56 protein-coding genes (2 of these 56 running past the window's edge) are annotated in these 55,762 nt (G+C 62.9%); 44 read left to right on the top strand and 12 right to left on the bottom strand.

Features of this window, described 5'->3' with window-relative positions:
- From LVY65_RS11330 to ftsA, 3 genes are all read left to right on the top strand, one after another.
- Positions 1-847, top strand: the 3' portion of a protein-coding gene (locus tag LVY65_RS11330; RefSeq protein WP_408021991.1) for a D-alanine--D-alanine ligase. It extends 170 nt beyond the left edge of the window; only the last 847 of its 1,017 coding nucleotides appear in the window; its start codon lies off the left edge, out of view; the stop codon is at positions 845-847.
- 89 nt (positions 848-936) lie between these two features.
- The gene (locus tag LVY65_RS11325; protein ID WP_235068356.1) at positions 937-1,725 is read left to right on the top strand and encodes a cell division protein FtsQ/DivIB; all 789 of its coding nucleotides are present in this window, start codon (positions 937-939) and stop codon (positions 1,723-1,725) included.
- A gap of 11 nt (positions 1,726-1,736) precedes the next feature.
- On the top strand, positions 1,737-2,993 hold the full coding sequence (ftsA, locus tag LVY65_RS11320) for a cell division protein FtsA (protein ID WP_235068355.1): 1,257 nt from the start codon (positions 1,737-1,739) through the stop codon (positions 2,991-2,993).
- Here ftsA and LVY65_RS11315 read toward each other — a convergent pair.
- The gene (locus LVY65_RS11315) at positions 2,990-3,433 is read right to left on the bottom strand and encodes an ester cyclase (protein ID WP_235068354.1); all 444 of its coding nucleotides are present in this window, start codon (positions 3,431-3,433) and stop codon (positions 2,990-2,992) included. The two genes, ftsA and LVY65_RS11315, sit on opposite strands and share 4 nt — an antisense overlap.
- A gap of 95 nt (positions 3,434-3,528) precedes the next feature.
- Here LVY65_RS11315 and LVY65_RS11310 point away from each other — a divergent pair, with 95 nt between their 5' ends.
- From LVY65_RS11310 to LVY65_RS11295, 4 genes are all read left to right on the top strand, one after another.
- A complete protein-coding gene (locus LVY65_RS11310; RefSeq protein ID WP_235068353.1) occupies positions 3,529-4,749 on the top strand; it encodes an MFS transporter in 1,221 nt (406 codons plus the stop codon).
- Between the two features lie 188 nt (positions 4,750-4,937).
- Positions 4,938-6,311 (top strand): cell division protein FtsZ, encoded by a 1,374-nt coding sequence (ftsZ, locus tag LVY65_RS11305; protein ID WP_235068351.1) that lies wholly within the window; start codon positions 4,938-4,940, stop codon positions 6,309-6,311.
- Positions 6,312-6,413: 102 nt separating this feature from the next.
- On the top strand, positions 6,414-7,997 hold the full coding sequence (locus LVY65_RS11300) for an SPOR domain-containing protein (RefSeq protein WP_235068350.1): 1,584 nt from the start codon (positions 6,414-6,416) through the stop codon (positions 7,995-7,997).
- Positions 7,994-9,154 carry a deoxyguanosinetriphosphate triphosphohydrolase gene (locus tag LVY65_RS11295; RefSeq protein WP_235068349.1) on the top strand — a complete coding sequence of 387 codons (1,161 nt, stop codon included), beginning with the start codon at positions 7,994-7,996 and terminating at the stop codon, positions 9,152-9,154. The genes LVY65_RS11300 and LVY65_RS11295 overlap by 4 nt, the downstream gene beginning before the upstream one ends.
- On the opposite strand, the gene LVY65_RS11290 is transcribed toward LVY65_RS11295, so the two are convergent.
- The 3 genes from LVY65_RS11290 to LVY65_RS11280 form a co-directional block, all read right to left on the bottom strand.
- Positions 9,151-9,360 (bottom strand): hypothetical protein, encoded by a 210-nt coding sequence (locus LVY65_RS11290; RefSeq protein ID WP_235068348.1) that lies wholly within the window; start codon positions 9,358-9,360, stop codon positions 9,151-9,153. The genes LVY65_RS11295 and LVY65_RS11290 overlap by 4 nt on opposite strands.
- A 90-nt stretch (positions 9,361-9,450) precedes the next feature.
- A complete protein-coding gene (locus LVY65_RS11285) occupies positions 9,451-9,657 on the bottom strand; it encodes a cold-shock protein (protein ID WP_235068347.1) in 207 nt (68 codons plus the stop codon).
- A 212-nt stretch (positions 9,658-9,869) separates the two neighbouring features.
- The gene (locus LVY65_RS11280; protein ID WP_235068346.1) at positions 9,870-10,112 is read right to left on the bottom strand and encodes a hypothetical protein; all 243 of its coding nucleotides are present in this window, start codon (positions 10,110-10,112) and stop codon (positions 9,870-9,872) included.
- Between the two features lie 304 nt (positions 10,113-10,416).
- On the opposite strand from LVY65_RS11280, the gene LVY65_RS11275 reads away from it, so the two are divergent.
- The 10 genes from LVY65_RS11275 to tatC all read left to right on the top strand — a co-directional run bounded on the left by LVY65_RS11275 (position 10,417) and on the right by tatC (position 18,192).
- Positions 10,417-10,950 carry a D-Ala-D-Ala carboxypeptidase family metallohydrolase gene (locus tag LVY65_RS11275; protein ID WP_235068344.1) on the top strand — a complete coding sequence of 178 codons (534 nt, stop codon included), beginning with the start codon at positions 10,417-10,419 and terminating at the stop codon, positions 10,948-10,950.
- 78 nt (positions 10,951-11,028) lie between these two features.
- Complete coding sequence (gene argS / locus LVY65_RS11270) at positions 11,029-12,762, top strand: arginine--tRNA ligase (RefSeq protein WP_235068343.1); 1,734 nt, start codon at positions 11,029-11,031, stop codon at positions 12,760-12,762.
- Complete coding sequence (locus LVY65_RS11265) at positions 12,762-13,508, top strand: SPOR domain-containing protein (protein WP_235068341.1); 747 nt, start codon at positions 12,762-12,764, stop codon at positions 13,506-13,508. Before argS ends, LVY65_RS11265 begins: the two co-directional genes overlap by 1 nt.
- 91 nt (positions 13,509-13,599) lie before the next feature.
- The gene (locus tag LVY65_RS11260; RefSeq protein WP_235068340.1) at positions 13,600-14,280 is read left to right on the top strand and encodes an SPOR domain-containing protein; all 681 of its coding nucleotides are present in this window, start codon (positions 13,600-13,602) and stop codon (positions 14,278-14,280) included.
- Positions 14,280-15,287, top strand: coding sequence for a beta-N-acetylhexosaminidase (gene nagZ / locus LVY65_RS11255; RefSeq protein ID WP_235068339.1), 1,008 nt, complete (start codon positions 14,280-14,282; stop codon positions 15,285-15,287). Before LVY65_RS11260 ends, nagZ begins: the two co-directional genes overlap by 1 nt.
- A 21-nt stretch (positions 15,288-15,308) precedes the next feature.
- Positions 15,309-16,067 (top strand): segregation and condensation protein A, encoded by a 759-nt coding sequence (locus LVY65_RS11250; RefSeq protein ID WP_235068338.1) that lies wholly within the window; start codon positions 15,309-15,311, stop codon positions 16,065-16,067.
- Positions 16,067-16,633: an SMC-Scp complex subunit ScpB gene (scpB, locus tag LVY65_RS11245; RefSeq protein WP_235068337.1), complete on the top strand. Its 567-nt coding sequence runs from the start codon at positions 16,067-16,069 to the stop codon at positions 16,631-16,633. The genes LVY65_RS11250 and scpB overlap by 1 nt, the downstream gene beginning before the upstream one ends.
- A 34-nt stretch (positions 16,634-16,667) precedes the next feature.
- Positions 16,668-16,937, top strand: coding sequence for a twin-arginine translocase TatA/TatE family subunit (locus LVY65_RS11240; protein WP_235068336.1), 270 nt, complete (start codon positions 16,668-16,670; stop codon positions 16,935-16,937).
- A gap of 17 nt (positions 16,938-16,954) precedes the next feature.
- Positions 16,955-17,326 carry a Sec-independent protein translocase protein TatB gene (tatB, locus tag LVY65_RS11235; RefSeq protein ID WP_235068334.1) on the top strand — a complete coding sequence of 124 codons (372 nt, stop codon included), beginning with the start codon at positions 16,955-16,957 and terminating at the stop codon, positions 17,324-17,326.
- Positions 17,323-18,192, top strand: coding sequence for a twin-arginine translocase subunit TatC (gene tatC, locus LVY65_RS11230; protein ID WP_235068333.1), 870 nt, complete (start codon positions 17,323-17,325; stop codon positions 18,190-18,192). Before tatB ends, tatC begins: the two co-directional genes overlap by 4 nt.
- 77 nt (positions 18,193-18,269) lie before the next feature.
- Here the strand turns inward: tatC and LVY65_RS11225 are convergent, their stop codons facing one another.
- Both LVY65_RS11225 and LVY65_RS11220 read right to left on the bottom strand, forming a co-directional pair.
- Positions 18,270-19,763: a sensor histidine kinase gene (locus LVY65_RS11225; RefSeq protein ID WP_235068332.1), complete on the bottom strand. Its 1,494-nt coding sequence runs from the start codon at positions 19,761-19,763 to the stop codon at positions 18,270-18,272.
- 75 nt (positions 19,764-19,838) lie between these two features.
- Complete coding sequence (locus LVY65_RS11220; protein WP_235068331.1) at positions 19,839-20,084, bottom strand: NepR family anti-sigma factor; 246 nt, start codon at positions 20,082-20,084, stop codon at positions 19,839-19,841.
- A gap of 264 nt (positions 20,085-20,348) precedes the next feature.
- Between LVY65_RS11220 and LVY65_RS11215 the strand changes: the two genes are divergently transcribed.
- The 3 genes from LVY65_RS11215 to LVY65_RS11205 all read left to right on the top strand — a co-directional run bounded on the left by LVY65_RS11215 (position 20,349) and on the right by LVY65_RS11205 (position 22,099).
- The gene (locus tag LVY65_RS11215) at positions 20,349-21,149 is read left to right on the top strand and encodes a response regulator (RefSeq protein ID WP_235068330.1); all 801 of its coding nucleotides are present in this window, start codon (positions 20,349-20,351) and stop codon (positions 21,147-21,149) included.
- Between the two features lie 87 nt (positions 21,150-21,236).
- Positions 21,237-21,377 (top strand): hypothetical protein, encoded by a 141-nt coding sequence (locus LVY65_RS11210; RefSeq protein WP_235068329.1) that lies wholly within the window; start codon positions 21,237-21,239, stop codon positions 21,375-21,377.
- 83 nt (positions 21,378-21,460) lie between these two features.
- The gene (locus LVY65_RS11205; protein WP_408021990.1) at positions 21,461-22,099 is read left to right on the top strand and encodes a sigma-70 family RNA polymerase sigma factor; all 639 of its coding nucleotides are present in this window, start codon (positions 21,461-21,463) and stop codon (positions 22,097-22,099) included.
- 4 nt (positions 22,100-22,103) lie between these two features.
- Here the strand turns inward: LVY65_RS11205 and LVY65_RS13250 are convergent, their stop codons facing one another.
- Positions 22,104-22,238: a hypothetical protein gene (locus LVY65_RS13250; RefSeq protein WP_268828743.1), complete on the bottom strand. Its 135-nt coding sequence runs from the start codon at positions 22,236-22,238 to the stop codon at positions 22,104-22,106.
- A 108-nt stretch (positions 22,239-22,346) separates the two neighbouring features.
- On the opposite strand from LVY65_RS13250, the gene LVY65_RS11200 reads away from it, so the two are divergent.
- From LVY65_RS11200 to zapE, 8 genes are all read left to right on the top strand, one after another.
- Positions 22,347-25,043 (top strand): bifunctional [glutamine synthetase] adenylyltransferase/[glutamine synthetase]-adenylyl-L-tyrosine phosphorylase, encoded by a 2,697-nt coding sequence (locus LVY65_RS11200; RefSeq protein ID WP_235068328.1) that lies wholly within the window; start codon positions 22,347-22,349, stop codon positions 25,041-25,043.
- The gene (locus tag LVY65_RS11195) at positions 25,033-25,491 is read left to right on the top strand and encodes a peroxiredoxin (RefSeq protein ID WP_235068668.1); all 459 of its coding nucleotides are present in this window, start codon (positions 25,033-25,035) and stop codon (positions 25,489-25,491) included. The genes LVY65_RS11200 and LVY65_RS11195 overlap by 11 nt, the downstream gene beginning before the upstream one ends.
- A gap of 80 nt (positions 25,492-25,571) precedes the next feature.
- Positions 25,572-26,090: a DUF4136 domain-containing protein gene (locus LVY65_RS11190; protein ID WP_235068326.1), complete on the top strand. Its 519-nt coding sequence runs from the start codon at positions 25,572-25,574 to the stop codon at positions 26,088-26,090.
- A 135-nt stretch (positions 26,091-26,225) separates the two neighbouring features.
- The gene (locus LVY65_RS11185; RefSeq protein ID WP_235068325.1) at positions 26,226-27,416 is read left to right on the top strand and encodes a patatin-like phospholipase family protein; all 1,191 of its coding nucleotides are present in this window, start codon (positions 26,226-26,228) and stop codon (positions 27,414-27,416) included.
- 24 nt (positions 27,417-27,440) lie between these two features.
- Positions 27,441-28,223: a bestrophin-like domain gene (locus LVY65_RS11180; protein WP_235068324.1), complete on the top strand. Its 783-nt coding sequence runs from the start codon at positions 27,441-27,443 to the stop codon at positions 28,221-28,223.
- Between the two features lie 126 nt (positions 28,224-28,349).
- Positions 28,350-29,132, top strand: a complete 783-nt coding sequence (locus tag LVY65_RS11175) for a succinate dehydrogenase iron-sulfur subunit (RefSeq protein WP_328282516.1) — start codon at positions 28,350-28,352, stop codon at positions 29,130-29,132.
- Positions 29,129-29,593, top strand: coding sequence for a PaaI family thioesterase (locus LVY65_RS11170; protein ID WP_235068323.1), 465 nt, complete (start codon positions 29,129-29,131; stop codon positions 29,591-29,593). The genes LVY65_RS11175 and LVY65_RS11170 overlap by 4 nt, the downstream gene beginning before the upstream one ends.
- Positions 29,593-30,702 carry a cell division protein ZapE gene (gene zapE / locus LVY65_RS11165; RefSeq protein WP_235068322.1) on the top strand — a complete coding sequence of 370 codons (1,110 nt, stop codon included), beginning with the start codon at positions 29,593-29,595 and terminating at the stop codon, positions 30,700-30,702. The genes LVY65_RS11170 and zapE overlap by 1 nt, the downstream gene beginning before the upstream one ends.
- Here zapE and LVY65_RS11160 read toward each other — a convergent pair.
- Entirely contained in the window at positions 30,699-31,235 is a 537-nt protein-coding gene (locus LVY65_RS11160; RefSeq protein ID WP_235068321.1) for a phosphatase PAP2 family protein, read from the bottom strand. The two genes, zapE and LVY65_RS11160, sit on opposite strands and share 4 nt — an antisense overlap.
- Positions 31,236-31,332: 97 nt before the next feature.
- Here LVY65_RS11160 and LVY65_RS11155 point away from each other — a divergent pair, with 97 nt between their 5' ends.
- Together LVY65_RS11155 and LVY65_RS11150 are read left to right on the top strand one after the other, a co-directional pair.
- A complete protein-coding gene (locus tag LVY65_RS11155) occupies positions 31,333-32,769 on the top strand; it encodes a M20/M25/M40 family metallo-hydrolase (protein ID WP_235068320.1) in 1,437 nt (478 codons plus the stop codon).
- Between the two features lie 18 nt (positions 32,770-32,787).
- Positions 32,788-34,227 carry a M20/M25/M40 family metallo-hydrolase gene (locus LVY65_RS11150; protein ID WP_235068319.1) on the top strand — a complete coding sequence of 480 codons (1,440 nt, stop codon included), beginning with the start codon at positions 32,788-32,790 and terminating at the stop codon, positions 34,225-34,227.
- A 57-nt stretch (positions 34,228-34,284) separates the two neighbouring features.
- Here the strand turns inward: LVY65_RS11150 and LVY65_RS11145 are convergent, their stop codons facing one another.
- Positions 34,285-34,650, bottom strand: coding sequence for a hypothetical protein (locus tag LVY65_RS11145; protein WP_235068318.1), 366 nt, complete (start codon positions 34,648-34,650; stop codon positions 34,285-34,287).
- A gap of 174 nt (positions 34,651-34,824) precedes the next feature.
- Between LVY65_RS11145 and mdh the strand changes: the two genes are divergently transcribed.
- From mdh to LVY65_RS11115, 6 genes are all read left to right on the top strand, one after another.
- Positions 34,825-35,787, top strand: a complete 963-nt coding sequence (mdh, locus tag LVY65_RS11140) for a malate dehydrogenase (RefSeq protein WP_235068317.1) — start codon at positions 34,825-34,827, stop codon at positions 35,785-35,787.
- Positions 35,784-36,668: a succinate--CoA ligase subunit alpha gene (sucD, locus tag LVY65_RS11135; protein WP_235068315.1), complete on the top strand. Its 885-nt coding sequence runs from the start codon at positions 35,784-35,786 to the stop codon at positions 36,666-36,668. Before mdh ends, sucD begins: the two co-directional genes overlap by 4 nt.
- 8 nt (positions 36,669-36,676) lie before the next feature.
- Complete coding sequence (locus LVY65_RS11130) at positions 36,677-39,490, top strand: 2-oxoglutarate dehydrogenase E1 component (protein ID WP_235068314.1); 2,814 nt, start codon at positions 36,677-36,679, stop codon at positions 39,488-39,490.
- An 18-nt stretch (positions 39,491-39,508) separates the two neighbouring features.
- The gene (gene odhB / locus LVY65_RS11125) at positions 39,509-40,816 is read left to right on the top strand and encodes a 2-oxoglutarate dehydrogenase complex dihydrolipoyllysine-residue succinyltransferase (RefSeq protein ID WP_235068313.1); all 1,308 of its coding nucleotides are present in this window, start codon (positions 39,509-39,511) and stop codon (positions 40,814-40,816) included.
- Positions 40,817-40,828: 12 nt separating this feature from the next.
- A complete protein-coding gene (gene lpdA / locus LVY65_RS11120) occupies positions 40,829-42,220 on the top strand; it encodes a dihydrolipoyl dehydrogenase (protein ID WP_235068312.1) in 1,392 nt (463 codons plus the stop codon).
- Between the two features lie 153 nt (positions 42,221-42,373).
- Positions 42,374-43,123 (top strand): PepSY domain-containing protein, encoded by a 750-nt coding sequence (locus tag LVY65_RS11115; RefSeq protein WP_268828742.1) that lies wholly within the window; start codon positions 42,374-42,376, stop codon positions 43,121-43,123.
- Here the strand turns inward: LVY65_RS11115 and sppA are convergent.
- Complete coding sequence (gene sppA, locus LVY65_RS11110) at positions 43,110-44,981, bottom strand: signal peptide peptidase SppA (RefSeq protein WP_235068310.1); 1,872 nt, start codon at positions 44,979-44,981, stop codon at positions 43,110-43,112. The genes LVY65_RS11115 and sppA overlap by 14 nt on opposite strands.
- A gap of 117 nt (positions 44,982-45,098) precedes the next feature.
- On the opposite strand from sppA, the gene LVY65_RS11105 reads away from it, so the two are divergent.
- From LVY65_RS11105 to groL, 3 genes are all read left to right on the top strand, one after another.
- Positions 45,099-46,493 carry an MATE family efflux transporter gene (locus tag LVY65_RS11105; protein ID WP_235068309.1) on the top strand — a complete coding sequence of 465 codons (1,395 nt, stop codon included), beginning with the start codon at positions 45,099-45,101 and terminating at the stop codon, positions 46,491-46,493.
- A gap of 125 nt (positions 46,494-46,618) precedes the next feature.
- On the top strand, positions 46,619-46,906 hold the full coding sequence (gene groES / locus LVY65_RS11100; protein WP_235068307.1) for a co-chaperone GroES: 288 nt from the start codon (positions 46,619-46,621) through the stop codon (positions 46,904-46,906).
- An 83-nt stretch (positions 46,907-46,989) separates the two neighbouring features.
- Positions 46,990-48,633, top strand: a complete 1,644-nt coding sequence (gene groL, locus LVY65_RS11095; protein ID WP_235068305.1) for a chaperonin GroEL — start codon at positions 46,990-46,992, stop codon at positions 48,631-48,633.
- A gap of 9 nt (positions 48,634-48,642) precedes the next feature.
- On the opposite strand, the gene LVY65_RS11090 is transcribed toward groL, so the two are convergent.
- Together LVY65_RS11090 and LVY65_RS11085 are read right to left on the bottom strand one after the other, a co-directional pair.
- A complete protein-coding gene (locus LVY65_RS11090) occupies positions 48,643-48,825 on the bottom strand; it encodes a hypothetical protein (RefSeq protein ID WP_235068304.1) in 183 nt (60 codons plus the stop codon).
- A 95-nt stretch (positions 48,826-48,920) separates the two neighbouring features.
- A complete protein-coding gene (locus tag LVY65_RS11085) occupies positions 48,921-49,160 on the bottom strand; it encodes a circumsporozoite protein (protein ID WP_235068303.1) in 240 nt (79 codons plus the stop codon).
- Between the two features lie 203 nt (positions 49,161-49,363).
- Between LVY65_RS11085 and LVY65_RS11080 the strand changes: the two genes are divergently transcribed.
- The 5 genes in view from LVY65_RS11080 to LVY65_RS11060 are tightly spaced (at most 28 nt apart) and all read left to right on the top strand, a layout consistent with a single transcriptional unit that may run on beyond the window.
- Positions 49,364-50,332, top strand: coding sequence for an ArsR/SmtB family transcription factor (locus LVY65_RS11080; protein ID WP_235068302.1), 969 nt, complete (start codon positions 49,364-49,366; stop codon positions 50,330-50,332).
- On the top strand, positions 50,329-51,231 hold the full coding sequence (metF, locus tag LVY65_RS11075; protein ID WP_235068301.1) for a methylenetetrahydrofolate reductase [NAD(P)H]: 903 nt from the start codon (positions 50,329-50,331) through the stop codon (positions 51,229-51,231). The genes LVY65_RS11080 and metF overlap by 4 nt, the downstream gene beginning before the upstream one ends.
- Positions 51,228-52,271, top strand: coding sequence for a homocysteine S-methyltransferase family protein (locus tag LVY65_RS11070; RefSeq protein WP_235068300.1), 1,044 nt, complete (start codon positions 51,228-51,230; stop codon positions 52,269-52,271). The genes metF and LVY65_RS11070 overlap by 4 nt, the downstream gene beginning before the upstream one ends.
- Entirely contained in the window at positions 52,268-54,892 is a 2,625-nt protein-coding gene (metH, locus tag LVY65_RS11065) for a methionine synthase (RefSeq protein ID WP_235068299.1), read from the top strand. Before LVY65_RS11070 ends, metH begins: the two co-directional genes overlap by 4 nt.
- Positions 54,893-54,920: 28 nt before the next feature.
- Positions 54,921-55,762: the 5' portion of a protein-disulfide reductase DsbD family protein gene (locus tag LVY65_RS11060; RefSeq protein ID WP_235068298.1), read on the top strand. It continues 1,156 nt past the right edge of the window; the window shows 842 of its 1,998 coding nt (coding positions 1-842); the start codon lies at positions 54,921-54,923; its stop codon lies off the right edge, out of view.

The following is a 55,762-nucleotide window of genomic DNA, read 5'->3' as shown; positions in this document are numbered from 1 at the left end:
ACTCGACATGGGTCATGATGTCGCCCAGCGGCTGGCGGAAATTAAGCCCGATGTGGTGTTCAATGCCCTGCATGGGACGCCAGGTGAGGACGGGACGATCCAGGGCCTGCTGGACCTGATGGAAATTCCCTACACTCATTCGGGCCTGACTACCTCGGCCATTGCCATCGACAAGGAACTGACCAAGGCGGTGCTGGTGCCGCATGGCGTGCGCATGCCCAAGGGCAAGGTGGTCGAGAGCAAGACGCTCTACGAAGGCGATCCGATGGCGCGGCCCTATGTGCTGAAGCCGGTCAATGAAGGCAGTTCGGTCGGCGTGGCAATCGTCACCGACGAGGGGAATTATGGATTGCCGATCAGCGCCAAGGCGGAAGGACCGTGGCTGCACTTCGAGCGGCTGCTGGCGGAGCCGTTTATCCGCGGGCGCGAACTGACCGTCGCCGTGCTGGGTGACGAAGCGCTGTGCGTTACCGAATTGAAGCCCAAGGCCGGATTCTATGATTTCGACGCTAAATATACCGATGGCCTGACGGAGCATGTATGCCCGGCCGACGTCCCTCCGCATATTGCCCAGGAAATGCTGGAAATGGCGCTGGCGGCGCACCGGCTGCTCGGCTGCAAGGGCGCGTCGCGTTCTGATTTCCGGTGGGACGATACGCAGGGCGAAGCGGGCATATACTTGCTTGAGGTCAACACCCAGCCAGGCATGACTCCTCTCAGCCTCGTCCCCGAGCAGGCACGGCAAAAGGGCATCAGCTATGGCGAACTAGTTGAGCGGATTATCGCCGAGGCCTTGGTAGATTCGACCTCCAAGGCGGAAGCGTTAGAAGCTGTGAGGAGCGGGTGAGCGCGGCGCACGTCCGTCGAGGGGGCGCTACGGGCCGTTCACGGAAAGCACCGTCGCGCGGTTCGGTGGGCAAGAAAATTGCTTCAAGATTGCCAGTCAAGGAAGCTGAAGCCAATCGCTTGGCCGCCTGGGCATTCGGGCTGTTCATCGTCGCGATCGCCGGCGTTGCGCTGGTTGCTCTGGACGTTCCCAGCAAACTGGCTCTGGCCGCGGGAGAGGCGGTCGGCGACGCTGGATTCCGGGTAAAGAGCGTGGATATCCAGGGCATCCGCCGGATGGATCCTCGGCCAGTGTATGACATCGCGCTCGACCAGAAGACGACCGCGATGCCGCTGCTGGACGTCAGCGATATTCGCAATCGGCTACTCAAGTTCGGATGGGTCAAGGACGCGCGGGTTTCGCGCCGTTTTCCCGACACGCTGGTGATCGATATCGTTGAGCGTACGCCCACTGCGCTGTGGCAGGATGACGATCGACTGACCCTGATCGATGCCGAGGGCGCGGTCCTCGATCGCGTGCAGGTCAGTCAGATGCCTGACCTGCCGTTGCTAATAGGGAAGGGCGCGAACGCTCAGACAATTCAGCTTGGCCGGCTGCTGGACAAGGCGCCGGCATTAAAGGCGCAGCTTGTATCGGCAACCTGGGTGGGCCAGCGGCGCTGGGACTTGAGCTTCCAATCGGGCGAGACGGTTGCGCTTCCCGAGGGCGAGGCGCAAGCAAGTGCCGCCCTGGTTAAATTCGCCAAGATGGACAAGTCCGCGGGCCTGCTTGGGCGAGGGATCTTGCGCTTCGATCTTCGAATTCCTGGCAAGATGACCGTCCGCCTGCCCCGTGAACCCGGCGAGCCGATCGTTCCCGAACCCGTTTCCGAGAGTTAAACACCAGCATAATGTCCTCCGATTCCGACCAACCGCTGATTGCCGCACTCGACATTGGCTCGTCCAAGGTCACCGCGCTGATCGTCACCCGCGACGCCGACGGGCGACTTCGCGTGCTCGGTACTGGCCAGCGCGAAAGCCGCGGGGTCAAGCGCGGCTATGTCACCGACATGGAAGCCAGCGAAGTCGCGGTGCGCGAAGCGGTCGAGATCGCGGAGCGCATCTCGGGAGTCACCATCGACGATGTGTGGGCGAGCTTCGCCGCGGGCGGGCTGGTCAGTGATATCGCCAATGTCGAAGTCGAACTTGGCGGGCACCAGGTCGAGCAGTCGGATATCGATGAACTTCTCTCGGCGGGCAAAGGCGCAATCGACCGCAATGGACAGGTCGTTCTGCACGCCCATCCGGCGCTATATACGATCGATGGGGTAGAAGGTGTTCATCATCCGATCGGCCTTCACGCCGATCGGCTTGGGGTCGACATCCATGTCGTTGCGGCCGATCCGGCGCCGCTCAGGAATATCGATTATGTGATCCGTTCGGCCCACCTCGGGGTACGGGCGATCGTCGCATCCCCAGTGGCAGCGGCGCTTGCCTGCCTCACAGCGGAAGAGCGAGAACTCGGCGTCGCCCTGGTCGAAATGGGGGCGGAAGTTACGAATGTGTCCTTGCACGCCGGGGGGATGCTGGTCGGGCTGCGCTCGATCCCGTTGGGCGCGAAGGACATTACCGACGACATCGCCTGCGCCTTCGGCGTGCAGCGGCGGGAGGCTGAGCGGATGAAGTGCCGCTTTGGATCGGCGATGACCAGTCCGCGCGACAATCATGAGATGGTCGAAGCAACGCCGATCGGCGGCGACGACGGCGGCGAGCCGCTCCGGATTACACACGCCCAGCTGATCACAGTCATCCGACAGCGCACCGAAGAAATTACCAACGAGATCGAAAAGGCGCTGAAGGCCCTTGGTTTCAGCGGCCCTGTCGGTCGGCAGGTAGTCCTGACCGGCGGCGGGGCGGAGCTCAAGAATATCGCCGATTATATGCAGGGCGTGCTGGGCCGTGCGGTCCGCGTCGGCCGCCCCAAGACCATTACCGGCCTTCCCGAGGCGCACAGCGGGCCGGGATTCTCGACGCTGGTCGGGCTCGCCATGCTTGCGTCCAGTGGCAGCGGCGACCTGCGTGACCTGGCGATGGGCTCCGGCAAGGAGAAGAAGCCGGCGACCGGCATGTTCGGCCGCCTGGTTGCGGCGATGCGGGGCGGCTTTTAGTTTTTAGGAGCTGGCTTGGGGGCGAGCTGGCGCATCATCGTGGCCAGATCCATCACCGACCATTCCTCGACGATCCGGCCATTTTCAAAGCGGAAGAAGGTCATTCCGTCGATTGCCGCCTTGCCGCCAAGTCCAGGCAGGCCGGCAGCAGCCACGCTGTTCGTCCCGCTCGCGCGCCAGTGTACCGCGACAAAATCGCCCTCGGCCACGGTACGCACAACGTCGACTTTGAGATCGGGAACGGCCCTGCGCCATTCTCGTCCGGACGCATTATCTTCGTCGAGCGTGTAATCGCGGTCGGCGCCGTGCGCGACGAAGCCCGGACCATAAATTTCGTCGAGCCGATCGAAGCGGCCCTGCCCCATCTTCTCAAGGAACACCCGCTTGCCGATTTCGGCATTTTCGGTGGGGCCCGCAATCGCCGGGGCGGACGTCAGCATCAGCGCTGCGAGCCATAAATTTCTCAAAGCCATGACTCGCCATAGCATTTCGGTCGCGCAATAAGAATTGGCATTCGGGGCGGGGGAGGGTGGCCATGGCGACGATCGCGAGAACGGATAATGTGGCTCGTGCGCTGGTTATCCTTTTGGGCGCCGCCGTATTCCTCAATTATGTCGACCGTGGAGCGATCGGAATTGCCGCGCCGTTGATGAAGGGCGAACTCGGGCTTTCGGAAGAAGCTTACGGCGTCGCCTTCTCGGCATTCTTCTGGATTTACGCCCCTGTGCAATTCTTTGCCGGTTGGCTGTGCGATCGCTTTTCAGTCTACAAGTTGATGGCCGCAGGCATTCTGCTGTGGGCCGGAAGCACCTTCCTAATGGGATTTGCGGGTGGGTTCGCGGCGCTTCTCGTGCTCCGCATCATGCTCGGAGTGGGCGAAAGCATCTCCTTTCCCGGCAGCTCCAAGATCATAGCTCGTCACGTTCCGCCGGAGCGGCGGGGTATGGCGAATGCAGCGGTGGCCGCAGGGATCGCAATCGGCCCGGCAATCGGAACGCTCGCAGGCGGCCTGATTCTCGGCCAATGGGGCTGGCGCGCAATTTTCTTCGCCTTCGGGATCGCGACCTTGCTTTGGCTGGCGCCGTGGCAGGCGGCCATTCGGAAACTGCCGTTGACTGGCCATCGCGATGCGGGGGCGCAGGTCTCTGTCGGGTCGCTGATGACTCAATGGCCGCTATGGTCGATGTCAATCGTCCATGCCTTGGGCAATTATTGCTTCTATTTTCTTCTCGCCTGGCTGCCTTTGTATCTCACCAAGGTGCGGGGGTTCACGATAGTTGAAATGACATTCCTGGCGACGCTCGGTTATGCGGTCCAGGCCGTTTGCGCACTCAGTTACGGCCAATTCTCCGACTGGTGGACACGCTCGGGCCGCTCCGAGGCTGCATGTCGCCGCTGGATGATGGTTGCGAGCCAGTCGCTCGCCGCAGCGGCAATCCTTGGGCTCGCATATGTGGACAGCGCGATCGGCATCGGCGTCCTATTATGTCTTGCCGGCGCAGCGAGCGCGGCGCTCTCGCTCAATCTTTATGCGGTTGCCCAAATGTTTGCCGGCCCGCGTGCGTCCGGGACCTGGGTCGGAGTGCAGAACGCAGTCGGCAATTTGTCCGGCATCATAGGGCCGATCGTTACCGGCATTGTCGTCCATCGCTCGGGTTATGACAGCGCATTCATCCTGACTGCCGCAATCGCGGCAATTGGCGCAATCTGGTGGGCGGTCGGAGTACCTTGCATCCGCCAAGTAATTCCCGACTAATATTAACGTTAACGCCAACCCGAGTTTTTCTTGCCTGTCCCATATTGAATCATGGTGAGTCTGTAGGGGCACAATCCACGGTTTTTTTCGTTTGTCGTTAACTTTTCCGCTTGTCGTGAGACTCGGGATGATTCATTGATTCTCACTGATGGTTCAACGCGCTAGCGGCGCAGGGAGGGGTTTGGTCCATGAGCATTGATTTCATCCGGCCGGAAGTCGACGAACTTCGACCGAGGATCAGTGTCATCGGGGTCGGCGGCGCCGGCGGCAACGCCATCGCCAACATGATCCGCTCCGACGTCATGGGCGTCGAATTCCTGGTTGCCAACACCGATGCGCAGGCGCTGAACGCATCGGCCGCCGATGCGCGAATCCAGCTTGGACTTAAGATCACTCAGGGCTTGGGCGCCGGCTCACGTCCTGAGATCGGCCGCGCCGCCGCCGAAGAGACTCTGGACGAGATCGAGCGCGCGCTGGAAGGCGCCCACATGTGCTTCATCGCCGCCGGCATGGGCGGCGGGACCGGCACGGGTGCCGCCCCGGTCATCGCAAAGGCTGCGCGCGACAAAGGCATTCTCACCGTCGGCGTGGTCACCAAACCGTTCGCCTTCGAAGGCACGCGCCGTACCCGCGCCGCGGATTCGGGCATTGAAGAGCTGCAAAAGCATGTCGATACGCTGATCGTCATCCCCAACCAGAACCTGTTCCGCCTCGCCACTTCGGAAACGACCTTCAAGGAAGCGTTCGAAATGGCTGACGAGGTGCTTCAGCAGGGCGTTCGCGGAATCACCGACCTGATGGTCATGCCGGGCCTCATCAACCTCGATTTCGCCGACGTCCGTTCGGTGATGGGGGAAATGGGCAAAGCGATGATGGGCACCGGAGAGGCGTCGGGCGACAACCGCGCGATCGAGGCCGCCGAAAAGGCGATCTCCAACCCGCTGCTCGACGGGGTCAGCATGAAGGGCGCCAAGGGCGTCATCATTTCGATCACCGGCGGCGAGGACATGCGCCTGATGGAGGTCGACGAGGCCGCCAGCCACATCAAGGAACTGGTCGACCCCGACGCCAACATCATCTGGGGATCGGCGTTCAACAATGACCTGGGCGGCAAGATCCGCGTGTCGGTTGTGGCGACCGGTATCGAGGCTGAGGCCGCGATGCAGCCGACGCAGGGCAAGGTCTTTACCTTCCCGACCGCTACGCGTGCCGCGACTACACCCGCTCAGGCGCCTGCTCCCAAGGCCGAAACGACCGACGAGCCGCTGGATTTGACGGCCGATGACGAAGCGACCGACGAGCTTCTGCTCGACAGCGAAGATATCCTTGCCGATCCGGTATTAGGCACACCGATCGCCCCTCCGGCCGACGAGGATGATTTGGCTGCGACGACCGCGACCGCTGAGGAGAAGGCGGCGCGCGAAAGCGGCACCTTGTTCGAGCGCATGTCGAACATTGCCCGTGGCGCGCAGCAAGCGAAGGTCGATGAAGAACCGATGCCCAGCTTCCGCCGCGAACCGCTGGACATCCCGCGCTTCCTTAATCGACAGAATAATCAGTAACCTGGATCAAGGCGCGCCCGGCTCGTCGCCGGGCCGCCACGTCCCGTCGCGCGCCTCTTTCCAGAAAGCTTTGAGCAAGCTTCGGTCATGCATGGGAGGACCATGCTGAATCTGGGATCGATACGCGCGCCCTTGGCCGCGGTGCTGGGCTTGGGGATTATGTTGCCGGCTGTACCGGCCGCGGCACAACAGATTGCTGCGGAAACGCCGGGCACGGCGTTGTCGCGCTATATCCGTGTGCTTGCGAGCAGTCCGCGCGACTTCAATGCCCTGATTGGGGCAGGGCAAGCCGCGCTTGAATTGGGCGACGTCCAGGCAGCGTCCGGTTTTTTTGGCCGTGCTGAGGAGGTCAATCCCAATGCACCGGCGGCCAAGATCGGACTGGGCGCCGCAATGGCACACATGGGCGATGCCGATGGGGCGATCTTCTATTTCAACCAGGCGACCCGGCTTGGCGCGCCACCGATGACCATGGCCGTCGACCGTGGCATGGCGCGCGACCTGCTGGGCGATCTTGCCGGTGCGCAATCGGATTATCGCCTGGCGATTTCGTCGCTCGGATCAGACGAAGCGCGCCGTCGCCTGGCGTTGAGCCTGGCGATCGGCCGTGACAAGAAAGGCGCGCTCGATACCATTCAGCCCTTGCTCAACCGGCACGATCCCGCCGCACAGCGCACACGGGCATTCGTGCTGGCATTGGTCGGCGACCAGATGGGCGCCGCCCAGGCCATCAATGCGGTGTTGCCGGGCGACGCCGCCCGGTTCGAACCGTTTTTCCGCTACCTGCCGAGCCTGAGCGTGACGGAAAAGGCGGCGGCGGTTCACCTTGGCATATTCCCTGAAAATGCTGCCGCGCGGGTCGCGCAGGCGCAATCGGTGCCGCAGCCGGTGATTGCGGCTCCGGTCCAATCGCCCGTCAAGATCGCCTCCGTCGAGCCACCGCCAAGGCCGGCCTCACCCGCCACCCCGGCATTCAGCCTGCCATCCACCAAAGGCGGCTCGGCATCACCGTCTTTTAGCCTGCCGTCGGCGAACAGCGCCGCGCCGACGGCATCCATTCAGGCGCTCCCCCAGGTCGAACCCGCGCCGCTGGAGCCCGCACCTCCGCTCGCCGGGACGGAAGAGCCGATCACCGAGATCAAGAACGATACGCTCGATCCGGCACCGGCGCTGGCCGAGGTCGAAGAGGTCGCGGCGGAGAGCAACCTGACCGGCATCGACAAGCTGCTGGCAACCATTGCCGAGGCACCGCCTCCGCCCAAGCCCAAGCTGGAATTGAAGAAGCCCGATCTCAACGCGACAAAGGCTGCGAAGGCCGCCGCTGACAAGAAGGCGGCGGAGAAAAAGGCGCGCGAGGAAAAGCTCGCCGCCGAAAAGAAGGCCAAGGAGGAAGCCGCCAAGCTTGGCGTCAAAGGGACCTATTGGGTGCAGTTGGCGGGCGGGTCCAATCAGGACCGGATGGCAGTGGAATATAGGAAACTATCGGCCAAGGCGGGCAAGCTGCTCAAGTCGCGGTCTGGCTATGTCACTGGGGGCAAGGGTTATTTCCGGCTTCTGGTGGGCCCGTTCGACAGCAAGTCGGACAGCCAGGAGTTCGTCAACAAGCTTGCCAAGGAAGACGTCGACGGCTTTAGCTGGACCCGCACTCCACCGAAGATCAAGATCGAGAAACTCTCCAGCCCATGAGATTGCCCGAGGCCCTCGCCGCGCACCCGTCACGATCGCGCGGCCGGGCCTTCGCCGAGGAAGACCGGGGTCCGCGTGGGCCGCGTGACCTATTCCAGCGCGACCGCGACCGGATCGTCCATTCGGTCGCTTTTCGCCGCCTGCGCCACAAGACCCAGGTTTTCGTCGCGCCCGATGGCGACCATTTCCGCGTTCGCCTGACCCATTCTATCGAGGTCGCGCAGATCGGCCGGACCATGGCCCGGGCGCTCGGGTTGAACGAGGACCTGACCGAGGCGCTGTGCCTGGCCCACGACCTTGGCCACCCGCCGTTCGGCCATGGTGGCGAGGATGCGCTCCAGCAGTGCATGATCGATGCCGGCGGGTTCGACCATAATGCCCATACGCTCAGGATCCTCACTTGCCTCGAAAATCCCTATCCGGGCTTCGATGGGCTGAACCTGAGTTGGGAGACGCTCGAGGGGCTGGCCAAGCATAATGGGGCGGTCTCGGCGCCGAGTTGGGCGCTGGCCGAGGCCAATTCGGGCTTCGACCTGGAGTTGGATAGCTGGCCGAGCCTGGAGGCGCAGGTCGCGGCGATCGCTGACGACATCGCCTACGACAATCACGATATCGACGACGGGCTCCGCTCAGAAATCCTCGATCTGGATGCGCTGATAGAGCTGCCGTTCGTTGAGCGCCTGTGGGCCGATATCGAGCGGCGTCATCCCGGGCTGGAGCGAACGCGAAAATTGAAGGCGCTGGTCCGTGACGGGATTGGCACGATGGTCGGCGAAGTTTTGAATGAGACGCGGCAGCGGATTTCGGACAGCGGCGTCGAGACAATCGATGACGTGCGGGGAGCGGGTCGGCCACTGGTGGGCTTCTCGGTGGAAATGCAGGAGGAAGAGCGAGAGCTAAAGTGCCATCTCTACGCCAAACTCTACGACAGCGACGCGCTGAAGCCGATCCGCATCGAAGCGCAGCGCATCGTGGGCGACCTAGCTCAATTTTACCGCGAACATCCCGATCATCTGCCGTCGGGCTGGCAACGCGGGGAGGGGGAGACGGCCCGGCTGCGCGGCATCGGGGACTATATCGCCGGAATGACCGACCGCTTCGCCATTGCGCGGCATAAGGAGCTGATCGGGCCAGTCACCTTGCCGGATAGGTTCTAGGCGGTTGTCAGGCCGGCCTTGATCTCCGCCTTACGCTCTTCTTCGGCGGTACGCATGCGGTCGGCCTTGAGGGCTCGCGAGGCGAGCACGTCCCAAGCGGCGGCGGCGCGCAGATGGTTTTCGCGGACGTTGACCAGCTGCGCCTTTTCGGCCGCGGTGCGCTCATGCTCGGCGCGGGCGACGTAGAAATCCGACTGGTTCGACATTCAAAATTTCCTGAAACTGGGGGACCCGGCCCGCCCCAATGGGACAGGCCGGGCCACCTATTACCGCATGAAGCGGTGGCAAGAACGCCCTTAGAGCGTCTTGATGTTGGTCGCGCTTTCGCGGCCGCGCTTGTCAGGCGCCAATTCATATTCAACGCGCTGATCGTTGGCGAGGCTGCGAAGCCCGGCTGCTTCAACAGCACTGATATGAACGAAGGCATCCTGGCCACCGCCATCCGGCGTGATGAAGCCGAAGCCCTTCATTTCATTGAAAAATTTGACAGTTCCTTGTGGCATTATCGGGTCCTTCCCGTGGGGCGGATCGCCCATCGATCCGCTTAGCTAGAAGCGGCTGGAGGAAGGATGGACGGCAAGCCGTCCCTGAATCCGTGCAACTGGTAGCGCCGTCCCTATGCCCGTTATTACGCAGAAAAGCAAACGTAGTGATATTTCAATGACTTATGATGTTGTTGCGTGGCAAGTCAGATCGATTCGACACGCAATCGTTGTCAATCGCCCTGCCAGCCTTCGATCGGGGAGCGTTCGCGGCCATTGGCGGTGCGCCGCACATCGCCTTTGATGACGTTTGTCTTGAGACGCTTGCGGATCGTTTCCGCGCCTTCGGTGCTCATGCACACCAGCCGAACGCCGCCGTCCGGAAGCTTTTCTAGGGCCGAAACGCCGATCTGGCGCGTGGTGCACTGATGGCGGGCTTCGGCCTCGCTCATCTTAAGATTGACTACGCGGCTCATCGCGTGCGTCCGTGCATAATGTTGAGGCTTGTGTTGATATCCATGGCAAGTCGTTCCTGCATGTAAGCGAGGGCTCGGGGAGTCCCTCAGTCACAGGATGCCTACGGTCGGAAAGTCGAGTGATACGCCCTTGTAGCAGCTACCGTCCGACAAGTCACTTTGCTTCCCCGATTGGCCGATCTGCGCCGCACAAATCCATACGCCAGGCATCGGTCGGGGCCAGCAAACCGCGCTCAAGCGAACGCTCGTGAGAGGCGCTTCGGCTCAAATGACTCACAAAGGTTGTTAATTTTGGGTTATATCGATGGCGCGAGCATGGGGGCAGCATATGTTGCGAGCGGCAAGCGGGGTAATTTTGCTGGTGTGGGGATCGGCGGCGATGGCAGCCGAGACCGACTTTGGAATTCGCGAACTGGGCAGGCCGGTGAGAAGCTCCGAGCCGCCGCCAGCAGGCGAATGGGCCAGCTATTCGGGCAGGGCTGTCGACATGGCGGAAGTCAGCCGGATCGGCGCCCGCTGGGGCCAGGTCACCAGCACCTATCGGTCCCCGGAACATAATCGCCGCGTCGGCGGGGTTGCCAACAGCTATCACCTCAGGAACCGTGCGATCGATATCGCTCGCCGGCCGGGGGTCACTCACGGCCAGATCGTTGCCGCCTATCGCGCAGCAGGCTTTTCGCTGGCGGAAGCGCTCGACGAGGGCGATCACACTCACATTGCATTCGGGGCGCCAGGCGGATGGCACGGCCCAAGGCCGCAGATGGTGGCAATGAAGTCGGGCGAGAAGACCGAGTGGCGCATCGTCTACGCACCGCCATCCTCCGGCGGCGGGAACTAACTCCCAATTTTCGTAAAGTTGGCGAAGCGGACGCGAACCGCTAGAGCGCGCCGAAATCCTTTCATTCGGTGATGCAAATTGTCCCTCTACCCCCGCTATTCCGCGCTACTTGACGGCATTCTCGACGACCTGGTTGTGGATGGTGCGCTTCCCGCCGACCTCAATCGCAAGGCGGTCGCGGTAGAGCCGCCGCGCGATCCTTCGCACGGCGATCTGGCGACCAACGCCGCGATGGTATTGGCCAAGGCGGCTGGCACCAATCCGCGCGCGCTGGCCGGGCTTATCGCGCCCAAGCTGGAGGGGCTGCCGGGGGTTACCGCGGTCGAAGTGGCAGGGCCGGGGTTCATCAACCTGCGGTTGGGCGAAGAGAGTTGGCGCGACGAGCTGACCACGATCCTGGCCGAGGGCGAGCGTTATGGCCTGTCCGACATTGGCGATAACGAACGCGTCAATGTCGAATATGTCTCGGCTAATCCGACTGGGCCGATGCACATGGGCCATTGCCGGGGCGCGGTGGTCGGGGATGCGCTGGCGAGGCTGCTGGAGGCAGCGGGGTTCCGCGTCACCAAGGAATATTATGTCAACGACGCCGGGTCGCAGGTCGACACCCTCGCCCGCTCGGCTCACCTGCGTTACCGCGAGGCGCTGGGCGAGGAGATCCGCGAGATCCCGGAAGGGCTCTACCCGGGTGATTACCTGGTGCCGGTCGGGGCGATCCTCGCCGCCGAATGTGGCGCCAAATATGTCGACGCCCCTGAAAGCGAATGGCTCGACCTGTTCAAGCGCAAGACGGTTGCGGCAATGCTCGACCTCATCCGCCACGATCTCGGCCTGCTCAACATCCACCACGATATCTTCGCCTCCGAAGCCGAATTACAGGCGTCGGGCAAGGTCGAGGAGGCGATGGACAATCTCCGCGCCAAGGGGCTGGTTTATGAGGGCGAGCTCGAACGGCCAAAGAGCCTGGATCCCCACGACGAGTGGGAACCGGTAGAGCTGACGCTCTTCAAATCCAGCCAGTTCGGCGACGACCAGGATCGGCCGATGAAGAAGTCGGACGGCAGCTGGACTTATTTCGGCGCCGACGCCGCCTATCATTTGCAGAAGGCGCAGGGTGCCGACCACCTCGTCAACATCTGGGGGGCCGACCATGCAGGCACGGTCAAGCGGGTGCAGGCAGCGGTCAATGCGCTGACCGATGGGCGCGTCGACCTCGACGTCAAGCTGATCCAGATGGTCCGCCTGTTCCGCGCCGGCGAGCCGATCAAGATGAGCAAGCGGGCCGGCAATTTCGTCACGCTGGCAGATGTCGTGCGTGAGGTCGGAAAGGACGTCGTGCGTTTCATGATGCTGACCAAGCGGGCCGACACGCCGCTCGACTTCGACTTCGCCAAGGTGGTTGAGGCGTCGAAGGACAATCCGGTCTTCTATGTTCAATACGCCCATGCCCGGATTTCCTCGCTTCAGCGCAAGGCGGCAGAAGTCGGGCTATCGCTGGAGAGCAAGGCAGATCTTACGCTGCTGGACGCGGAGGAGTTGGGGCTGGTGAAGCTTGCCGCCCAATATCCGCGGACCGTTGAGGCGGCGGCGATGGCTCATGAGCCCCATCGCATCGCCTTTTACCTCTATGACCTGGCAGCTGCGCTGCATGCGCTTTGGAATCGCGGTAACGACGACCCGGAACGGCGCTTCCTCCTTGAAAATAATCCACAATTATCTCGCGCGCGGCTGGAACTTGCTCGCGGGATAGGGCAGATTATCAAGAACGGCCTTGGGCTGATGGGAGTGGAGGCCGCCGAGGAGATGCGTTGATGGCCGATGCGGGGGTGGTGAGGGACGGCAACAGGCTGCCCTGGCTGGAACCCTATCGAGCTCCTGTCGTCAGGAAATCGAACCGCAAGCCGGGGGCTGCCGCGGCAGTCGGGGCGATCGGGCTGGCCGCAATCGTGACCCTGCTGATGCGCGATGCGCCCCTGTTTCCAGGTGATGACGAGCCCGCGCCGCAAGCCAGCGTTGTTCTTCCGGCACCGGCGGACATGCAGCCGCCGATCGTTCTGCCACAGCTTGAGGAGCATCGGCAGGCGGCGGCAGTCCCGGTAACGAAGGTAACCGCCGCGCCGCGCCGGCCGAAGGTGACGGTCCGGCGGCGCATCAAGGCTGTACCGACGCGCGCAGCCTATCGCACGGTCGTGAAGGACCAGGCCGGACAGGCCCCTGCAACCGAGGTCGTCCCTTCTGAAGCGGCCATCGCAATTGCTTCGCTTCCAGCACCGGTAGCGGCGGAACCGCCCCGGCCGATTGTGAACCCGAAAGCCCAGGTCGTCAGGGGAAAGACGGTGCAGCTGGGCGTTTATTCAACCGCGCGCCAGGCCGAACTCGCCTGGCAGAGCGCCGTTCGCGACTATACCCATCTCGTTACCATGCCAAAAAGCATCGAACCGATTTCGATCCGGTCGAGGCGCTTTTACCGGCTTCAGCTTGGCACGCCTTCGAAGCAATATGCCAAGCAGCTGTGCAGCAATCTGAAAACGATCGGCCGCGCCTGCACCGTCGCCTGAGGGCAAGCGAAATAAGACGCATTGCCCCCTCCCATATTTGGCGCAAGACTCTTAGATGGTTGCACGCATTGCCGCGGGGAGAGGGACGAGCATGAGCGACGCACGAGGCTATGACGACCAGTCATTGCCCTGGCTGGAGGCGGTAGAGAATGAGGACGGCCCCCGGGCCATCTCTGCGCGCAAGATGCTGGTTGCACTTTTGCTCGTCCTGCTGGCCGGCGCGATCGTCGCCGGGACGATGTTCTGGATCGGCCGCCGCGATCCCGCGGTAACCGGTGCGCCCCAGCTAATCCGCGCGGAGCCTGGCCCCTACAAGGTCAAGCCAACCGACCCCGGCGGGCTCGATGTCGCGGGCGATAGCGAAACGGCTTATTCGACAAGCGCGGGCGAGGATCCTGATGCGGCATTGGACGTGCGCAAACTCCCGCCGGAAATGGCCCAGCTTCCGCCAGAGACCGCCGAACAGTCGCCGCCAAAGAAAGTCCCACCAGCCGAAACCAAGACGCCAACGCCCGATGCTGCTGTGGCGGCCGTCCCGTCCGGCCCGACGATCCAGCTTGGTGCCTATGGCTCGACGATAAAGGCCGACACGGCGTGGAAACTGCTGTCGGGGCGCTTCCCCGAGGTAGCGGCGCTGCAGAAATCGGTGGTCACGGCGACCGTCGGCGGCAAATCAATTGTCCGGTTGCGCGCGGTCGGGTCGACCGAACAGACCCGTGCTGCCTGCGCCGCACTTAGGGCGGCAGGCGAAAACTGCCTGGTCGTCAACTGATGCAGGCGGCGATCTACGGACTATCCGGTCCGGAATTATTGGCGGAAGAGGTGGGCTTTTTCCGCGATGCGCGTCCCGCGGGCTATATTTTGTTCAAGCGAAATATTGTTGAGCGGGAACAGTTGCGACGCCTGACTAATGCGATCCGCGACCTTGAGGGCCACGACGAGGTACCGATCCTGATTGACCAGGAAGGCGGCCGTGTTTCGCGAATGCGGCCACCCGAATGGCCGGCATTCCCGGCCGGCGAGGCGTTCGACAATTTGTACCAGCTTGCCCCGTCCAGTGCGATCGAGGCCGCGCGGGTGAATGCCCGGGCGCTGGGCTTGATGCTGCATGAGGCCGGGGTCAACGTCGATTGCCTGCCCATGCTCGACGTCCGGCAGCCCGGCGCGACAGACATCGTCGGCGACCGCGCGCTGGGATCGGAGCCGATGCAAGTTGCGGCGCTGGGCCGTGCCATCCTTGATGGGCTGGGCTCCGCGGGCGTCCTGGGCGTGATCAAGCATATCCCGGGTCATGGCCGGGCGCTTGTCGACAGCCACCTTGAGCTCCCGATCGTGACAGCCAGCGAGGATGAGCTGGCGGTCGACCTGGAGCCATTCGAGCGCTTGCGCGACGCGGCGATGGGGATGACCAGCCACATTATCTATACGGCCTGGGACGCGGAGCATCCCGCCTCCCAGTCGCCGTTCGTCATCAATGAGATCATTCGCCAGAGAATCGGGTTCGACGGATTCCTGATGAGCGACGATATCGGCATGGAGGCGCTGTCGGGCAACCACGGCCAGCGCGCCGCTGCCTGTGTCGCGGCCGGCTGCGACGTGGCGCTGCATTGCGATGGCAAGATGGAGAATATGCTGCTGGTCGCCGATGCGGTCGGTGAATTGTCGCCGGAGGGCTCGGCCCGGTTGGCCAGGGCAATGGCGATGCGCTTCACGCCGGACGACGAAATGGACTTCGCCGAGGCGGTGGCCAAGCGCGATGCGCTGCTGGCGCTGGTCTGAAATCCGGCATAGGTTCGCCTGATGGGGGATGAGGAGCTTTTCATTGCGCCGGTGCGTGACGATGAGGCGCTGAATCTCAGCCTGGACGGCTGGGAGGGACCGCTCGACCTGCTCTTGAACCTGGCGCGGGCGCAAAAGGTCGATCTCCATCAGATTTCGATCCTTGCGCTGGTCGAGCAATATCTGACCTACCTCGAACAGGCCAAGGCGCTGCGGCTTGAAATCGCGGCCGACTATCTCGTGATGGCGGCATGGCTGGCCTATCTCAAAAGCTGCTTGCTGCTGCCCAAGGACCCGACCGTCGATCCAAGCCCGGAGGAATTGGCGCTTCGCCTCCAGCTGCGCCTGCAACGGCTTGATGCGATGCGTGACGCGGGTGCCCGATTGATGGGGCGTGACCGGCTTGGTCGCGATGTCTTTTCGCGCGGTGCGCCGGAAGGGCTGAAACTGGTGCGCAAGTCGGCTTGGCAGATCGGCGCTTTCGACCTTTATGCCGCCTATGGCCGGGTAAAGGCTCGCACCCAGCCGGCGATGCATGTCGTCGCCCACCGTTCGGTAATGACCCTGGAAGACGCAATCCAGCGCGTTTCGGCGCTGCTCGGGCAGGCGCTCGATTGGACCACGCTGGAAGCGTTTCTGCCGGTGACTGCCGATCCCCAGTATCGCCGCTCTGCGCTAGCGAGCAGCTTCGTTGCCGCGCTCGAACTGGCGCGGCAGGGACGGCTTGAACTCGATCAGCGTGAGCCTTTCGCTGAATTGCTGGTGCGGAACGCCGCCTGATGGATGACCTGACCCGCGCCGTCGAAGCCGCATTATTCGCGTCGGATGCGCCGCTTAGCATCGATGATATCGCTGCCTACGTCGGCGAAGGAGATGTTGAGCAGGCCTTGGCGGCGCTGGCGGAGCGCTATGTCGGCCACGGCGTTGAGCTGGTCGAGCGAGGTGGGCGCTGGCATTTCCAGACCGCGCCCGACCTAGCCCATATCCTCCGCAGAACGCGCGAGGACGCACGCCGATTGTCGCGCGCTGCTACCGAAACGCTGGCGATCATTGCCTATCATGAACCGGTCAGCCGCGCCGAGATCGAGGCGATCCGGGGCGTCCAGATTTCGAAGGGCACGCTCGACGTGCTGATGGAGGCGGGTTGGGTGAAAACGGCCGGGCGTCGAGAAGCCCCTGGCCGGCCGTTGCTCTATGCGACAACGCCAGACTTCCTGACTCACTTCGGCCTCGCTTCCCGGCGCGATCTCCCCGGTATCGACGATTTGAAGGCCGCCGGCCTGCTTGATCCGCTGGATGAGGCGGTGTTTCAGCTTCAACTGGAAAATGAATCGGATGAGGGCTAACTAGTCCTTAAAGTCCCCTTATCGGAGTTTCCTCATGGGCGGTTTCAGCCTTTGGCATATCCTGATCCTCGCACTGCTTGTCCTGCTGCTGTTCGGCGGCAACCGTTTTTCAGCCATGATGGGCGATGTCGCCAAGGGCCTGAAAAGCTTCAAGCAGGGGCTATCCGACGACGACAAGCCGGCCGAATCGCCGCGCCAGCTTCCGCCGCAGCAATCGCAGCCGCAGCAGCCGATCGACATCACGCCGCGTCCCGCCGAGCCGACCGCGCCGTCGCCGTCGTCCGACGACCAGACGCGCTCCTGATTTCGCGCTAACCGCCGATGTTCGGCGTCGACACCTCCGAACTGCTCGTCGTGGCAGTAGTCGCCCTTTTGTTCATCGGGCCCAAGGAACTGCCGCGCGTAATGATGATGATCGGTCGCTGGATCGGTCAGGTCCGTGGCTATGCACGCCATTTCACCGCCGGCATCGAAAATGTCATCCGCGAAGCCGAGCTCGAGGAGATGGAGAAAAAGTGGCGCGAGGAGAATGTGCGGATCCTCGCCCAATATCCGGCGGACGGCGATTACCCGGAGCCAACGCCGGTGATGACCTCGTTGCCCCCGTCCGACGACCAGCCGAGCCTGCCGCTTGAAGCACCTGCCGCGCCGGACGACGATCCGACGCCGCCGGACGAGCGGCCGCTGCCATGATCAGTGACATCGATGAGACCAAGGCGCCGCTGCTCGACCATCTGGTAGAGCTTCGCCGTCGGCTGCTGTGGTGCGTGGTGACGCTCTTCGCCGGCTTCTTCGTTTGCCTCTACTTCGCCAAGCCGATCTTCGCGGTGCTGGTGCAGCCGCTGCTCGCCGCCGGGCAGGGCAAGCTCATCTACACCGACATTTTCGAAGCCTTTTTTGTCGAGGTAAAGGTCGCCTTTTTCGCGGCGCTGATGATCAGCTTCCCGGTGCTGGCGACACAGATCTGGCGGTTCGTCGCGCCCGGTCTTTATGCCAAGGAAAAAAAGGCCTTCCTGCCATTCCTGTTGATGACGCCCTTCTTTTTCGTGGGCGGCGCCAGCTTTGCCTATTTCGTTGCAATGCCCTGGGCGTTGAAATTCCTGCTGGGATTCGAGGGCAATGTCGGCGGCGTTACGCAGGAGGCGCTGCCGGCCATCGGCAATTACCTGAATTTCGTCACGCGCTTCCTGTTCGGGTTTGGCGTGGCATTCCTGACGCCGGTGTTGCTGATGGTGCTGGAGCGGGCTGGGATCGTGACCCGGCAACAGCTCGCCAAATCACGACGCTATGCGATCGTAGTGGCCGCCGCAGTTTCGGCGGTGCTGACGCCGCCCGATGTCGTATCCATGCTGCTGCTGCTCGTTCCGCTCTATGCGCTCTACGAGTTTGCGATTTTGGCGATCCGCCTGACCCATTGGCGCGCCGCCCGGCGCGCGTCTGCCGCAGACAAAAATGTGGGCCCGAAAGCGCCACCGGGGGGGGGGAGGGTTGGCGATTCCGGGCCCATTTCGTCGGATAGCGAGAGCGGGGGGGCAAAAGGTCACTATCCAGAACCTTAAACGTCCCTTTTTCGGACTCGGTTCCCGCCCGAATGAAATTTATTCAACGGTTCGTCGCATTTTTCTGCAGGTGCCGGTCAGTCCTTTGGGAATACCGGCAAAGTGACCGCGTAGCGGCCCAGTTTGCGATCGAGCGGAGAGCGAAGCTGGCGGGCCAGTCCTTCCACAATTCGCTCGAATTGCTGCTTGGCGACATCGTCCGGCGCGCCATCGGGAATCAACACCGATGATGATATGGCCAGAGTGGCGGTGAGCTCATCCTCGCGCCGCAGCGAAATCTCGATGCTGTCGTTGGGATGCCGAAGCATTGCGAATTCGACGATTTCGGTGACAAGAAAAGAGGATGCGACGGCGACATCCTGGGTTGTCGATGGCGCGTCCAAGTCGAGTTCGATGCGCATTCCGCGAGCCTCTGCCGGAGCGCTGGAGCGAAGGTCAGCAGCCAGCTCGGTCAGCAGGGGACGAAGCGCGATACCGCGATTTTCTTCCAACTCGGCATAGTGATGGCGATGAACCACCGAAAGAGCGTCGACTCGCCGGCCGATCGCAGAATAGGCATCCTTGGCCTCTTGCTTCGATGCGCTTCGGCCGTGAATGCTGAGCAGCGAGGCAACCACCTGAAGATTGTTCTTCACCCGATGATGCACTTCACGGACCAGCCGCCGTTGGCCATCGAGGGCAACGACCGCCTCGCGCTCGGCGCCCTCGATGCGGTCGACAGCACGCTCGAAGGCGTCGCTTAGCTCGCGAATTTCGGATGCGACACCAAGCTTGGCCGGAAGGACGAGGCCTTCGCCATCGGGCTGATACTCGCTGACTGCTCGTTGCAGGCTGGCCAGCGGCACAAGCAGCAATCGCCGAACCAACAGCCAGCTTAGCAGGGTAGCGGCCACCCACATCAGCACCGGCAACAGCATGACGATCTGGTCGAGAAGGGTTGTACTCTCAACCGACGTCTCTGCCCGGACGTGTAGCTGGCCGTCGCCAACCTCGTAGGTTCGTTCATGGGCAAGGCGTCCATCTGCGGCCGGTGTCGGCATTTTGATTACCGACAGTTCATTTGCCCCATCGCTGATCGTCAGCCCGCGAAGTCCACCGGTCGCGTCGAGCGCCGCCTTGCGAAGCTCTTCCGGCGTAAGCACGCCGGTAGCCATCCCGCCGGCCAGCCCGACGCGGTAAGAGACAAGGTTTTGCGGGGACACCCACATGCGGATGTCGCCCGGGGCGACCAGCAAATCGTCGCGTTCCGGCCTGAACTGGCCGACCGTGCAAATCGTCTTGCCGCTGCTGTCGCGTATGCGGAACTGGGTCGCGACTGCGGGCGAGATCGCGAGGGACCGGGTCGCCGCGGCGCAAGGCTGGGCCCGGTCATAGGTCAGCGCACCGTTGGCCGCGATCCGAAGCGCCAGGGCATTGCGCGCAATAAGACTTTCGATCGATTGGAATGCCACCAGCCCTTGCTGGTCAGCGCGTTCGACCAGCGCCCTGTTGGTTTCCCTTACATTTTGCTGCGCGATCCAGGCGAGGACCAAGCCCAGCGGCAGCAGTGCCACTGTCAAAAGCAGAAGCATGACGGCCCCTGTCGGCCAGCGCTCCAACAGGGAGTGCCGGCGCTCCATCAGGCGACCTGGATCCGAACGATGGGATTAGTCCAGCTTGCGCAGCAGGTCCAGAAAGTCCCTGGGAACCTCTTCGCGCAGCATATCGTCATAAACCGTCCGGAGCGCTCGCCCGACGGTTCCCTTGCGGTCCTTGCGGGCCTTGCTGTCACGAGGGTTGGAGCCGGATGGCTCGCGTTTGCCATTGGCTTTTTGAGTCCCACTCAACCTCTCGTCCCCCTCGAGCGCAAGCATATGCGCCATATCCTTCTTCAACTCTAAAACTCGGCGCATAGCCAACGGGGCTCCGAAAAGCCGCCGATGAGCCAAGGGCACTATCGCCCGCCCGCTCGTGCCGTCAATCCATGCGACGAGCAGTGCAGGTTGGGAGAGGAAACCAAATCGCCTATCCTTTGTTCCACCTTTCGCAAACTTGGGGCGAAGGGTGTTGCGTCATTGAGACGGCGCGTTCCGACAGTCGACAGGCTTGCACCATTTCAACGGCCCGCCCAAAACGGGCGCGCAACGATCTTAGAATTTTAGGGGAGCTACCGTTTTATGTCGCTGGGCCAGGAACTCGCACCACATCTTCCCTTCCTTCGCCGCTATGCGCGCGCCCTGACGGGCAGCCAGGTCCATGGCGACGCATTCGTCCGCGCGACGCTGGAGACGATCGTCGCTTCGCCCGACGATTTTCCGCGCGACGTTGATCCACGCCTCGGACTCTACCGCACCTTCCATGCCATCTGGTCGAGCGCCAACATCGAAGAAGGTGAGGAACCGTCGATGGAAATTGGCGGACCCGAGGGCATTGCCCAGGCCCGGCTTTCGCGGATCACGCCGCTTTCTCGCCAGGCGCTGCTGCTTACCAGCCTTGAGGGCTTCTCCAGCGAGGATACAGCTTATCTGATCGACGCCACGCCTGAGGATGTCGAAAGCCTGGTCGCGGAGGCGATGGCCGAAATTGAACGGCAAACCCATGCCGACGTGCTGATTATCGAGGATGAGCCGATCATCGCCATGGATATCGAGTCGATCGTCCGAGACCTCGGCCACAACGTAACCGGGGTTGCCGTGACCCGTGACGAAGCGGTCGCCCAAGCCAGGAAGTCGCCGCCCGGACTCGTGCTGGCAGACATCCAGCTGGCCGACGACAGCAGCGGAATCGATGCGGTCAAGGACATCCTTGCCGAATTCTCGGTGCCGGTGATCTTCATCACCGCATTTCCGGAACGGCTGCTGACCGGGGCGAGGCCCGAGCCGACCTTCCTGATCACCAAGCCGTTCCAAAGGTCGACAGTGAAGGCGGCGATCAGCCAGGCGCTGTTTTTCGACGCCGCGACCGTTCCGGCTGCCTAGATTTTCCGGCAGGGCTACCCTTCAGGGAACAGGTCGCAGCCCGCGTCGTTATGGGCCTGAAACCGAATTTCCTGACAGGGGTAATGAATGACGGACGGATCGCCCGAACATTTGACGGCCACCCAAGCACGGGCTGGGGCCACTCCTCATGTCACGCGCGTCGTGCTTGGGGTCGGCCTGCTGCTCGTAATCGGGATCTTCGCCCTTATATTGTTCATTGCGCGCTAAGCCCTACATCAATGTGTAGCAGCGAAGGCTATCATGGTTCGGCGGCGGGCGACTCTGCCGATGGCCAAACGGGGCGGGATTCATTGACTGATCGACCGGACAGCGAAGAAGCAGATGTCGAGCGCGCCGAGCTGGTGCCGCTGCCGGACGACGAGTTCAAGGTCCAGCTGGCGCAAGTCATCCCGCATTTGCGCGCCTTTGGCCGTTCGTTGTCGGGTAGCCGTGATCTTGCCGATGACCTGGTGCAGGAGACGCTGCTCAAGGCATGGGCGGCTCGCAAGCGCTTTCAGGCCGGGACGAACATGCGGGCCTGGACTTTCATCATCCTGCGCAATCTTTTCCTCAGCCAGATGCGCCGCGCTCGCTTCAAGGGCGAGTGGGACGATGTCGTCGCGGCGAAGATCCTTTCCGCACCGGCCAGCCAGGACCGCCACGTCGAACTGGGCGACATGCAGCGTGCCTTGCTGCACTTGCCCCAGCCGCAGCGCGAGGCGCTGATCCTGGTCGGCGCAGGGGGCTTTGCCTATGAGGAAGCTGCGGAAATTTGCGGATGTGCGGTCGGCACAATCAAGAGCCGGGTGGCGCGCGGCCGGGTGGCGCTCGAGGCGCTGCTGACTGGCGGCAAGCTGCCATCGCGCCGTCAGCATAAGACCGACCCGGATCAGTCAGCACTTCAGGAAATCATGGCCGAGGTGGACGAACTCAGCCGCGACCGCGGCTGAAGGTTCAGCCGAGACGGTGGAGCAGTTCCTCGAACTTGCGCGCGGTCTCGTCCTCCGGCATCGCGAAAGCGCGGCGCAGGGCTGCGGCCAGGCCGGCTTGGCTGGGAGGAAGTTCGGTCCAACTGGTAGTGCGAGTCATCGAACCGTTCGTCCTCAAAGAAAAGGGACGTTCAATATTCATCGATGTATAAATGCTTGAACAGGCAAGCGGTTTCGTAATTCGTCGAAATCGGCCAAAGACTGTCTCATGTCAGTGACAGTTATTTCGGATGACCGAGCCGCTGCGCTGGCCCGCGCCGAGGCGCATGCACCCTTCTTGAAAAGCGCTGCTGCTGCCTTTCCCGATATTGCGAAAACATTCGTCGAGCAGGGCGGCGAGGCGGCGGTCGCACAGGCGCTCGCACTCGAGGGCGGGTCGGTCGGCGAGCGGTTGCGCCGTCGCCGTCATGCCCTTGCGCTTGCGGTTGCGCTGGCCGACCTCAGCGGCGAACGGCCGCTGGAATGGGTTACGGCGACCCTGTCCGATTTCGCCGATGCCGCGATGGACGAAGCGATAAGGACGGCGATGCTCGAACGGGTGCCCGACGAGGAGCCGCGCGGGCTGGCAATCCTCGCGCTCGGCAAGCTTGGCAGCGGCGAACTGAATTATTCTTCGGACGTCGACCTCGTCCTGCTGTTCGATCCGGAGACTCTACCAAGGCGGCCGCGCGATGAACCTGGAGAGGCGGCGGTCCGCTATGGCCGGCGGTTCATCGAACTGATGCAGCAGCGAACCCATGACGGCTATGTCGCCCGGGTCGACATGCGGCTCCGGCCTTCGCCGGAGGTAACACCCATCGTCCTGCCGGCGGACGCCGCCATCAGCTATTATGAAAGTTCGGCACTCCCCTGGGAACGTGCAGCATTCATCCGCGCCAGGGCGGCGGCGGGTGATGTCGCATTGGGTCAATCATTCCTGGCCGAAATCAGCCCATTCATCTGGCGGCGTGCGCTCGATTTCGGCGCAATCCAGGAAATCCGCGACATCTCGCTGCGGATTCGCGACCATTATGCCCAGGGCCAGGCGTTCGGCCCCGGCTATGATCTGAAGCGCGGCCGGGGTGGAATCCGCGAAGCTGAATTTTTCACCCAAGTCCAGCAGTTGATCCACGGCGGGCGAGAGCCGGCGTTGCGTGCGCCTGCGACGCTCGATGCGCTCGATGAGCTGGCCTCGGCGGGGCGGCTCGAGCCCGGCGTGGCCAAGGCGATTGGTGACGCATATCGTGCCCTCCGGACAGCAGAACATCGCATCCAGATGATCGACGATCGTCAGGAGCATCGACTGCCGAGCGACGCGCAGGCGCTCGATGAGGTGGCGCGCCTCGATGGCTATCGCAACGGGGCCGAGCTGATCGAAGCGCTTGCTCCTCACGTCGAAGCGGTTGGGACGCAATTCGACGGGCTGGTGTCGGAGCGCGAGGAGCGACTGTCGAACGACCCAGACATCCTCCGCGCGGAGCTTGGCGCAATGGGCTTTATCGATGTCGAGGAGGCATGCCGCCGGGTCGGCGACTGGCGATCAGGGCGCGCCCGGTCGTTGCGATCTCCGCCTGCACGCGCCGCGTTCGAGGAAATGCTGCCGACCTTAATGCGCGCGGTGGCGGCTGGGCCGGAGCCGATCCGGGCGCTCAATCGGTTCAGCGATATCGTCGATAAATTGTCGAGCGGCGTGAACCTCTACCGGCTCCTCGCCGCGCGGCCTCCGTTGGCCGATTTGGTGGCGCTGATCCTGGCACATGCGCCGCCGCTGGCGGAGCAATTGGGACGGCGGCCAACCTTGCTCGACGGGCTGATCGACGAGTCCAGCTTCGCCCCTCCGCCGGACGCCGTGGCGCTGGCCGAGCGATTCCTGAAGGTCGTACGCGATGAACCGTTCGATCTCGCCCTCGATCATATCCGGCGGATGGTCGGCGAGCGACGTTTCGCGCTTGGGGTGCAATTGCTCGCCGCGCACCGCGACCCGATCGTCATTGCGGAGGGCTACAGCGACCTCGCCGAAGCTGCGATTGTCGCACTTGCCGAGGGAGTGGAGAGCGAATTCGCCCGAACTCACGGGAAGGTAGCTGGCGGAGAACTGGTCGTGCTTGGGCTCGGTCGGCTGGGCGGACGGGCGCTGACCCATGCCAGCGACCTCGACCTCATTTATTTGTTCGACGCGCCGCCGGGAGTACAATCGGACGGTGCAAAGTCGCTGCCTGCGACCGATTACTTCAATCGCTTGGCAAGCCGGATCAACGCGGCGCTGGCCACCCCGACCGCTGCTGGCCCGCTTTACGATGTCGACACGCGCCTGAGGCCGCAGGGCGCTCAGGGCATGCTTGCAGTAAGCCTGGAGGCGTTTGAGGCCTATCAGCGGACCGAGGCCTGGACGTGGGAGCATATGGCACTGTGCCGAGCGCGGCCGCTGACGGGGTCGGACTCGGCGCGCACCAAGGTCCGCGACCTCGTCCGCGCGATCCTGCAAACGGCAACCGATCCGGCCAAAATCCTTGCCGATGCCGCTTCGATGCGTGATGAGATGGCACGGCACAAACCGCCCGCCGGGCCGCTCGACATCAAGCTCGGTCCGGGCGGGTTGGTCGATCTGGAGTTCGCGGTTCACACGCTCCAGCTGACCCATCGCATCGGTCTCGACCCCCGGCTCGAAGTGGCGCTGGAGGCGCTCGTCGACGCGGGGCTGATCGATGACGGGGCCGACCCGGATTTGCGATTACTGAGCCGGATGCTGGTTGTGCTGAGGCTGGTCGGCAGCAAGGGCATGGAACCGGCCGAGCAGTCGCAGGCGCTGGTCGCTTCGCTATGTGGCCATGAGGATTGGTCGTCACTGCTTGCCGCCGTCGATGCGGCGCGGCAGAGGATCGCGTCCCGCTGGGCAAAGGTAAAAGGAGCGAATGATGTTGGGTGATGGCAACAAGGTTCCGGCGCTGGTCGTACCGCTGAGTGATGGGACGACCGTGAATCTCGGCGCACCCGGTCGTCCGCTGGTGCTCTATTTCTATCCCAAGGACGATACCTCGGGTTGCACGAAGGAGGCGCAGGATTTCACCGAACTGGCCGATGATTTTACCAAGGCCGGCGTAAAGGTCGTCGGCCTGTCGCGCGATCCGATGAAGAAGCACGACAAATTCATCGCCAAATACGACCTCAAGGTCCCGCTCGCCTCTGACGAAGACGGGCGAGTGTCCGACACCTTCGGCACTTGGGTCGAGAAGTCGATGTACGGCCGCAAGTATATGGGAATGGAGCGGGCGACCTATCTGATCGCCGCCGACGGCCGGATCGTGAAGTCGTGGCGTAAGGTCAAAGTACCAGGACACGCGGCCGAAGTGCTGAAAGCGGCCATCGCCGGCTGAGCAGCTTGCCGGGGTTTCTCCCGATAGACTCCTGCCCAGCCATGCTGTTGCAAAGTCGATTGACGGCAGGAGCATAAAAAATGCGCAGCAAATTCTTACTGATTGTGGGCCTGGCGAGCGGGCTCATCATGTCGGCGGAAATCCAGGCCAAGCCGAAAATTTCGACCGACGCCGTGCCCGGCGTCAACTTCAGCGCCTACCACAGCTATTCCTGGGTCAACGCCGAGGCGCCCGTCGGCATGAACCCCGTAATGTATCAGCGAATTTTGGCCGATATCGAATCCGCGCTGTCGCAAAAGGGCTATCAGAAGGCTGACGCAGGCGACCTTAGCCTGGCGGTGACGATAGGCGCGCAGCAAAAGACCGATATCGAAAGCTGGGGCCGGTTCGGGCTTCAGACCAGCGTCTATCAATATACGCAGGGCCAATTGTCGCTCGACGTGTTCGATTCCAAGACCAAGCAGGCGCTTTGGCACGGCCAGGCCAGCGATACCGTCGATCCGGACAAGCCGAACCCGGCCAAGGTCGACGCCGCGATCGCGAAGCTTATGCAGAGCTTCCCGGCTACTGCGGCAGTAGCGCCCGCTCCGGCTCCTTAACAGCGCGCAGCCCTTGCCGGATCGGCTCGACATCTCCCGCCCTCCATCCCTTGTCGAACCGCAATTGCAGCGGGCCATCGCAATGCGCCTAGTCCGGCGCCGCTGTGTTGCAGCGAAAAAACAGGAGCCATCGTCATGACAAGCGTTATGCGAACTGCCCTTGCTGCGATCGCCTTACCGCTTGTTTTGGTGGCGTGTACCACGCCCCAGCGGATAGCAGCTGTGCCCTCGACACAGACATCGGCCGCGCAACCGATGGTGGACAATATCCGCTATGTGGAAAGCCGGAACGCCGACGAATTCACACGCGAATATCTGGCTTCAATGTTCAAGGAGCGCAGTTACCTTGTGCGCCTGGGCCACACCGGGCCGATGCCGCCGGCGGCCTTCCTTGCAATCTCCGGTGGCGGCGAAAACGGCGCGTTTGGGGCGGGCTTGCTCGCCGGCTGGGCAGGGCGGCCGGAATTCAAGACGGTTACCGGGGTAAGCACCGGTGCGCTTACCGCGCCCTTCGCCTTCCTTGGGCCCAAATATGATGGGGTTTTGCGGGAAGTCTATACCAACACGACCGACGCCGGGATCTACAAAAAGCGGAGCATGATCAGCGGGATACTGGGCGACGCAATGGCCACGACGCAGCCCCTCCAAAAGCTGGTCGAGCGCTTGATTACCCCCGCCTTCCTGGCCGAGATCGCGGCCGAATATGAGAAGGGCCGGCTACTGCTGGTTGGAACGACCGATCTCGACGCCCGCGATGCGGTGGTCTGGAACATGACCGCTCTCGCCGCCAGCAACGATCCCGATGCGCTGACCCTGTTCCGCCAGGTCCTGGTAGCATCGGCAGCCATACCGGGCGCTTTCCCGCCGATGATGATCGACGTCACCGTCGAGGGAAAACATTATCAGGAGATGCATGTCGATGGCGGCGCCACGGCGCAGGTCTTCATCTATCCTCCGAATTTCCACCTGCACGACGTCGCCAAGGCCGAGGGCTTCGACCGCCCGGAGGCCCTCTATATCATTCGCAATGCACAGCTGGATGCCGACTGGGGCGACGTCGATCGCAAGACGATGAGCATTGCGACCAATGCCATTACATCGATCATTCACGCGCAGGGGAACGGCGACCTCCAGCGGATGTATTTGACCGCGCAGCGCGACATGCTGGATTATAATCTGGCGCTCATTCCTGCCGACTTCAAAGCCGTGAGCAAGTCGGAATTCGACCCGGTTTACATGAGGCTATTATATGACCGCGGGCTGCAAATGGCCCGCAACGGCTTTCCGTGGCTGAAATATCCGCCTGGGTATGGGCCTGCCAAATAATCCATGGCCACTTTCTTCTACAGCATGCCGATCTGGCTATCGACGCTCCTGGTCCTTGGCCTGTCGGTGGCGATAGGGATTGGAAGCAGCGTCGGCCTACAGCTGCTCTTCCGCCTTAAACCCACGGACGAAGAGAAGGAAGTTGCGATCAACCTGATGCAGGTGGTCGCCGCATATATAGGCATCATGCTTGCCTTCGCCGGGGTCGTCGTCTGGCAGGACTTCGCCGATGCGCAGGTTGCGGTCCACCAAGAAGCCTCGACGACGGCGGAGCTATATCGCGACCTGTCTACCTATGGTCCCGAAACGCTCGCGGCGCGGCAGGATCTGAGAAGTTACGTCGAAAGCGTCATCAAGGACGAATGGCCACTGCTTCGAGAAGGCAAGAGCAGTGCCGCCACCGAATACGCGTTAGGCGAGGTTTTCGAGGAGTTTGGGAGGATCGGTCCCCATGACAACCGAAGCAGCGCCATTTACCAGGAATCATTTTCCAAGCTCAACGACCTCGTCGTTTTCCGGCGAAACAGAATCATCGCCAGCCAAACCAGCATACCGTTGATTTTCTGGCTGGTCGGCCTGGTAGGATCGACGCTGACGATTGCCTATGCGTCGGCATTTTCGCGTACCCGATATAATTTGATGATGATTTCGGGCACCGCGATTACGCTCGGCCTAGTCTTCCTGTTCATATTGACCGTCAACAAGCCGTTCAAAGGCAATTTGAGCGAACCCAGCAGCGACTTTTTAGAGCTGACCTCGAACTTCGACCAGCTCGACCGACAGATTTTGCGGGACGAGGGCAACTGATGCATCCGGCCTGCCGGCCGAACGTCCGTCTTCCGATCATAGCTGGCATTGATTGGCCACTCGGCGTTTGAAACGTTGCGCGCCGCGTGATAGCGGCGCTGCAACGCAAAATCAGCGAGGACGCTCGTGGCCGAATTCACCCTGCCCCGGAACAGTAAGATCAACAAGAAGGGCCGCACCTACAAGGCCGAAGAGGGCAAGCGGCTGAAGACGTTCAAAGTTTATCGCTACGATCCCGATACCGGCGCCAATCCGCGCTACGATCGTTACACCATCGATCTCGACAAATGCGGGCCGATGGTCCTCGACGCGATCATCAAGATCAAGAATGAGATCGACCCGACCCTGACCTTCCGCCGATCATGCCGCGAAGGCATTTGCGGGTCGTGCGCGATGAACATGGGCGGGAAGAACGGCCTCGCCTGCACGACCGCGATCGAGGATATCGGCGGCGAGGTTCAGATTACGCCGTTGCCGCACATGGAAGTGGTCAAGGACCTGGTCCCAGACATGACCCACTTCTACGCCCAATATGCCTCGATCCAGCCGTGGCTGAAAAGCGCCTCGCCCGAGCCGTCCGGCAAGGAGCGGCTGCAGTCGCCTGAGGATCGCGCCAAACTTGATGGCCTCTACGAGTGCATCCTTTGCGCCTGCTGCTCGACCAGCTGCCCCAGCTACTGGTGGAACAGCGACAAGTTCCTCGGCCCCGCCATTTTGCTGGCGGCCTATCGCTGGCTGGCCGACAGCCGCGACGAGGCGGCGGGCGAGCGGCTGGACCAGCTCGAAGACCCGTTCCGCCTCTATCGCTGCCATACGATCATGAACTGCGCCAATGTCTGCCCCAAGGGCCTGAACCCCGCCAAGGCGATTGCCGAGACCAAGAAGCTGGTCGCGGAGCGCGCGGCTTGACGCTTCCGTCTGGGGCCGAGGAAGACCCCGAAAATCCCGGTTGGTACAGCTGGGGCGATTTTCCACGTGGGAGCTTCGCGGCGCAGACCGGGCGGCTATTGTTCAAGCCCGATGGCGAGGGTCAGGCGCGCTGTCGCATGTTCCCCAATGAATCGCATCTCAACATGGGCGGGTCGATCCACGGCGGGGCCGTAATGAGCTTCATCGATATGGCGCTATTCGCCGGCGGGCGTTGCGCCGGCATGGCGGAGGGTCATTATGTGACGCTCGACTGCGCCACCCATTTCATCGCCCGGGGGCGGATCGATGTTCCGCTGGACGCCGTCGTGCGCCTGGTTGGCCAGACCAAGGGCGGCCACATTTTTCTCTCCGGCCATTGCGAGCAGGATGGGCAGCCGACCCATAGCTTCACCGGTACGCTGAAGCGGGTGACGCGGCCCAACGGCCCGGCCAAGGACTGATGGGTCCAGTAGGCAGGGCCTATGCCGCGCTGGTCGCGGCCGGCGAGCTGAAGCCAGACGCGGACCAGGCAAAGGCCGTCCAGGCACTCGATCGGTTGGCTTCGACCCTCGCCAATCGGGGGGGATTACTGAAGCGGCTTTTCGGGAAGGCCGATGGACATTGCGGCGTTTACCTATGGGGCGGCGTCGGGCGCGGCAAATCGATGCTGATGGACCTGGCGTTCGACAATATTGCGATCGAGCCGAAGCGCCGGACCCATTTTCATGCCTTCATGCTGGAGGTGCATCAGCGCCTGCGCGAAGCCAGGAGAAGCGAGGAGGGCGATCCTGTCGTTCGCGTCGCCGACAACATCGCCGACGAAGTCAAATTCTTGGCCTTCGATGAGATGATGGTGACCAACAGCGCCGATGCGATGATCATGTCGCGTCTATTCACTGCCCTTATCGACAGAGGTGTGGCGATCGTTACCACCTCCAACCGGCCGCCGCACGATCTGTACAAGGACGGGCTCAATAGAGAGCTGTTCTTGCCCTTCATCGACCTGATCCAGCGGCGGATGGACGTGCTGCCTTTGAACGGGCCCACCGACTACCGGCTCGATCGCATGCAGGGGCTGGAAACATGGCTCGTGCCCAATGGGCCGGAGGCGACGGCCAAGCTCAGCAACGCATTCTTCCGGATGACCGACTATCCGCCCGAGGACCGCGCCAATGTTCCGACCGAGGAACTTGACGTCGGCGGCGGACGGACGCTGCACGTGCCCAAGTCGCTTAAGGGCGTGGCGGTTTTTTCATTCAAGCGGCTGTGCGGCGAACCGCGCGGGGCAGCCGACTATCTTGCCATCGCCCGCCGGTTCCACACGGTGATCATCGTCGGTATTCCCGTGCTGACGCGCGAAATGCGCAACGAGGCGGCCCGGTTCGTGACGCTGATCGATGCGCTCTACGAGCATCGGGTAAAGCTGCTCGCCGCGGCGGATGCCGAGCCGTCAGGGCTGTATCCTGAAGGTGACGGCCGATTCGAGTTCGACAGGACGGCGAGCAGGCTCGAGGAAATGCAGAGCGCAGACTATCTGGCCGAAGGGCACGGCACTCACGTCGACGATTAGAAGTGAATCGCGACGTCGACCCCGCCGCCATGAGCGTCGCCCCAGGGAAGCCACCGGACCTTTTCATTCTTGCGGCTGGTGAGCAGCCATCCGGCCGCTTCGCCGATTACCGCGCCGACGACCACGTCATGGACGAAATGCTTGTCGGCCTTGACCCGCGCTACGCCGACGAAAGTGGCAACGACATAGGCTGGCACGCCCACCTCCCATCCCTGCCTTTTGTGCAAGGTCGCGGCGGCCGCAAAGCTCACCGAGGTGTGACCGGAGGGGAAGCTTTTGTTGTTGCTTCCGTCGGGTCGCTCCTCGGAGATGCCTTCCTTGAGCGCCGTGGTGACCAGGGCCGTGGCGCCAAGCGAGAAGGCGGCTTGCTTCGCGCCGCTCCAGTCGCCTTCGACTGCGGGCAAGCCCAACGCGACCACGACCAAACCATCGCGGCCGATATCGCTGGCCGTTGCCCAGCCCTTGTCGCCGGCATGGGCTGGCGAGGGCAGGGCCAGCATGGCGCAGGCGGACAGGACAATGAGTCGTCGCATTATCCAAACCCTACTCTTCGACAAACGGCGCGCCAAATGGCTTGACGGGTGCCGCATGCGGCCTAGCGTCACGCCAAATTCAAATGAGGGGATATTCATGCGCCTGCTTTCTGCCGTTTTGCTCGCCACCGCTTCAACCGCTGCTGTCGCCGCGCCCGCCAAGCCCAACCTCACGGCGGCCCAGCGCGCCGCGACCCACGACATGTTTGAACATGTCATCAACATACCCACGGTCATCGGCCGCCACCGCACGCCTGAAATGGCGCAATATGTCGCCGACCAGTTCAAGGCCGCGGGCTTTCCCGCGGACGATGTGCACGTCATGCCCTATCACACCGGCAGCGCCACGACCGGGGAGGATGAAACCGCTGCGGTAATCGTTCGCTGGCGGGCGGCAGGCAAGCCGACCGGCCGACCGATCCTGTTGATGGGTCACATGGATGTGGTCGAAGCCAAGCGCGAAGACTCAACCACCGACCCGTTCGTCCTGACCGAGCGCGACGGCTATTATTATGGCCGCGGCACGATCGACATGAAGGACGGCATCGTCGGCATCACCCGCGCGATGATCGACCTGAAGGCCGCCGGCTTCAAACCGAAGCGCGACATCGTCGTCCTGTTTACCGGCGACGAGGAAACCAACGGCATCGGCGCCACCAAGGGCGCGTCCGAATGGCGCGAGTTGCTCGGCAATCCCGAATTTGGCCTCAACGCGGATGGCGGCGGCGGCGGCTTCGCGCCGGACGGGTCGATGGTCGGCTTCACCATGCAGACCGCGGAAAAGACTTTTGCCGGCTATACGCTGACCGTCCGCAACAAGGGCGGCCACTCGTCGAAGCCGCGCAAGGACAATGCGATCTACGAATTGTCCCACGCTCTCGACAAGATCGAGGCTTATCGCTTCACGCCAATGCTGAGCGAAACGACCCGCGCCTATTTCGCCGCCAGGGCGAAGATGGAGGGCGATAGCGCGCTCGGCCAAGCGATGCGCGCATGGCTGGCCAACCCCGAAGACGGGGCGGCGGCCGATGCCATCGAGGCCAGCGAGATCGAGGTGGGTCTGACCCGCACCCGCTGCGTCCCGACCCGCCTGTTTGCCGGCCACGCCGACAATGCGCTGCCGCAGCTGGCGACCGCAATGATCAATTGTCGCATCTTCCCCGGCGTCGATCCCAATGCCATCAAGGATGAGCTGCAACGCGTGGTCGCCGACCCTGAAGTGGTTGTGACCCGAAACGACGATTATGTCGCCTCGCTCGCCTCACCGCTGCGGCCCGACGTGACCAATGCCTACACCAAGGCAGTGCAGACGCTTCATCCGGGCATGCCGGTGTTTCCCGAAATGTCGACCGGGGCCAGCGACGCGCGACCGTTCCGGGTTGCCGGGATCCCGGTCTATGGCACCAACGGCGGCTGGGTGATCGTTCCGGTCGATTTTCGCGCCCACGGCAAGGACGAGCGGCTGCCGGTTCAGTCGCTTTACGACAATGTCGTTCATTGGCAGCTGATGCTGCGCGATCTGGCCGGCAAGTAAATTCTGGGAGTGAATACCATGCGCCATTTCGCTGCGATCCTGCTCGCCTGCCTTTCGACCGCCGCCGTCGCGGCTGTCGATCCCCGGACGGTGCCGACCAAGCTCGATCCCGCCTGGCAGGCAAAGACCCGCACATTGTTCGAGGAAGTGATCGAAATCCCGACGGTGCATAATCGCGGCGAAGTGCCGCGCATGGCCAAGTTGCTTGCCGACCGGTTCCGGGCGGCCGGAATCCCGGACGACGATATCAAGATCATGCCCTATGAGGCGCTGCCGGGAGACAAGACCGCGGCGCTGATCGTTCGTTGGCGCTCTGCCCATCCGACGAAAAAGCCGATGCTGGTCCTGGGTCATATGGATGTTGTCGAGGCCAAGCGCGAGGATTGGACATTCGACCCATTCGAATTCCGGGAGCAGGACGGCTATTTCCTCGGCCGGGGCGCGTCGGACATGAAGAACGGAATCGTCGCCACGACGACGGCCGTTCTGAAATTGAAGGCGGAAGGGTTCAAGCCCAGCCGCGACATCATCCTGTTCTACAGCGGCGACGAGGAAACCCGCGGCGTTGGCGCGACCTTGGGCGCGTCCGACTGGCGTAGCCTGACCGATGCCGAATTCGGCCTGAATGCCGATGGGGGCTGCGGCGCCTATGATCGCGACTTCAAGCCAATCGGCTGTGGTATTTCGGTGGCCGAGAAGACCTTCCAGACCTATTTCCTTACCACCCATAACCCCGGCGGGCACAGTTCGCGGCCGCGGCCGGACAATGCGATCTACGACCTCGCGGACGCCCTCGAGAAGCTGCGTGCGCACCGCTTCCAGCCCATGCAGAACCCCGCCAACCGAGGCTATTTCGAAGAACGGGCGAGGCAGGAGGGGGATAGCGCGCTGGGGCAGGCGATGCGCCGCTGGCTCGCCAACCCCGACGATGGCGCGGCGGCTGACGAGATCGAGGCCAATCCGCTTGAGGTTGGTCTGACCCGCACCCGCTGCGTTGCGACGATGCTGAAAGGGGGCCACGCCGACAATGCCCTTCCGCAGTCGGCGGAGGCGACCGTCAATTGCCGGATCATGCCCGGAGTCCAGCCGACCGATGTCCAGGCGGAGCTTCAGCAGCTGGTCGGTTCAAAGGTGGAGGTGAAGCCGGATCCCAATTACGTCGGATTACCCACCCCGGCGTCGCCGTTGCGGCCGGACGTGCTCAAGGCGGTCACCGCATCGATCCAGCGGTTCCACGGGCCGGCAATGCATGTCTTTCCGGTCATGTCGACTGGGGCGAGCGACGGCAGCTTCTTCCGGGCGAAGGGAATACCGGTCTACGACATCGATGGCAGCTGGGGCATATCGCCCGATGACGAGCGCGCCCACGGGCTCGACGAACGAATCCCGGTTCGCGCCATGTATGATGACGTGCTGCATTGGGAATCGGTGCTGAAGGCGCTCGCGGGTCCCAAGTAAGAAAAGGGCCGCCCCGGTAGCCCGGAGCGGCCCAAGCGGCCGGTTGCACTCGGTCGCCTAGTGCAGGATCGCATCCAATACTCGGCTGACGGCATAAGTCGTCGGATCGACCTGGTAGATGTAGTTCTGGTCGTAGACGTAGCGGCCATATGGATCGAGGCCGTACTGGCGCCTCAGATCGTAGGGAATCTGGTTGTAAGGGGTCCAGCCGGCGAAACCGCGGTCGAAGCGGTAGCCGACGCCATATAGCTTCTTGGCCTGGCCCGGCGGCAGACAGCCATTGTTCTTCTTGGCAAGGCCGGGCGGGCAGCCACCGGTGCCATAACCGACATGGCCGCCATGATTTGCATGATCGGGCTTGGCATAAGCCGGGGCGGTCGAAGCGAGCGCCGCGACGCCCGCAATGATGAGAAGCTGTTTCATGCCCGATACAATGCATGAATCCGCGTGAATGCTCCATGACCGGGCCGTTCACCTTGTTTTCCGCGCCTGCGAAAGGTTGCCCCGGCACGACTCCCGGTCTAGAGCGCGCGCCAAATCCACCGCCGCTTTTTCCGCGGCGGGGCTCACACGCTCAGCAAGGGGACCGGAACCTCAATGGCACGTAAGAAGATCGCGCTGATCGGCGCGGGGATGATCGGCGGAACGCTCGCCCATTTGGCAGCGAAGAAGGAAATGGGCGACATCGTCCTGTTCGACATCGCCGAAGGCATTCCGCAGGGCAAGGCACTTGACCTGTCGCAATGCGGCCCGATCGAAGGCTTCGACGCCAGCATCAAGGGCACCAATGATTATGCCGACATCGCCGGCGCCGATGTGGTGATCGTCACCGCCGGCGTGCCGCGCAAGCCGGGCATGAGCCGCGACGATCTGCTCGGCATCAACCTCGGCGTGATGAAGGCGGTGGGTGAGGGCATAAAGCAGCATTGCCCCGATGCCTTCGTCATCTGCATCACTAACCCGCTCGACGCGATGGTCTGGGCGCTGCGCGAATTCTCCGGCCTGCCGCACAACAAGGTGGTCGGCATGGCCGGCGTGCTCGACAGCGCGCGCTTCGCGACCTTCCTAGCCTGGGAATTCGGGGTCAGCGTCAAGGACGTGAACGCATTCGTGCTCGGCGGCCACGGCGATACGATGGTCCCGGTCACCAGCTACACCACAATTTCGGGCATTCCCGTCGACGACCTGGTCAAGATGGGCAAGTCGTCCAAGGCGCGCATCGACGAGATCGTCAAGCGCACCCGCGGCGGCGGCGGCGAGATCGTCGCGCTGCTGAAGACCGGCAGCGCCTATTACGCTCCCGCGACCAGCGCGATTGCGATGGCCGAAGCCTATCTCGGCGACCAGAAGCGCATCCTGCCCTGCGCGGTCTTTGTCGATGGCAAGTACGGCCTCGATGGCCTCTACGTTGGCGTTCCGACCGTGATCGGCGCGGGCGGCGTCGAGGAAGTGATCGAAATCGCCCTCGACGAGGAGGCGAAAGGCAATTTCCAGGTCAGCGTCGATGCGGTGAAGGAACTGCTGGTGGCGTGCAAGGCGATCGACGGCTCGCTGGCATGAGCATCCTCGTCAACAGGAACACCAAGGTCATCACGCAGGGGATGACCGGCGAGACCGGTACGTTCCATACGCAGCAGGCGCTGGCGTACGGGACGCAGATGGTCGGTGGCGTCACGCCCGGCAAGGGCGGCCGGACCCACATTGGCCTGCCGGTGTTCAACACGGTTCGCGAAGCGGTCGAGGCTACTGGCGCCGTCGCGTCGGTGATCTATGTTCCGCCGCCCTTCGCTGCGGACTCGATCTGCGAGGCGATAGACGCCGAAGTGCCGCTGATAGTCACCATCACCGAGGGCATTCCGGTGCTCGACATGGTCCGGGTGAAGCGCGCGCTCTCCGGCTCCAAGTCGCGGCTGATTGGGCCCAACTGCCCGGGCGTACTGACCCCCGACGAGTGCAAGATCGGCATTATGCCGGGCAACATCTTCAAAAAGGGCAGCGTCGGCGTGGTCTCGCGCTCAGGCACCCTGACCTATGAAGCGGTGTTCCAGACGACCAACGAGGGTCTCGGCCAGACCACCGCGGTCGGAATTGGCGGCGATCCGGTCAACGGCACCAACTTCATCGACGTGCTCGAGCTGTTCCTGGCCGACGACGAGACGAAGTCGATCATCATGATCGGCGAGATTGGCGGCAGCGCCGAAGAAGACGCCGCACAGTTCATCGCTGACGAGGCGAAGCGCGGCCGCAAGAAGCCGATGGTCGGCTTCATCGCCGGCAGGACTGCCCCTCCGGGACGGCGCATGGGTCATGCCGGAGCGATTGTCTCGGGCGGCAAGGGCGGAGCCGAAGACAAGATCGCGGCGATGGAGGCGGCTGGAATCCGCGTCGCTGAGAGCCCATCTGAGTTGGGCACTACCCTCACGGAGCTGCTGAAAGGCTGACGTACCACATGGATTCGATGTCGATCGACCGCGAGCAGGGCCCAAGCTGGGCACGGCCGAACTGGCCGTTGACCGAACTCGACCCCGTAAACCTTGGCCTCGATCCGACCGAAGCGACGATTGAGAAGATCGCGGAAAAGGCGAAAGCGACGATCGCCGCCACCGGCGTCACCGACGAAGCTGCCATCCGCCGCGCTGCCGACGACAGCATCCGGGCGATGATGCTGATCCGCACCTATCGGGTGCGTGGGCATCTTGCCGCCAATCTCGATCCGCTCGGCCTCACCCAGCGCGAACTGCCGGCCGACCTTACGCCGGCCTATCACGGCTTCACCGAGGCCGACCTGGATCGGAAGATCTACCTCGCCGGCACCTTGGGCTTCGAATATGCCTCAGTGCGCCAGATCCTTCCGGTGCTGCAGGCCAATTACTGCGGGCCCGTCGGCCTTGAATATATGCACATCAACGACCTGGAGGAGCGCCGCTTCCTTCAGGACCGGATGGAGGGCAAGGACGCCGCAATTCACTTCACACCGGAGGGCAAGCGCTCGATCCTGGAGAAGGTCATCCACGGCGAGCAGTGGGAAAAATTCCTTGCCAGGAAATATGTCGGCACCAAGCGGTTCGGGCTCGACGGCGGCGAAAGCGCCATCCCGGCGCTGGAAGCGGTGATCAAGTACGGCGGCCAATATGGCGTCAAGGAGATCGCCATCGGCATGGCCCACCGCGGGCGCTTGAACGTCCTCTCCAACGTGATGGGCAAGCCATATCGCGCCATCTTCCACGAATTTGCGGGCGGTGCGACCAACCCGGCCGACGTCGGCGGATCGGGCGACGTCAAATATCACCTCGGCACGTCGACCGACCGGGAGTTCGACGGCAACAAGGTGCACCTGTCGCTGCTGCCCAACCCATCGCACCTCGAGGCGGTCGATCCGGTCGTGCTGGGCAAGGTCCGCGCAGTCCAGACCTGCAAGGGCGATGTCGAGGGCGATACCGCCCTGCCGTTGCTGCTGCATGGCGACGCCGCCTTCGCCGGGCAGGGAATCGTCGCCGAATGTTTCGGCTTCTCAGGCCTGCCCGGATACGAGACCGGCGGGACGATCCATTTCGTCATCAACAACCAGGTCGGCTTCACGACCTCGCCGCAGTTCGCGCGCTCCTCGCCTTATCCGTCGGACATCGCCAAGTCGGTCCAGGCGCCGATCCTGCACGTTAACGGCGACGATCCGGAGGCGGTCACTTTCTGCTGCAAGCTGGCGATTGAGTTCCGCCAGGCGTTCAACCGCGACATCGTCATCGACATGTGGTGCTATCGCCGGTTCGGCCATAACGAAGGCGACGAGCCGAGCTTCACCCAGCCGCTGATGTATGCGGCGATCAAGCAGCACCCGCCTGTAAGCCAGCTTTATGGCGCGCGGCTCATCGCCGAGGGCGTGGTCGACCAGCAGTGGATCGACGACGCCACTGCCGCCTTCGTCCAGCATCTCGAGACCGAGTTTCAGGCGGGCGCCAGTTACCTCCCCAACAAGGCCGACTGGTTCTCCGGCCGTTGGGAAGGGCTCGGAATTCCGGGCGAGCCAGTTGACGCGCGCCGCAACGTCAACACCGCCATCCCGGAAGACCAATATTCCCGGCTGTCGCAGCTGCTGACTACGGTTCCCGAAGGCTTCAACGTGCACAAGACGCTGGCCCGCATCCTCGAGGCCAAGAAAAAGGCGCTCGACGAGGGTCAGGGGATCGACTGGGCGACGGCCGAGGCGCTGGCCTATGGCAGCATGGTCGAGGAGGATTACCGCGTACGCCTCTCGGGCCAGGACAGCGGCCGCGGCACGTTCAGCCAGCGCCATGCGGTGTGGACGGATCAGGCGACCGGCGAGAAATATGTTCCGCTAAGCACCAAGCGCGACGCCGCCGGGCAGCCCTGGTTCGAAGTGCTCGACAGCCCGCTGAGCGAATTCGGCGTGCTCGGCTTCGAATATGGCTATTCGCAGGCCGATCCGCGCGCGCTGGTGCTGTGGGAAGCACAGTTCGGCGACTTCGCCAACGGCGCGCAGACGATCATGGACCAATTCATTGCCGCCGGTGAGGCCAAGTGGCTGCGCGCCAGCGGACTCGTGCTGCTGCTGCCGCACGGCTTTGAAGGACAGGGCCCGGAGCACTCGTCTGCGCGGCTCGAACGCTATCTGCAGCTTTGCGCCGAGGATAATATCCAGGTCGCCAACTGCACCACGCCGGCGCAATATTTCCACATTCTTCGCCGCCAGATGCTGCGCGATTTCCGCAAGCCCCTGATCATGATGACGCCCAAGTCGCTGCTGCGGCACAAGCTGGCGGTGTCGACCAAGGACGATTTCATTGGCGAGGGCCACTTCCATCGCATCCTTAGCGACCTGAATCCCCCGGCGGCTGGCGAGACGCGGCGGGCGGTGCTTTGTTCGGGCAAGCTCAGTTACGAGCTGATGGAAGCGCGCGATGCAGCAGGTGACCAGACAACCGAGATCATCCGCATCGAACAGCTCTATCCCTTCCCGTCGGAGCCTTTGGTCAGTCGGCTGAGGGCCATGCCCAGGCTCGAAGAGCTGGTCTGGGCGCAGGAAGAGCCGAAGAACAATGGAGCCTGGCACTTCGTCGAGGACGAGCTGGAAGATTGCCTGGCCGCGGCGGGCCATGCCGGGATGCGTGCCCGCTACGCCGGCCGCGCCTCGTCCGCTTCGCCGGCGACCGGCCTTGCCAAGCGCCACGCCGCCGAACAGGCGGCCTTGATTGCCGACGCGCTGGGGCATAGCAGCCGCAACGCGCAAACCGCACAAGCCAGTTAAGGAAAGAAACCGCGACTCATGGCCACCGATGTGAAGGTCCCGACGCTGGGCGAATCGATCACCGAGGCGACCATCGGCCAGTGGCTGAAGAAGCCCGGCGAAGCGGTCGCCGTGGACGAACCGATCGCTAGCCTCGAAACCGACAAGGTGTCGGTGGAGTTACCCTCGCCGGTCGCGGGCACGCTCTCGGAACAGCTTTTCGCGGAGGGCGACACGGTCGAAGTCGGCGCGGTCATCGCCCGCATCGGTGAAGGTGTCGCTACCGCGGCGCCGTCAGCGCCCGCCGCCGGGGCGAAGACGGGCGACGGGCAGACTGTGGTTGCCGGAACTCCGGTCAATCCTGTCGGCGCCGGCGAGAACCCGGCGCTGCGTGAAGATCATGAGGCGGCTCCGGCCGAGCATGCCGACCTGACCCTGTCGCCGGCGGTCCGCCGCGCGGTTCTGGAGCTTCATGTCGACCCGTCGAAGATCCACGGGACCGGCAAGGACGGCCGGATCACCAAGGACGACGTGCTGCTGGCGGCGAAGGCGAAAGAAGGCGCGCCGGCGCCGGTGCATGAGCCCGAGGTGAAGGCGCCAATTGCTGCCGCCGCACCAGCCGCTCAGCCCGCCAGGATCACCGGTGAGCGTCATGAAGAGCGGGTCAAGATGACCCGCCTCCGCCAGACCATCGCGACCCGCCTCAAGGAAGCGCAGAACACCGCTGCGCTGCTCACGACCTTCAACGACGTCGACATGTCGGCGGTGATCGACGCGCGGGCCCGCTACAAGGACCCGTTCGAGAAGAAGCACGGCATCCGCCTTGGCTTCATGGGCTTTTTCGTAAAGGCCGTGGCGCTCGCGGCGCGCGACGTGCCCTCCGTCAACGCCCGGATCGAGGGCGACGAGATCGTCTATCACGATTATCTCGACGTCTCGGTCGCGGTGTCCGCGCCCAAGGGGCTGGTGGTGCCCGTCGTCCGCAACGCGGAAAGCATGAGCTTCGCCAAAATCGAGCAGGCAATCGCCGCGTTCGGCAAGAAGGCCAAGGACGGCACGCTGACCGCCGAAGACATGAAGGGCGGCACCTTCACCATCTCCAACGGCGGCGTGTTCGGCAGCCTGCTTTCGACCCCGATCATCAACCCGCCGCAGTCGGCGGTGCTCGGAATGCATCGCATCGAGGAGCGGCCGGTGGTCAAGGACGGGCAGATCGTCGCTCGCCCGATGATGTATCTGGCGCTCTCTTACGATCACCGCCTGATCGACGGCCGCGAAGCGGTCACCTTCCTCGTCCGCGTCAAGGAAGCGATCGAGGACCCGACCCGCCTGTTGATTGACCTCTAAGGAAATTTGAGAATGGCCGAGTTCGACTACGACGTAATCGTCATTGGCTCCGGTCCCGGCGGCTATGTCGCCGCGATCCGCGCGGCACAGCTCGGCCTTAAGACCGCCTGCGCCGAGGGGCGCGAGACGCTGGGCGGGACCTGCCTCAACGTCGGCTGCATCCCGTCCAAGGCGATGCTCCACGCGTCGGAATATTTTGACGCCGCGGCCAATGGCTCCTTCGCCAAGCTCGGCATCAAGGTGAAGCCGGAGCTCGATCTCGACACGATGCACGGGCAGCGCAAGGACGCGGTCAAGCAGCTGACCGGCGGCATCGAATTCCTATTCAAGAAAAACAAGGTCGAGTGGCTGAAGGACTACGCCACCTTCACCGGCGCCAACACGGTCAAAGTTGGCGACCGCACCATCACCGGAAAGAACATCGTCATCGCCACCGGCTCGTCCGTCATCCAACTGCCCGGTGTCGAGATTGACCAGAAAGTCGTGGTCGACAGCACCGGCGCGCTCGAGCTGCCCAAGGTGCCTCAGCATATGGTCGTGATCGGCGCCGGCGTGATCGGGCTGGAGCTTGGCTCGGTCTGGCGGCGACTTGGAGCCAAGGTCACCTGCGTCGAATTCCTCGACCAGATCCTGCCCGGCTTCGACGGCGACGTCCGCAAGGAATGCAACAAGATCTTCAAGAAGCAGGGGATCGAGTTCAGGCTTTCGACCAAGGTCACCGGCGTGAAGGTCAACGGCGGCAAGGCCACGCTGACACTTGAACCCGCCAAGGGCGGCGCGGTTGAGACGATCGAGGCGGATTGCGTGCTGGTATCGATCGGCCGCCGCCCGAACACTGAGGGACTTGGCCTCGACAAGATTGGCCTTACTCCCAACAATCGTGGCCAGATCGAAACCGATCATGAATTCCGCACTTCGGTGCCGGGCATATGGGCAATCGGCGATGTCATCCCCGGGCCGATGCTCGCCCATAAGGCTGAGGATGAAGGGATCGCGGTCGCCGAAAATATCGCCGGCCTGACGGGCATCGTGAATCACGAAGTGATCCCAAGCGTCGTCTACACCATGCCCGAGGTTGCCGGCGTGGGCCTGACCGAGGAGCAGGCCAAGGAGCGCGGCGAGGTCAAGGTCGGCAAATTCCCGATGCTTGCCAACAGCCGCGCCAAGACGAATCATGAGCCCGATGGCTTCGTGAAGGTCATCTCGGATGCGAAGTCGGATCGCGTGCTCGGTGTCTGGTGCATCGCATCGGTCGCGGGCACGATGATCGCCCAGGCCGCGCAGGCGATGGAATTCGGCGCCACGTCCGAAGACATCGCCTACACCTGCCACGCCCACCCGACCCATTCCGAAGCGCTTAAGGAAGCGGCGATGGCGGTGACCGGAAAGCCGATCCATATCTAAGCAGGCGCACAGGGATTAACCCTAATTATATAAAAATCATGACGTGCGGCGGACGCCCCGCTAGCAGAATGGCATTGCCGATTCGTCGCCGGCGGCAGGGGCATTGCCGATACCGGATAGACCTTCGTTTCGGCGTGTAACCGGGAGAGTGGGATGGGGGCTGTTCGTTCGAGGCTTCGCCGCTGGCACGTGTGGCTAGGCTGGCTGGTCGGTTTGCCAATGTTGTTTTGGACCGTGTCGGGCCTGGTGATGGTTGCCAAGCCGATCGACGAGGTGCGCGGCACCGACCTGATCGCGCCGTCGAAGCTCATTTCGCTAGCAACGCCGCCCATCGCACCTCGGATCGAGGGCCGGCAAGTCGCCTCGCTGTCGCTGAAGTCGCTGGCTGCCGGCCCGCGCTGGCAGATTGAATTCGCCGACGGCGGTAGCCGCCTGGCCGATCCCGCGACCGGGCAATTGCTGCCGCCGCTCGGTGCGGCCGATGCCGCCCGCGAGGTAATGGCGCGCTACACTGGAACCGCGAAAGTGGTTGAAACCAGCCGGGTCGCCGCCGACAGCCCGCCGCTCGAGCTTCGCCGCGCAATGGACGGTTGGCGCGTCCGGATGAGCGACGATACCCATTTCTATCTGGACGGTGGTTCGGGCGAGATCGTCGCCAAGCGGACCCGCTGGTGGCGCCTCTACGACCTGATGTGGGGCCTGCACATCATGGACTTGCAGGGGCGGGAAGAGACCAGCAATCCATGGGTCGTGACCTTCGCGGCCCTGTCGCTTGGAATGGTACTATTGGCACTGACCTTGCTGCCGATGACCATCCGCCGCCGAAACGGCAAAAACGGCAACGGCAACGGCAACGGCAACGGCAACGGCAACGGGAAAGGGAAAGGCGTCAGCTCCAGCTGAGCCAGCGCGCCAGCCAGCCCCGGTCTTCCTCGCTAAGCCGCGGGGCGGCTGCCGGCGGCGGGCATTCAAGGCAACGTACCTGGATCGTCGGGCCTGAAAGGATCGACCGCACTTCCGAGATGGCCCGGGCTAACAGGCCCTCCGGCGCCGGCGCGAGCGTTGCAAACGCATCGGAGGGCGGAGATTCGTTGGACTCTCCTTCGTCAGCGATGGCCGCCATCAACGTATCGCCGAATGCGGGTTCCTTCTCCAGATAGGTGAGGCCTCGCTCGCCCTTGCCCAGCTTGGCGAGTTCGGCTGCTTTGGCCACGGCCTCGTCCATCCCGCCGAAGCCGTCGACCAGCCCAAGTTGCCGCGCCGTTCCGCCGTCCCAAACGCGACCCTGGGCGATGCGGTCGACTTCGGCCGGGGTCTTGTGCCGTGCCGCGGCTACGATACCCAGGAATTTGCGGTAAACCTGATCGACTCCGGCCTGGATCAGGGCATCGGCTGCATCGGACGGTCCCTTCAGCAGGTCGGGCTCGCCCGAAAGGGGAGTGGTCTTGATGCCGTCTGCGCCGATGCCGAGCTTGGCAAGCGTGCCCTCGAAGCTCGGCAGGACGCCGAATACGCCGATCGATCCGGTGATGGTCGACGGCTCGGCGAAGATGAAGTCGCCCGGAGTCGAAACCCAATAACCTCCCGAGGCGGCGACGCTGCCCATCGAGACGACTACCGGAATCTTCTGCTCCTTGGCTGACAGCAGGGCCTGCCGGATCCGTTCAGAAGCCATTACTGAGCCGCCTGGGCTGTCGACACGCACGACCAGCGCCTTCAGGTTATTCTTGGCCAGCCCCTTTTCGATGATGCGCGCAATGGTCTCACCGCCGGCGCGACCGGCGCGGGCCTTGCCGTCAACGATTTCGCCGGCGATCGTGACCACGCCGATCGGTCCTTCCTGGATATCGACCGCCTGCTCCTCATATGCATGCAGCCTGATCCGCTTGTAGCCGTGGGTGCTGTCCGCATCCTCGCCGCCAAGTTCCGCCAGCCGTGCCTCATACGCTCGACGCTCGCCGATCTTGTCGATCAGCTTTAGGTCGACCGCCGCCTTGGCAAGGTCGCCATTAGCGGCCTTGGTTACTCCAACCGGATCGGACAGCAGGCGATTGAGCCCCGCTACCGCGGCCGGGCGACCGCGGCCGATATCTTCACGCCAGGTCTCGAGCAGCGCGTCGCCCAGCGCCTGCGCGTTCTCGCGCGCTTCGGGTGACATGTCGTTGCGAATGAACGGTTCGACCGCGGACTTGTAAGTGCCGACCCGATAAATATTCGCCGTCACCCCAAGTTTGTCGAGTAATCCCTTGAAATAAAGGTTATTTCCTCCTGGACCTGTGACTGCAATCGCGCCCATCGCCGGCATCCAGATTTCGGAGGCATGGGCGGCAAGCTGGTAGCGGTCGTCGGTGTAACCGGTGGCGAAGGCAAGGACCGGCTTACCGCTTTTCTTCACCTCGTCGAGCTTTTCACCGAGCGCTGCCAGCGCCGGCTGTCCGCCGCCAAGGAAGCCGTCGAGATCGAGCGCGATGGCCTTCACCCGGTCATCGTCCTTGGCGGTGTCGAGCGCGGCGACGAGGTCCTTCAATTCGAATTCGCGAGTGATGTTTCCGGCGCCGGCGAGGACCGAGACCGGGTCAGGCCGTTCCGCCTGCTCCACCAGGACACCGTCAAGGTCCATGGCCAGGACACCGTCGCCGATTACGGCCGGACGGGCCGAGAGCGCCGCGTAGAGCAGTCCGAAGAACATCAGCATGAACAGCAGGACCAACATGTCCTTGATGCCCACCAGCAGCTTCCAGATGGCCTTTACGAACCGCATCTTGCCGTCACTCCTCGCAACTCATTGCGTCCCGCCTAGAGCAGAATGGCGAAGCGGCCCAAGGATTTTCGACCGGAGGCTGTGGCGCAAAATGGCAAAACTGCTAACCGGCTGCCCATGCAAGCCGCAATCGCCTCCGCAAGTAGCAGTCGTCCGTGGCGCGATGAGCTCCGGGCCACGCTGAGTCTTGCCTGGCCGATGATGCTGGCCAACCTCACGATGCAGCTCATCCAGGCGACGGACGTGATCCTTTTAGGCTGGCTTGGGCCGACGGAGCTCGCCGCGGCCGCCCTGGCGCTCAGCCTTTCATTCGGGATGATATTGTTCGCCCTGGGCGTACTCACCGCCTCTTCACCGATGATTGCATCGGCGCTGGGCGCGCGGTTCAATTCCGTCCGCGACGTCCGGCGGACATTTCGCCAGTCTCTATGGGCTGCTGTGATGATGACCGTTCCGACGTTGATCGTATTATGGAACGCCGAACCGATCATCCTGGCCTTTGGACAGGAACCCGAGCTCGCCCGGCTCGCCGCCTGGTTCCTTAAGGGCTATATGTGGGTGATCCCGCCCTGGATGCTGTTCCAGGTGATGCGCAACTTCGTTTCCGCCATGGAGCGCCCGGGCTGGGTGCTGATCATCAGTTCGGCAGGAATTCCGCTTAACGGCCTTGTGAGCTGGTCATTGATCTTCGGCCATTTCGGGTTGCCGGCACTTGGGTTGATCGGCGGCGGCATTGGCAGCTCGATCGTTTGGACGGCTATGGCGCTGGCGTTGGCCATCGTCATCCTGACGGACCGGCAGTTCCGCCGATTCCATCTGTTCGGCCGCTTCTGGAGGCCGGATTGGCGGCGCTTCCGCCAATTGTTCCTGCTCGGCGGTCCGATCGGCCTGACGATGGGGTTCGAAGGGGGCGTATTCAGTGCGGCCGCCTATCTGATGGGCCTGTTTGGCGCGCCGTCGGTCGCCGCTCACCAAATTGCACTACAGATCGCAGCGACGACCTTCATGGTTCCGCTCGCGCTTGGCCAGGCCGCCACGGTGCGGGTCGGACTGGCCTATGGGCGGGGCGACCGCGATGGAATAACGCTGGCTGGCTGGACCGCATTCGGGCTGGGCACCGTTTTCATGACGGTAATGGCGGCGCTGATGTACGTGTTTCCGCGCGACCTCATCACTCTGTTCCTCGACGACACGCCGGGCAATGCCGCGGTCATTTCGCTGGGGGTTTCCTTCCTGCTGGTCGCCGCGCTGTTCCAGGTCGTCGACGGAGCGCAAGTAGTTGGCGCAGGCATGCTCAGGGGCCTCCACGACGCGCGCGTGCCGATGGTCTTCGCCCTGTTCGGCTATTGGGCCATCGGATTGGGGGTCGGTGTTGCGCTGGCCTTTGCAATGGACTGGCGCGGCATCGGCATCTGGACTGGCCTCGCCGCCGGTCTCGGCGTTGTCGCGATCCTGATGATCTGGCGCTGGACGCGGCGCGAAACACTTGGACTGATCCACGCCTCCGCGTGACGATATCGTGATCGCAGGTGTTGACGTGTAGGAACCTCCGACCCATATGCGCGGCATCGCTGGCACTCTTGTTATAGGAGTGCCAAGTGCAACTGCAATTTTTGGAAGCAAAAGGGTCAAGCAACATGGGTTTCAGGCCGCTTCATGATCGTGTCCTCGTCCGTCGGGTCGAGGCCGAAGAGAAGACCGCGGGCGGGATCATCATCCCCGACTCCGCCAAGGAAAAGCCGCAGGAAGGCGAAGTCGTCGCCGTCGGTTCGGGCGCTCGCTCGGACGAAGGCAAGGTGACGCCGCTCGACGTCAAGGCTGGCGATCGCATCCTGTTCGGCAAATGGTCCGGCACAGAGGTGAAGATCTCCGGTGAAGACCTGATCATCATGAAGGAAAGCGACATCCTCGGGATCGTCGGCTGACCTTTGGGCCGGGCGCTTAACTTCACGAAAATGGCGCCTGTCTCCATGAAATTAGTGAACTTAAAATCGGAAAGGGTAGCCAGATGGCAGCCAAGGACGTGAAATTCTCGCGCGACGCGCGCGAGCGGATTCTGAAGGGCGTCGACATCCTCGCCGACGCCGTCAAGGTGACGCTGGGCCCCAAGGGCCGCAACGTCGTCCTCGACAAGAGCTACGGCGCACCGCGCATCACCAAGGACGGCGTCACTGTCGCCAAGGAAATCGAGCTTAAGGATAAGTTCGAGAATATGGGCGCGCAGATGCTGCGTGAGGTCGCTTCGAAGACCAACGACATTGCCGGTGACGGCACGACCACCGCGACCGTGCTCGCCCAGGCGATTGTCCGCGAAGGCATGAAGTCGGTTGCGGCCGGCATGAACCCGATGGACCTGAAGCGCGGCATCGATATCGCCGTCTCGAAGGTCGTCGAGGACCTCAAGAAGCGCTCCAAGCCGGTCTCCGGTTCGAACGAGATCAGCCAGGTTGGCGTGATTTCGGCCAACGGCGACACCGTTGTCGGCGAGAAGATCGCCGAGGCGATGGAGAAGGTCGGCAAGGAAGGCGTCATCACCGTCGAGGAAGCCAAGGGACTCGAGTTCGAGCTGGACGTCGTCGAAGGCATGCAGTTCGACCGCGGCTACCTGTCGCCTTACTTCATCACCAATCCGGAGAAGATGTCGGTCGAACTGGCCGATCCCTACATCCTGATTCACGAGAAGAAGCTCAGCAACCTGCAGGCGATGCTCCCGATCCTGGAAGCAGTCGTGCAGTCGGGTCGTCCGCTGCTGATCATCGCCGAGGACATCGAGGGCGAGGCCCTGGCCACGCTCGTCGTCAACAAGCTGCGCGGCGGCCTCAAGGTCGCTGCGGTAAAGGCGCCCGGCTTCGGCGATCGCCGCAAGGCGATGCTTGAGGATATCGCGATCCTGACGGGTGGCGAGATGATCTCCGAGGATCTCGGCATCAAGCTGGAGAACGTCACGGTTGGCATGCTCGGCACCGCCAAGCGTGTCACCATCGACAAGGACAACACGACCCTTGTCGACGGCGCCGGCACGCATGATGCGATCAAGGCCCGCACCGAGGCGATCCGCCAGCAGATCGAGAACACCACCAGCGACTATGACCGTGAGAAGCTCCAGGAGCGTCTCGCCAAGCTCGCCGGCGGCGTTGCCGTGATTAAGGTCGGCGGTGCGTCCGAGGTCGAGGTCAAGGAGCGCAAGGACCGCGTCGACGACGCTCTCCACGCGACCCGCGCTGCGGTCGAAGAGGGCATCGTCCCTGGCGGCGGCACTGCCTTGCTTTACGCGACCAAGGCGCTCGAGGGTTTGAAGGGCGTCAACGACGACCAGACCCGCGGCATCGATATCGTCCGCAAGGCGCTCTACTCGCCGGTACGCCAGATTGCCCAGAACGCCGGCCATGACGGCGCGGTGATCTCGGGCAAGCTGCTCGAAGGCAAGGACGAGAAGCTCGGCTTCAACGCCCAGACCGAGGTCTATGAGGACTTGGTCAAGGCCGGCGTGATCGACCCGACCAAGGTCGTTCGCACCGCGCTACAGGACGCCGCGTCGGTCGCGGGCCTGCTGATCACCACCGAAGCGGCGGTCAGCGAAATGCCCGAAGACAAGCCGGCGATGTCGATGGGCGGCGGCGGAATGGGCGGTATGGGTGGAATGGACTTCTAAGCCCAACCCTCATTGAGAGTTGACGGAAGGGTCGGTGGGCTTGCCCACCGGCCCTTCTTCATTGGCGAGGCCGTTGAGCATCGCTTCGGCGTCATTTAGCCGATCGGCCTCCGCCGGAGTCGGGGCTTCGGGCTTTTCTTCCCGGGTGCACCCGGCGGACAAGATGGCCAGCAGGAGGATAAGGACCTTCATCTCGGCCGAAGTACCACTTCGACCGAAAGAAAAAAGGGCCGCCTGCACATGGCAGACGGCCCCCTATCACATGCAAAAACGTGCGACAGCGATGATTACATCGCGTTGTCGGCAGCGTTCGCTGCGGCGTCACCAGCGTTCTCGACGGCGTCGCCGGCGTTCTCAACGGCGTTACCGGCCGAATCGAGCGCGTTGTCGACAGCAGCGTCGGCAGCGTTGGCGTCAGCCTCAACGGCATTCTCAACAGCAACGTTCTCGACGGCGTTTTCGGTCTTGGTTTCGCACGCGGCAAGGCCGAGCGCGAGGACCGCAACGGTCAGTGCAACCTTCTTCATGATCGTTCCATTCCTTGCTTATGGGGACTGGCCCCCTTGCGAAAACCAGTCCGGCTCGGCCTGCCGCGCGAGCGTCAGGCCAGCGAGCGGAGATATTGATGTTTGTCGCGTCACGCAATCGTCATTTGTTAGATGTGCAGAATGATATCATCCGGAGCCATCCTCGATTGACGGATATAAAGACTTCTTTATATCCTTAAGAGGTGACCCAGGACCTCAAGCTTGCGGCGCTTTTCCAAGCGCTGGCCGATCCAACGCGGCTCCGCATCCTTGCGCTGCTGCGGGTAATGGAGCTGTCGGTCGGGGAATTGGCACAGCTATTGGGTCAAAGCCAACCGCGCGTTTCGCGCCACGTCCGCATTCTCAGCGACTCGGGGCTGGTTGGCCGTAGGAAAGAAGGAAGCTGGGTTTATCTCCAGATTGCCGACCCCGATCGAACCGCGCCGCTGTTTGAGCTTTACGACGGCTGGGATGATCCCGAGGCCCGCCAGACATTTGCGGGGGATGCTGCGCGACTGGATTCGGTCCGCGCCGACCGCGCCGAGGCAGCTCGGCGCTATTTTGAAGCTCATGCCGCGACGTGGGACAGCATCCGTTCGCTGCATATCGCCGACGCCGAGATCGAACGGGCGATTGCCGGGCTACTCATCGACCGGCCGATCGGCGCGTTGCTCGATATCGGAACTGGTACAGGTAGAATGCTGGAGCTGTTTGCGCCGAAGGCTGTAAGTGCGATCGGCATCGATCGATCGTCAGAAATGTTGCGGCTGGCCAGGGTCAAGCTGGAACAGGCAGGCATTTGTGGAGCGAGCCTTCGCCAGGGCGACATGTATGCCTTGCCGCTTGGCGATCGAAGTGCCGACAGCATTATCCTCCATCAGGTGCTTCACTATGCGCAGCAGCCCGGTGCAGCGATTTCCGAAGCGGCGCGGGTGCTCGCCCCGGGCGGACGCCTGCTGGTGATCGATTTCGCCCAGCATGATCGTGCCGAGCTTAAGGAACAGGACGCTCATTTGCGGCTGGGCTTCGCCGACGATGCGATGCGCGGCTGGTTTTCCGCGGCCGGGCTGGAGCTTGACCGGATCGAGCGCCTCGGTGGGGGCGAGCTTAGCGTCATCCTGTGGCGGGGGATCAAACCGGAAGCCGCCCGCGAAGAGCGCGCTGCCGCATGAACCACGAAACCGAAATTGCGCTGAACGGGCATGCCCCGCTGTTTGCCGAGGCGCGCGGTGACATCAACGTCAGCTTTGAATTTTTCCCGCCAAGGACCGACGCAATGGCCGAGACGCTTTGGCGTTCGATCGAGACTCTGGCGCCGCTAAAGCCAAGGTTCGTATCGGTCACCTACGGGGCGGGCGGATCAACCCGCGAGCGGACCCATGCTACAGTCGAGCGGATCGTTCGGGAAACTGACCTTACACCCGCCGCCCACCTAACCTGTGTCGGCGCCACGCGCGATGAGATCGACGAGATCGCTTGCAACTATTGGGAAGCAGGGGTGAGGCATATCGTCGCGTTGCGCGGCGACATGCCGGAGCCTGGCCAGGCTTATTCGCCGCATCCGGGCGGCTATGCCAACGCCGCCGAACTTGTCGCGGGCCTGAAAGCCGTAGCGCCATTCGAGATTTCGGTGGCGGCCTATCCGGAAGGCCATCCGGATTCCGACTCTGCGGAGAGCGACCTCGATAATTTGCTGCGCAAGATCGACGCAGGCGCGGACCGGGCGATTACCCAATTCTTCTTCTCGGCTGACTGCTTCCTGCGATATCGCGACACCCTGGCCGAGCGGCGGCCGGGTATCGAAATCGTGCCGGGCATTTTGCCGGTGTCGAATGTCGCTACGACACGACGCTTCGCCGGTCAGTGCGGGGCCGCGATCCCGCAGTGGCTCGACCGGCTGTTCGAGGGGCTCGACGAACTTCCCGCCGCCCGTCAGCTGGTTGCCGCGACGTTAGCCGGGGAGCTTTGCGGTCAGCTTTATGCCGGCGGGGTCAGGCACTTTCATTTCTACACATTGAACCGGGCCGAACTGGCCTACGCCATTTGTCACCTGCTGGGAGTTCGCGCATGACCGTGGCCAATGATTTTCGGGCCGCCGCAGCGCGGCGCGTGCTGGTCAAGGACGGCGCGTACGGTACGCTGATCCAGTGCGAGGGGTTGAAAGAAGCCGATTATCGCGGCGACCTGCCGCTCAACCATGATCAGAAGGGCAACAACGACCTTCTGAACCTGACGCGGCCAGATATTGTCCGTAAAATCGCAAAGCAGTTCGTCGCGTCAGGCGCTGACATTTTGGCCACCAATACATTCAATGCAAACCGCATAAGCCAGGCCGACTATGGTGCCGAAAGCCTGGTGCCGGACATCAACCGCGCTGCGGCACAAATCATCCGCAAGGTGGTCGAGGAAGCCGCAGCTGACGGCAAGAAGCGCTGGGTCGCAGGCGCGATCGGCCCGACCAACAAGACCCTGTCGCTTTCGCCCGACGTCAACGACCCCGGCTATCGCGAGGTAACGTTCGAAGAAGTGAAGGACGTGTATCGTGAGCAGATCGATGCGCTGGTCGAGGGCGGGATCGATTTCGTCCTGATCGAAACGGTATTCGACACGCTCAACTGCAAGGCCGCAATCATGGCCGCACTGGAAGCCGAAGCGGCACTAGGCCGCGAGCTGCCGATCATGATTTCGATGACACTGACCGACCTTTCGGGCCGCAACCTTTCCGGCCACACGGTCGAGGGTTTCTGGGCGAGCGTCCGCCACGCTCGGCCGCTGACAATTGGACTCAACTGCTCGTTCGGAGCGGCGCAGCTTCGCCCGCATCTCGCCGCGCTGGCCCGCCATGCGGAAACGCTTGTAATGGCCTATCCCAACGCGGGCCTGCCGAATGAGCTCGGCTGCTATGACGAAGCCGCGGAGGAAACTGCAGTGCAGGTCCGCGAATGGCTGGACGATGGTCTGGTCAATATCGTCGGTGGCTGCTGCGGGACGACGCCGGCGCATATCGCAGCGATAGCGAAGGTGGCTGCCGACGCAGCTCCGCGCAAGATTCCGGCGCCGTCGAATCATACCATGCTGTCCGGCCTCGAGCCGATGACCCTCGCCGCATGAATGATTTTTCCAGCGCGGCTGCCGGCGCGCGCTTCGTCAACATCGGCGAACGGACCAACGTAACCGGATCGGCCAAGTTCAAGAAGCTGATCCTGGCCGGAGACTATGACGCCGCGGTCTCGGTGGCGCGCGACCAGGTCGAGGCCGGGGCGCAGGTCATCGACGTTAACATGGACGAGGCGCTACTCGACGGCGAGCTGGCAATGGCGACGTTCCTGAAGCGCTTGGCAGCCGAGCCGGACATCGCACGGGTGCCGGTGATGATCGACAGCTCCAAATGGAGCGTTATCGAAGCCGGGCTGCAGTGCGTGTCGGGCAAGCCGATCGTCAATTCGATCAGTCTCAAAGAAGGCGAAGGTCTGTTCCTCAAGACGGCGCGGAAAGTGCGGGCCTATGGCGCAGCGGTCGTGGTGATGGCATTCGACGAGACTGGCCAGGCCGACACCAAGCAGCGCAAGATCGACATTTGCGAAAGGGCCTACAAGCTGCTGATTGGCGACGGCTTTCCGCCCGAGGACATCATATTTGATCCGAACGTGTTCGCGGTGGCGACCGGGATCGACGAGCATCGCCGCTATGCGCTCGATTTCATAGAGGCGGCGCGCGAGATCCGGGCGCGCTGCCCTCACGTCCATATTTCCGGCGGGCTGTCGAACCTCAGTTTCTCTTTTCGCGGCAACGAGCCGGTTCGCCGCGCGATGCACTCGGTGTTCCTATTTCATGCGATTCCGGCGGGAATGGACATGGCCATCGTTAATGCCGGCCAACTTGACGTCTATGATGCGATCGATCCCGAATTGCGCGAGGCGTGTGAGGACGTCATCCTCGACCGACGCCCTAAGGCAGGAGGCGATGCCACCGAACGATTGATTGCGCTCGCCGAGCGATTTCGCGGCACCGACGCCGCCGAGGAGAAGAAAGCGGCCGAGTGGCGTTCGCTGCCAGTCACTGAACGGCTGTCCTACGCACTGGTCAAGGGGATCGACGAACATATCGTCGCAGATACGGAAGAGGCCCGGCAGGCCTTCGCTCGCCCGATCGAGGTCATCGAAGGACCGCTGATGGACGGCATGAACGTCGTTGGCGACCTGTTCGGATCGGGCAAGATGTTCCTGCCACAGGTAGTGAAATCGGCGCGCGTGATGAAGCGGGCGGTCGCCCATCTCATACCCTTCATCGAGGAAGAGAAGGAGAAGTCAGGGGCGAGCCGCGGGAAGGGGCGGATTGTGATGGCGACCGTCAAAGGTGACGTGCACGACATCGGCAAGAACATTGTCGGCGTAGTCCTGCAGTGCAACGGCTTCGAGGTGATCGATCTAGGGGTCATGGTGCCGTGGCAGAAGATCCTGCAGGCGGCCAACGACAACAATGCGGACATGATCGGGCTTAGCGGCCTGATCACGCCCTCGCTGGACGAGATGGTGACGGTGGCCGGTGAAATGCAGCGGGCCGACCTCCGCCTGCCGCTGCTGATTGGCGGTGCAACGACCAGTAAGGTGCATACAGCGCTACGCATCGACCCGGCCTATGAAGGGCCAGTGATCCACGTGCTCGACGCCAGCCGGGCGGTCGGCGTGGCCTCGTCGCTCGTCTCGGATACCCAGCGGACGCCACTGATCGATACGACCGCCGAAGATTATGAAAAGATTCGCAGGTCGAGAGAGCGGAGCGGCCACAGCGAGCTGGCTGCGCTCCCGGATGCCAGGGCCAATGGATTTGCCTACGACCCGTCGGGCAAGGCGCCGGCGCCGCAATATCCGGGCCTTCATCATTTCGGCGAATGGCCGCTGAAGGACCTCAAGGCCTCGATCGACTGGACGCCCTTCTTCCGGGCGTGGGAACTCGCCGGGACCTATCCTGCTATTCTCGACGATCCGGTGGTTGGAGAGAGTGCGCGCAGCCTGTTCAAGGATGCGCAGCAAATGCTCGACCAGATTATCGCCGAGCGCTGGGTCACACCGAAGGGAACGGTCGGGCTGTGGCGCTGCCGCCGGGAAGGCGATAACGTCCTCATCCTCGCCGGCAATGACTGGACCCGTGTTCCCTTCCTTCGCCAGCAAGTGAAGAAGCGGGAGGGTCGGCCGAACATGTGCCTGGCCGATTTTATCGATCCAGACGGCGAGGATTGGATCGGCGGGTTTGCGGTCGGGATTCACGGCCTGGAGCCGCATCTTGAACGGTTCAAGCAGACGGTCGACGACTATGACGACATCCTTTTGAAAGCATTGGCCGATCGCCTGGCCGAGAGCTTTGCCGAGGTGCTCCACGCGCATGTCCGCAACCGCCTGTGGGACTATGCTGACGAACATCTCTCGAACGCAGAGTTGATCCGCGAGCGATACCAGGGAATCCGTCCGGCCCCCGGTTATCCGGCCTGCCCGGACCATTCGCTTAAGCCGATCCTGTTCGACATGCTGGGCGGCGCGCCGGGTGAGGTTACGCTCACTGAAAATTTCGCAATGCTACCGACGTCGGCTGTGTCGGGCTTTTACTTTGCTCATCGCGATGCGAGCTATTTCGGGGTGGCGCGGATCGGGCAGGACCAGCTTGAGGAATATGCCCAGCGGCGCGAGGTCGATGTCGAGACCGCAACCAGGTGGCTGAGGCCCAATCTCGACTAGCTGCGCGCGGGCGGGTAGCGATTGCCACGTGATCCGTTGGCTGCCCCTCTTCGTCTTTGCTCTTCTGGCGCAACCTGCCGTTGCCCAGATTGCCTCCCGCCAAAATGCAATCCGGCCTGAATTGATTGCCGAAGGCCCCGCGACGCCGGGCGGCGAAGTCGAGCTCGCGATTCTGATGCATACCGATCCTGGCTGGCACGGCTATTGGCTCAATCCGGGCGATGCTGGCTTGCCGATGAAGATCGAGTGGCAATTGCCGAAGGGCGCTCGGCTGGGGCCGTTGCGCTTTCCAGTGCCGGACAAGCTGCTCGTCGCCGGGATCGTCAACTATGTCTACGAACGCGACTATGCGTTGCTGACCAGGTTTACGGTGCCAGCAAATGCCAGGGGCGTGGTGCCGATACGGGCTGAAGCGCAATGGCTGGCCTGTACGGATAAAATCTGCGTGCCGGAGCGAGGCAGCATTTCGCTAAACGTGCCAACTGCAATGGGCGAGGCAACCGAGCGGGTCCGTTTCGACGAATGGCGGCGCGCGCTGCCGCGACCACTGGCGAGTCCGGCAAGATTTGCGGTCAGGGACAATAAGATCGAGATTGCCGTGCCACTTCCTGCCAGCGTGATGGTTGGCCAGCCCTACTTCTTCCCCGCCGACGACGGCCCGATAGACTATGCCGCGCCGCAGGGCTTCCGGCGCAAAGGCGACTTGCTGATCGCCGAGCTGGAGCGTCGCCGGGGAAATCCTGAGCGGCTGTCGGGCGTATTGGCGCTGGGGGACGGTCGAGGGCTCGAGATCAAAGCAATTCCTGGGCAGGTTCCCAAGGGTGGGCAATCCGTCGGCGGACTCGGCGCGAACGCGCTATTCTATGCCTT

Origin of the sequence: Sphingomonas cremea (assembly GCF_021502585.1) — a bacterium.
Classification (GTDB): domain Bacteria; phylum Pseudomonadota; class Alphaproteobacteria; order Sphingomonadales; family Sphingomonadaceae; genus Sphingomicrobium; species Sphingomicrobium cremea.
This window is presented reverse-complemented; position numbering and strand designations above follow the sequence as displayed.

What these genes read in the sequence shown, in the direction of transcription:
- LVY65_RS11190 (WP_235068326.1), top strand. Translation starts at nt 25,572, where the DNA reads ATGCGCAGCAAATTCTTACTGATTGTGGGCCTGGCGAGCGGGCTCATC.
- sucD (WP_235068315.1), top strand. Translation starts at nt 35,784, where the DNA reads ATGAGCATCCTCGTCAACAGGAACACCAAGGTCATCACGCAGGGGATG.
- ftsZ (WP_235068351.1), top strand. Translation starts at nt 4,938, where the DNA reads ATGAGCATTGATTTCATCCGGCCGGAAGTCGACGAACTTCGACCGAGG.
- LVY65_RS11070 (WP_235068300.1), top strand. Translation starts at nt 51,228, where the DNA reads ATGACCGTGGCCAATGATTTTCGGGCCGCCGCAGCGCGGCGCGTGCTG.
- LVY65_RS11290 (WP_235068348.1), bottom strand. Translation starts at nt 9,360, where the DNA reads ATGTCGAACCAGTCGGATTTCTACGTCGCCCGCGCCGAGCATGAGCGC.
- LVY65_RS11150 (WP_235068319.1), top strand. Translation starts at nt 32,788, where the DNA reads ATGCGCCATTTCGCTGCGATCCTGCTCGCCTGCCTTTCGACCGCCGCC.
- LVY65_RS11115 (WP_268828742.1), top strand. Translation starts at nt 42,374, where the DNA reads ATGGGGGCTGTTCGTTCGAGGCTTCGCCGCTGGCACGTGTGGCTAGGC.
- metF (WP_235068301.1), top strand. Translation starts at nt 50,329, where the DNA reads ATGAACCACGAAACCGAAATTGCGCTGAACGGGCATGCCCCGCTGTTT.
- mdh (WP_235068317.1), top strand. Translation starts at nt 34,825, where the DNA reads ATGGCACGTAAGAAGATCGCGCTGATCGGCGCGGGGATGATCGGCGGA.
- LVY65_RS11265 (WP_235068341.1), top strand. Translation starts at nt 12,762, where the DNA reads ATGGCCGATGCGGGGGTGGTGAGGGACGGCAACAGGCTGCCCTGGCTG.
- groL (WP_235068305.1), top strand. Translation starts at nt 46,990, where the DNA reads ATGGCAGCCAAGGACGTGAAATTCTCGCGCGACGCGCGCGAGCGGATT.
- LVY65_RS11085 (WP_235068303.1), bottom strand. Translation starts at nt 49,160, where the DNA reads ATGAAGAAGGTTGCACTGACCGTTGCGGTCCTCGCGCTCGGCCTTGCC.
- LVY65_RS11220 (WP_235068331.1), bottom strand. Translation starts at nt 20,084, where the DNA reads ATGCGCCGAGTTTTAGAGTTGAAGAAGGATATGGCGCATATGCTTGCG.
- LVY65_RS11210 (WP_235068329.1), top strand. Translation starts at nt 21,237, where the DNA reads ATGACGGACGGATCGCCCGAACATTTGACGGCCACCCAAGCACGGGCT.
- LVY65_RS11250 (WP_235068338.1), top strand. Translation starts at nt 15,309, where the DNA reads ATGGGGGATGAGGAGCTTTTCATTGCGCCGGTGCGTGACGATGAGGCG.
- tatB (WP_235068334.1), top strand. Translation starts at nt 16,955, where the DNA reads ATGTTCGGCGTCGACACCTCCGAACTGCTCGTCGTGGCAGTAGTCGCC.
- LVY65_RS13250 (WP_268828743.1), bottom strand. Translation starts at nt 22,238, where the DNA reads ATGACTCGCACTACCAGTTGGACCGAACTTCCTCCCAGCCAAGCCGGC.
- zapE (WP_235068322.1), top strand. Translation starts at nt 29,593, where the DNA reads ATGGGTCCAGTAGGCAGGGCCTATGCCGCGCTGGTCGCGGCCGGCGAG.
- lpdA (WP_235068312.1), top strand. Translation starts at nt 40,829, where the DNA reads ATGGCCGAGTTCGACTACGACGTAATCGTCATTGGCTCCGGTCCCGGC.
- LVY65_RS11195 (WP_235068668.1), top strand. Translation starts at nt 25,033, where the DNA reads ATGTTGGGTGATGGCAACAAGGTTCCGGCGCTGGTCGTACCGCTGAGT.
- LVY65_RS11180 (WP_235068324.1), top strand. Translation starts at nt 27,441, where the DNA reads ATGCCGATCTGGCTATCGACGCTCCTGGTCCTTGGCCTGTCGGTGGCG.
- scpB (WP_235068337.1), top strand. Translation starts at nt 16,067, where the DNA reads ATGGATGACCTGACCCGCGCCGTCGAAGCCGCATTATTCGCGTCGGAT.
- LVY65_RS11285 (WP_235068347.1), bottom strand. Translation starts at nt 9,657, where the DNA reads ATGCCACAAGGAACTGTCAAATTTTTCAATGAAATGAAGGGCTTCGGC.
- LVY65_RS11215 (WP_235068330.1), top strand. Translation starts at nt 20,349, where the DNA reads ATGTCGCTGGGCCAGGAACTCGCACCACATCTTCCCTTCCTTCGCCGC.
- LVY65_RS11240 (WP_235068336.1), top strand. Translation starts at nt 16,668, where the DNA reads ATGGGCGGTTTCAGCCTTTGGCATATCCTGATCCTCGCACTGCTTGTC.
- nagZ (WP_235068339.1), top strand. Translation starts at nt 14,280, where the DNA reads ATGCAGGCGGCGATCTACGGACTATCCGGTCCGGAATTATTGGCGGAA.
- metH (WP_235068299.1), top strand. Translation starts at nt 52,268, where the DNA reads ATGAATGATTTTTCCAGCGCGGCTGCCGGCGCGCGCTTCGTCAACATC.
- LVY65_RS11155 (WP_235068320.1), top strand. Translation starts at nt 31,333, where the DNA reads ATGCGCCTGCTTTCTGCCGTTTTGCTCGCCACCGCTTCAACCGCTGCT.
- ftsA (WP_235068355.1), top strand. Translation starts at nt 1,737, where the DNA reads ATGTCCTCCGATTCCGACCAACCGCTGATTGCCGCACTCGACATTGGC.
- LVY65_RS11130 (WP_235068314.1), top strand. Translation starts at nt 36,677, where the DNA reads ATGGATTCGATGTCGATCGACCGCGAGCAGGGCCCAAGCTGGGCACGG.
- LVY65_RS11225 (WP_235068332.1), bottom strand. Translation starts at nt 19,763, where the DNA reads ATGCTTCTGCTTTTGACAGTGGCACTGCTGCCGCTGGGCTTGGTCCTC.
- odhB (WP_235068313.1), top strand. Translation starts at nt 39,509, where the DNA reads ATGGCCACCGATGTGAAGGTCCCGACGCTGGGCGAATCGATCACCGAG.
- LVY65_RS11260 (WP_235068340.1), top strand. Translation starts at nt 13,600, where the DNA reads ATGAGCGACGCACGAGGCTATGACGACCAGTCATTGCCCTGGCTGGAG.
- LVY65_RS11160 (WP_235068321.1), bottom strand. Translation starts at nt 31,235, where the DNA reads ATGCGACGACTCATTGTCCTGTCCGCCTGCGCCATGCTGGCCCTGCCC.
- LVY65_RS11090 (WP_235068304.1), bottom strand. Translation starts at nt 48,825, where the DNA reads ATGAAGGTCCTTATCCTCCTGCTGGCCATCTTGTCCGCCGGGTGCACC.
- sppA (WP_235068310.1), bottom strand. Translation starts at nt 44,981, where the DNA reads ATGCGGTTCGTAAAGGCCATCTGGAAGCTGCTGGTGGGCATCAAGGAC.
- LVY65_RS11310 (WP_235068353.1), top strand. Translation starts at nt 3,529, where the DNA reads ATGGCGACGATCGCGAGAACGGATAATGTGGCTCGTGCGCTGGTTATC.
- LVY65_RS11200 (WP_235068328.1), top strand. Translation starts at nt 22,347, where the DNA reads ATGTCAGTGACAGTTATTTCGGATGACCGAGCCGCTGCGCTGGCCCGC.
- LVY65_RS11315 (WP_235068354.1), bottom strand. Translation starts at nt 3,433, where the DNA reads ATGCTGACGTCCGCCCCGGCGATTGCGGGCCCCACCGAAAATGCCGAA.
- LVY65_RS11300 (WP_235068350.1), top strand. Translation starts at nt 6,414, where the DNA reads ATGCTGAATCTGGGATCGATACGCGCGCCCTTGGCCGCGGTGCTGGGC.
- LVY65_RS11185 (WP_235068325.1), top strand. Translation starts at nt 26,226, where the DNA reads ATGACAAGCGTTATGCGAACTGCCCTTGCTGCGATCGCCTTACCGCTT.
- LVY65_RS11295 (WP_235068349.1), top strand. Translation starts at nt 7,994, where the DNA reads ATGAGATTGCCCGAGGCCCTCGCCGCGCACCCGTCACGATCGCGCGGC.
- LVY65_RS11105 (WP_235068309.1), top strand. Translation starts at nt 45,099, where the DNA reads ATGCAAGCCGCAATCGCCTCCGCAAGTAGCAGTCGTCCGTGGCGCGAT.
- groES (WP_235068307.1), top strand. Translation starts at nt 46,619, where the DNA reads ATGGGTTTCAGGCCGCTTCATGATCGTGTCCTCGTCCGTCGGGTCGAG.
- LVY65_RS11275 (WP_235068344.1), top strand. Translation starts at nt 10,417, where the DNA reads ATGGCGCGAGCATGGGGGCAGCATATGTTGCGAGCGGCAAGCGGGGTA.
- LVY65_RS11280 (WP_235068346.1), bottom strand. Translation starts at nt 10,112, where the DNA reads ATGAGCCGCGTAGTCAATCTTAAGATGAGCGAGGCCGAAGCCCGCCAT.
- LVY65_RS11145 (WP_235068318.1), bottom strand. Translation starts at nt 34,650, where the DNA reads ATGAAACAGCTTCTCATCATTGCGGGCGTCGCGGCGCTCGCTTCGACC.
- tatC (WP_235068333.1), top strand. Translation starts at nt 17,323, where the DNA reads ATGATCAGTGACATCGATGAGACCAAGGCGCCGCTGCTCGACCATCTG.